Below are 57,671 nucleotides of genomic sequence, written 5' to 3'. Positions count from 1 at the left end.
GATTTTGTGGAGAAAAACAGGAAACCCAAGACGAGGGATGAATAGTCTTCCATCAACAGTTGGAACAACGCGATGTGCCGCCACAAATAAACAATTTAATTAGAGGCGGGACTGCCGTTATTAAGTCGATAGTCATGGATTTTTTCCTGAATAATGACGTGCTAATGACCAATGACTGAAAAACCATTAAACTAATATTATTATGTCAGTACTTGTAAATTTTGCCATGTTCCCCACTGATGCTGGTATCAGTATAAGCAAACCAGTAAGTGGGATTATTGAATTAATAAAAAATAGTGGCGTTCCTTATGTGCTTGGCCCTATGGGAACCTCTATTGAAACCGAAACCATGCCGGAGGCGTTGGAGATTATCAACAAAGCATATGCGCTTTTGGAAAAAGACCACGATCGCGTTTACGCTAACATTACTATGGATGTCCGTAGGGGAGATGTGGGGAGAATGAAATCCAAGATTCAATCCATAGAGAATAAAATAGGCAAGGTAAATACATAGTTTATGATTGTAACATGTGGGTTAAAATGTATGCGGCAGAGGGTTACCATTGCTGCACTGGTGATGTTTTGTGTTTTTTCGATTCGGATCCATGCCCAATGCAATGTTGAAAATTATACTTTCAAGAGTGGAGAGGTGGTTACCTATCACGCTTATTACAACTGGCATTTTATTTGGCTGAATGCCGGAATTGTGCATTTTTCTGTTGAAGACAAAGCGTTTGGTGGTGAGGATACCTGGTTTTTGTCGGCATACGGGAGGACGTACAGTGGTTACGACAAGTTTATGAAGGTTCGAGATACTTTTGAGGTATATGTTGACAAAGAGCGTTTTGACCCAATTTATTTTAATCGCGTAACAAAAGAGGGGAGCACCGTAGGTCACCACCAATATTGGTTCGATTACGATAACCGGGTTATTAAAACCAAAGTCAAAAAAAACAAGGAAACGGTATTCAGGGATAGTGTAGTGGTATTAGAAGATTGTACCGCCGATTTGCTGTCGATGGTATACAAAGCCCGAAACCTTGATTACGCCAAATATCAGGTGGACGAAAAAATTCCTATCCGGATGATTGTGGATAATAAAATTTTCGATTTGTTCATTCGTTATCAAGGCAAGGAGATTATCACGAACCGGGATGGCAGAAAATTTAAGTGTTTGAAATTCTCCCCAATGTTAGTTCCGGGAACAATTTTTAAATCGGGCGAAGCTATGACGGTTTGGGTAACCGACGATGCTGCAAGGATACCAATTGTAGTGGAGGCCAAAGTGTTGGTAGGTTCGGTTAAGGCGGTATTTGTTGATGCCATTGGTTTACGGAACCCCATTACCGCCGAGCTGTTTTATTGATCCTTTTCCACAAAAAAAGCTGCCCGAAGAATCGAACAGCTTTCGCATATTTAATATTTTATACTAAGTTACTGAATCAATCTTTTCCCAACAGAAATAACGGTTTTGCCAGCTAAGTCGTTTATAATAATAGCGGCCATCATATACCATGCTCCGCCGGCACATATTATCAAATCCCAGGCAGCAAATTTGGTTAACTGAGGGAATCCAAAATGTGCAAGATCCAACAATACAAAGCCAATAAGTAAGGTAGCAAAAGTAAACGTCATAGCAGTGTGCACCCGTAACGAGGCCACAAACAATATGGCGGTATACAAAGTCCACGCAACCAAAAAGAACCCTACATCGGTATGCGATGCTTTATAAACGCTAAAGTGGTTCAAAAACCAGATAATACCTAGTCCGATCCAGAAAGAACCATAACCAACAAAAGCGCTATATCCAAAGTTGTTGCCCATTTTTTGTTCCTGAAAACCGGCAATCATCTGCGCCAATCCTCCAAAAATTATTCCCATGGACAACACTGGGCCTAGCCCCATCCAACCAAGATTATGAAATTGCAATAACAAGGTAGTTAAGCCAAATCCGGCCAAGCCTACTACCGCGGGGTTTCCGATTTTCATTTTAAGTAGATTTAAATTTTAGCCCGCAAAAATAAGCTAAGAGATTGGGACACACAAATGTATAATTGTTAAAAAATGTTTGAATAACCCAATTGGATATTTCATCGTTGATACAATTTGCAATTACTCCTAAAATGACTGTTTCTGTTAGTCATTTTTAAAGATCAATTATTGCAGTGTTGGAAATTTTCCACTTATTGGCAGCGTTCTTTTCCATTTTGTAAAAATCATTAAAACGAACACACTTTATATGCCTGTAAAAGGAATGGCAAAATAAAAGGTTGAACCTTCACCCACTTCCGATTCTGCCCAAATGGTTCCATTCATCAGATGAACCAATTTTTTACAAATAGAAAGGCCAAGTCCGGTACCTTTCTGCTTGTTGATTCCATCGTGTTGTGCCTGCGTAAACCTATCAAATATCGTGTTCATATATTGTTTTGGTATTCCTATCCCCGTATCTTTAACGTAAAAAATAATTTCTGCGGAATCGGTTATAATACCCACCTCTACATTTCCCGACTCGGTAAACTTAAGGCTGTTGTTGATCAGGTTGGTGAGTATTTGTTGTATTTTAGAAGGGTCACCACTCAATATAGCCATATTACATTTGGTAGTGTTTAACGTCAAGGTGTTATTACCCCTTTCGGCTACCGGCTTAAAGAACGAAATAATTTCTTTGAGCATGGAACTAATATCGAACACAACAGACTCCACCACTATCTGTCCTGTTTCTATTTTGGAGAATTCAAGGACATCGTTAATGATATTCAACAATTGTTGTCCACTCGAGAGAATTACATTGAGATAATCCTCTCTTTGTTCCGGGGTTAATTCCAACATTTTTAGCAATTCGGCAAAGCCTATTATTCCGTTCATTGGCGTGCGTATCTCATGGCTCATATTGGCCAGGAAGGAGGATTTTAACATGTCACTCTCCTCTGCTTTATTTTTCGCAATCCTTAACTCCTCATTTTTTCTTTCAAGATCTTCCCGTGCTTTTTTTCGCTCCCTTAAATCTCTGATGATAGCCAGGTAATTTTTCCCCGAAGGTTTTTTTGAGTTCATTTCGATGGGAATCCGCTCGCCGTTCTTACCCAGAATGTTTCTTTCAAAAATTATGGATTGGCCCACATCCAACAAATCGAACCGCAGTGGTTTCTCTTCAAGTGATTCCGGGGCGAAAATACTTGATATGTGTTTGTTCAACAGCTCGTTCTTTGAAAAACCGGTTATCGCTTCAAAGCCGCTATTTATTTCAAGCATGTTTCCATCCGCATCTCCTATAATTATGCCGTCTCCGGCATTCTCCACAACAGCGCAATACTTGTTTTCGCTTTCTACCAGCTCCTTTACAGATTTTTTGTAGTCCGATATATCCCAGACTACAACAATTCTTGCATCCCTTCCTTTAAAAGTATGTTTTTTTGATTGAATCTGGGCATGAAACAGGGTGTTGTCCTTTCTCACGACATCTATCTCAAAAGGTGTATCCAGTGGGTTTGCGATCCTCTCCAGCGCCAACTCGCGATGTTCCGGCACTGCTAGGTCCGCTGCAAACATACCCAACACCTCCTCTTGAGAATACCCTATCATGTCGCACCCAACTTGATTGGCTTCAATGCAATACCCTTTTTCTGTAATAAACACGCCCTCGAACACTGTTTCGGAAAGCACCTTGTACTTTTCTTCAATATCACTGAGTGCTTCCTTTAAATTGGATATTTCTGATTGTGTATGATTGTTGCTTTCTTCCATGAATATAATTAGTTAGCTGGTTTAAAGATTTGCAAACGTATAGTTCTTGCACGTAATGTTTACGCTTTCCAACCTTAATAAATTATGATAATTTCATCTTACTCGCATATATAACTAAACTGTGCGTATGGGCGACAATATAATTAATAAACATTTCTTTTTCCAGTTTTTAACGTTTGTTGCCAGGTTAAGTTTAAGCTAAGTATAAGAGTGTAAACTTTGTTTTTAGTTATTAATTAGATAATTTTGCGCACTAATTTAGATTTTTTCAAAATAGCTAATAACAAATACAAAATATATAAACCATGGATAAGAAAACAATTCTTGTTATTCTGGATGGATGGGGATTTGGAGACAAATCAAAGTCCGATGTAATTTCAACTGTTGAAACTCCGTACTGGGACAGTTTGATTGAAAAATACCCAAATTCGAAGCTAAACGCTTCCGGGGAATTTGTTGGTTTGCCAGACGGACAAATGGGTAACTCGGAAGTAGGTCACCTAAACATTGGTGCCGGAAGGGTAGTTTATCAGGATTTGGTAAAAATTAACCGCGCTTGTGCCGATGGTTCTATTGCCAAGAACCCGGAGCTGGAGAAAGCATACAACTATGCCAGGGAGAATGGTAAAAAAGTACATTTGCTTGGTCTGATGTCTCAAGGAGGTGTTCATAGTAGCCAGGCACATATCCATAAATTAATAAGTGTTGCCCAGGAGTATGGTTTAAGCGATGTGTTTGTTCATGCCTTTATGGACGGTCGGGATACAGACCCTAAGAGTGGAAAGGGATTTATGGGTAATTTGTTGGCGCACATGGATCAAACGGTTGGTCAGGTGGCAACAGTTACAGGCCGTTATTATGCGATGGACCGCGATAAGCGATGGGAGCGTATTAAAGTGGCATACGATGCCATGGTTGCCGGTGTTGGAGAAACAACGGCCACTGATGTGCTGGAAGCTATCCAGGCCTCGTACGATGCCAATGTTACCGATGAGTTTATCAAGCCAATTGTAAAGGTTGATGCCGATGGAAACCCGGTTGGCAAAATTGAGGAAGGTGATGTAATAGTATTCTTTAACTTCCGAAACGACCGTGCAAAAGAGCTAACTATGGTTTTAACGCAACAAGATATGCCGGAACTAGGAATGAAAACGATTCCGCTTCATTATTGCACCATGACTCCTTATGATGCTACTTTTAAAGGAATGCATATTCTTTTTGACAAAGCAAATGTGGAAAATACCATTGGCGAGGTTGTTGCAAAAGCAGGACTTAAGCAGTTAAGAATTGCCGAAACTGAAAAATATGCCCACGTAACCTTCTTTTTCTCGGGAGGACGCGAAGAAGTATTCGAAGGCGAAGACCGCATTTTGGTGAACTCACCCAAAGTGGCCACCTACGACCTGCAACCGGAAATGAGTGCCTATGAAGTAAAAGATAAAGTCGTTGCCGAGTTGAACGCAAACAAATACGACTTCATCACTCTAAATTTTGCCAACGGAGATATGGTAGGTCATACGGGAGTTTACGAAGCCATTGAAAAAGCGATTAAGGCTGTTGACGAATGTGTGGAAGGTGTAATTGAAGCCGCTAAAGCTAACGGTTACGAAGCCATCATAATTGCCGACCATGGTAACGCCGACAATGCCGTAAATGCCGACGGCTCACCAAATACCGCTCACTCGTTAAATCCAGTGCCATTTGTTTGGGTATCAGACAGAGAAGGAACTGTTAAAGATGGTGTATTGGCCGATGTAGCTCCATCGTTGCTTAAACTGATGGGTGTTGAGCAGCCCGCCGATATGACCGGTGAATGCTTAATTCACCTGAAGTAGGATTTCTCGATATAATTATAAAGCAGTAATTCTTTGGGTTACTGCTTTTTTCTATTTTCAACTATTTTAATTGTGAGATGATTCAAATTGATGATAAAATAATTAGCCTGGAACTGTTCACCAACAAATTTATTTGTAACATTGCCAAGTGCCATGGTATTTGTTGTGTGGAAGGTGATTCCGGTGCGCCGTTGGAGGAGGATGAAGCGAAAATCATCGACAATATTTATCCCAAAATTAAACACCTGTTATCACCTGAAGCTATCAAAACTATAGAAGAAGAAGGTGCTTCGGTTATAGATTTTGAGGATGAGTTGGTTACGCCTATTATTCATGGCAAAGAATGCGTTTATACCTACTTCGATAACAAAGGGGGTGTTCATTGTGCCATCGAAATGGCCTGGAAACAAGGTTTGGTAGACTTCCGAAAACCTGTTTCCTGTCACCTGTATCCCATTCGAACTAGGAAATTAAGCCAGGGCGAGGCCATGAATTACGATGTTTGGCCAATTTGTGATGATGCCCGTGCACTTGGAGAAAAAGAGGGGGTTCCTGTGTACAGATTCTTGAAAGAACCAATCATCAGAAAATATGGCGAAGCCTTTTATGATGAAATGGAAGAATCGGAAAAGATATTGAAGGAGAAAGGATTGCTTAACGGTTAGTGGTTACAATCGGATATCAGTTAGCAAAGGATCTCATTCATAGCGTAAACGTAATTAGTAGATCCAACTTTATATCGTACTGAAATATGACTAAAAAGGAACGATTTGAAAAAATAATTGAATGGTTTCAGGCCAATATGCCTGTTGCGGAAACCGAGTTGGATTATTCAAATCCTTACGAACTTTTGGTAGCAGTTATCCTTTCGGCCCAATGCACCGACAAAAGGGTAAACTTAATTACGCCCGACCTGTTCCAACGTTATCCTTCGGCCAAAGAATTGGCAGAAGCCGAGCCGGCTGAGGTATTCGACTATATTCGTTCATGTACCTACCCCAACAATAAAAGCAAACATTTGGTAGGTATGGCCAAAATGCTGATTGCCGATTTTAATAACCAAGTACCTGATGATATTAAGGAATTGCAAAAACTGCCCGGTGTCGGAAGAAAAACAGCTAATGTAATTGCCAGTGTGGTGTATGAAAAACCTGCCATGGCTGTAGATACGCATGTATTCCGGGTTTCGGAACGCATAGGGCTTACTACCAACTCAAAAACCCCGCTTGAAACCGAGAAGCAGTTGGTAAAACATTTTCCCGAAGATTTACTCCCTATTGCCCATCACTGGTTAATACTACATGGTCGTTATGTTTGCATCGCAAGGTCTCCCAAGTGTGCCAAATGCGGGTTGCAAGATTACTGCAAGTATTATCAGAAAAACGGGAAGTAAAACATCAAATACGCCTTTCCTTATAAGTATCATTCCGTTAGAAAAATCAAACCATCATTATTAGATATAACAAACGAAACTGCTACAGACGCAAATGAATTTACATTAACCAGCATAACTGCTTATCCAAACCCTGTTAATCAGGATTTCTTCAAAATCAAAGGATTACCAGCTGATGCTATTATTGAGATTTATTCAACAAATGGGATTAAATTATTTCAAGGCAAAGCGCTGCAAAGCGAAATCACTGTCAATTGTAGTACTTTTCCTAAAGGCGTGATTTTGGTAAATGTTCAATTTGAAGATTTCAAGCAAACATTAAAAGTAATAATAAACTAATTCAACCCCAAGATTTTCACTATGGACTAGTATGACATTACTATTCCATGGTGATCGTTTATGTTTTTGAAACCCTACTTTTGTATAAAAGTAAAATTGGCAGCCTACCTAATCAATACCCCCAATCTTTGGCAAATTCATTCACTCTTCTTTTTAGTTCCTCGGTTTTATTTTCGCCTATTGTAGCAGTCATCACCTTAAGTTTGGCTTTAGCCTCTGTACCTACGGCATTTTCAACTTTTTCGAACATATCGTCCTCTTGGCCTTTGGACTCCAGTTTAGCACGACAAGTTTGGTAAGTAATTTCCTTGTTGATCATGTATATGTCCCAATCCACCTTTTCAATTTCGTCGCAATCAACATCCTTAGGAGATGAGGCATGCTTTAGTTCCTCGGGTTTTGGAAGTTCGCATTTAAGCAAAGCAAGCACATCTAAAATACCTGCCCCATAAATTTCTGTATTCCAACCATCGGGTTTACGCGCACTTCTCTTCAGGCACGTCCTAAAGGCTTCAACCCGTTGCCAGGGTTCTCTATAAATACCATTCAGTTTCTCGTCGCTATGATGCGCTATCCAAATAATTGCCGCTGCCGCTGTGATTGGCGTTGAAAATGATGTTCCTTCACTCCACCTGTAACCGTATTTTCTGCCTTTTCGTGCAAAAGGAACGTACATATCGAAACCCGGTGCCGCAATATCCACCTCTGCCCCCCCAAAAGTTTTCTCCCAGGCTTCATCGTCCTTGGTAGATACGGTGGTTGTTATCGTTTCCGGAAACTTAGAGGGATAGGTCCATATTCTTTTTACCCCTTTCACATGACTTCCCGGAGCGGACACCCAAATTACGCCATTATCATATGCCTCCTTTACGGCTTCCTTCCAGCTTCTCAGACGCAACAATCCGGCATGGCTCGTCGTAATCACTTTACAACCGTCCGCCATGGCTTGCCTGGCAGCATGGGCCATTTTATTGTTAAAAGAAATAACGGTTTCCGAAATTCTGTAAGGTATTAGGTTTAAGTAAGGAAAAATTCCATCGGTATTATCTTTGTTTTCTCCCACAATACCGGCATTTTTGGTATTTACCCCAATCACAACGCCGGCCGTGGAGGTTCCATGCGATGCCCACTTGAACGGTTTGGCATTCCTCAATCGGTCCTTGGCATTGCGTTTTGACGGGCGACCTATAAAAATGGATAAGATCCGGTCCAGAAAGGTATTGACATAATTATATCCAAGTTCCTTTTTTACTTTTGATAATTCGGGATGATCACTGTAACCGGTATCAAGCTGAGCCAATATCAGATTTGTTTCGCCTCCATCATATTTGCCTATGCCCAGGTTAAATTGTTCCTCGGCATATTTAAGGGCATCGGGAAATCTGGAATTGGCATGAAACCAATTGGGATCAGGACGATTTTCAGGTATCACATTTACCACTTGACTGAGCGGGACATCATAATCTTCAAGTTCAAATTTATATTTCGTGTTTATAACAGGATCTACATCTAAAACACCATGTATGCGAGCTATCTCTCTTGCCTTATCCCATACCAAGGATGATGACATGAACTGCCTGATCGTATAAATATTTTTCAGATAATCATTTCTCTTCTTGTTAAGGCCTTCCTTAAATACAGGAACAGGTCTAACACCAAACTTTTTTTTAATCTGGATAAAGACTTGTTGTTTCACTTTTTCATCTTCACTCAGATACAATTCAAAACCTTGCCACCAATACATCGCATCTCATTTTAAGTTTCCTGTTCCAGAATTTACCTTTTTTATCATCTAATGTCAAGAATCGTTGCCATTTCATTAAGCCAACCTGGGCAAGCCACAATGATTCAAGGCAATAAATTATTATGAACACATCGAATTTTCGTTACTAATTTGGTGTCTGCAAGAAAAAGTAGTTTTCTTGCAAAGACCATTCATTCAGCTTAGGCTAAATAATATATTAGTTAACCACTCCCGGCTGAATGGGAACCAATGGAAGTTCGTAGACAATAGTCATGGGGCCATATCCCAAATCAATCTTAGTTTCTCCTTCCATTTTATAACTGGTTGGGTTTCCTGTGATAAAATCGAGGATACCCTCGTTTGATTTACTCCAATCCAATTGCATGGTAAGGCTCATCTCTTTGTCACTGCGTGCTTTAATAGTAGTGTTACCGTCCTTAGGAACAGCCTGGAACAATAAGGGCTGCCAGTTGCCCGATTTAAAATGATTGAAAAATGACGGAGCCTCAACCGGAAAATAATTGGGGTTATAAATCTTAAATGGAATCTCTACTTTAATACCATAAATGTTCTTGCCCGGATAACTCACCAGCAAATCTTCATCTACAAAATTGCCCCAGTGCTGTTTAAAAGTATTCCAATTGGCTACGACCTGGTTCCCAACCACAGGTTTAGCATAGGTTTTTACAAAATGATCCATGATATTCTTACCGCTCGGATCCATATCCTTGACTTTACTCACAAAATTCTCCCATTGTTCTCTTCTGCTATCAGGCGTACCCGGCAGCAAAACCAAGCCTGAAATAAAAAAGCCTATATCATCCATTAGGCCTAAATCCTCTAATTGCTGTATAAAGTCGAAACCTGAACTTGTGGAAAATTCCGCATCGATTATCGAGGAAACAAAAGGTGCAAAAGCATCTTTGTATATCTCCAGATTTATGGTTTCCATTTCCCCCAGCATAACCACCCTGGCCGGTTTATTGGTTATTTTACGGATTTCAGGCATTAATGGGAAACGCAATGTGTCACCATAACTAAATGTTAAGGTGTGGTTTCGGAGGACTTGCCTTCCAAAAATGGTAGGTATTTTGATACCATAATCGGCCAAATCAATTTTAACATCCGCCAAAAATTCAAGATAATTGTCCCTGCCTAACACATGTAAACTTTGCAGCGTTTCCTGGTTCAATGCAATCTCAAAATTATACGGCTTCATTAATTCGGTTTTGCCCTTCAGCACAAAACTCTCCACCGATTTAACATCGGCTACAAATGGTTTGTTGTTAATCTTCAGATTAAAGTCGTGCGCAGGAATTACAATATCCATATTTAGTGGATTGGTAAACAGAAAGCGCAAATTAACATTCAATTTCAATTCTTTAAGCTCAGGGCCAGTCTGCACACTTTCTATCTTAGGCCCTTGAAAACGAACGCTGGGGACTTTTTCGTAGACTTTACAACTGGAAATAAAAACACAGAAAATAAGGAAGGGAATCAAAGTTTTCATGATGCGTTGGTTTTAAGTTTTTCTTAAGCACAACAGCCCAAACAATTAATTAGTTTATTGCAGGATGTCATAAATAAATGATTCATAATTTATTATTGTTTTTGTTGTGAAAGTTAGGTTTAATAGTTACAATATTCCTTATGTCAAAAAATATGATTGTTATAAATAAATAATTACCTTAACATTTAAAAATAATGAGAGTACTTTGCCTAATCCTACTAATAACTATTTCATTAACCGCTTTCTGTCAAAGTACAAACTGCAAAGTTTGTAGTTACGATACGAAAGTTAGGTTTAACGGAAAAAAAGTTACCGAAATATTAAGTCTCGAACTCCAAATAAACAATGGTGCAGGTACCGAATATGCGGAAGTTTCTATTCCGTTTTCCGAAAACAACAAAGTTGAAGACCTGGAAGCATGTATTTATGATATATCCGGCAATGAAATTCGAAAACTTAAAAAGAAAGACATTCAAATAGAAACTCCCTGGAGCTACAGTAATTTTCATTCCGACGACAGGCTTTTATCCTTTAAACTCATACATACCAGCTATCCTTATATTCTTAAATACAGTTATAAATACGTCACGAAAAATTATATTTCACTTACTCATTGGACGCCTATTTTTAACAAAAAGCTTAAAGTGAACACTGCCTCTTTACATGTTGAAGTTCCCAGGGGGTTGGATATCAGGCTTTACGAGCAAAAAATACAACCGGCCGAAATCCGTCACGAAGAAGAGACCACCACCTACAATTGGAGAGTTAAAAATTTCACGGCTAATAAAGAAGAATCATTTTCGCCCGATTTTTATGATGTAAATCCTTATGTAATAGTCATGGCCGAAGATTTCCATTATGGGGTGGATGGCAAAAGTAATACCTGGAAGGATTTGGGTAATTGGGAATGCAACTTAATTGAAGGACTTGATTCACTTACTGAGAAAGAAAAAAATATCGTTTATCAACTTACCGATAGCATGGACAGCGATCTCGAAAAAACCAGGGCTTTGTATCATTACTTGCAGGATAATACGCGTTACATCAATGTTTCGTTGGATATAGGCGGACACCTTCCTTACCCTGCGTCATATGTTTGTATCAATCGTTATGGAGACTGCAAGGCGCTGACCAATTACATGAAAGCCTTGCTGAAAGAAGTAGGTATAGAATCCGTTTACACTACTATTTACGCGGACATTAAACCCAGGAGAGTGAAAAAAGATTTTCCTTCGGAACATGCCAACCATGTGATTTTATCGGTTCCTATGAATCGTGACACTATCTGGCTGGAGTGCACCGACAAAACGGCACCATTTAATTATATCGGCGCAAGTTCGCAGAACAGACTGGCCCTTTTCAACCTGCCAAACACCAGTCAGCTGGTACAAACCCCAAAGCACAGTTTAGCGGATGCACTCGAAAGCTATATGACCAAAATCAACATTAATAAAAACGTAACCTTCAACTCAAGCGGGAAATTGAAAGGCAGGAAATATGATTATTTCAAAGGCTTTGACACCAACTTGTCACCTAACGACAAAAAGGCGTATGTCGATAATGTTAATTTCTCGCACAATGCCGATATCCAAAGTGTTGAAATTGAGCGAGCGAATAGAGATTCAACCTATTTAAATATTAAGCTAAACGGCAACTCACTTCAAATAACCGAAAAACTGGGCAACAGTATATTGTTAAGCCCATTTAAAGCAATCAACTATAAACTTACTCCAATAGAAGAAAGAAAGAGTGATATTTTTGTGTATTATCCGGTTAATAAATGCGATACAATAATCTACGCTTTCGATAAAAACATAGCACTGGTCAAGGGCTTAACTACCGAAGAGGTCAATTCTGAATTTGGTGTGTACCGACGGGATTTTACGATAAAAGACAATGAATTGATAATAACCAGAACATTCCAGTTAAATCAAAACCTATATGACATTGGAAAATATGAAAACTTTTATGAATTTGTTTCCAAAGCATGCAGATTAGATCAGCAAAAAACATTAATCACCTTTTAAAACCCCAACAAAATGAAAAAGTTAGCCCTATTACTACTACATTTTATTTGTTTTTTCTCTTTTCAAAACCTCATCGGTCAGGAAGGGGATTCCGGCATGAAATTAACCCAATGTGAATTTGAACCAGATGCCCCGGCTGTTGTCATCTTTGATAAAGGGAAAACTGAATTCTTGAAAGGTGATAGAAGTTTTTACATTAGTTACCAACGTCATAAAAGAGTTAAAATATTTAAAGAATCAGCGTTTGACCAGGCCGAAGTGGAGATAGAGCTGTACATTGGAGATAGTGACTTAGAGACAGTTGGCGATATTAAAGCTACTACATACAATTATGATGGAACTAAATTAGAAGTCGCTCACCTTGACAAGAATCAAATATTTAAAGAACCCATCAATAAATACTGGTATCGTAAAAAGTTTACCTTGCCTAACGTTAAGGAGGGTTGTGTTATTGAATACAGCTACAGTATCCGCACACCTTATTTTATGCATTTGCCAGATTGGGAGTTTCAGTCCGACATACCAACCATTTACAGCGAGTACCGGGTTAATATGACTCCCTTTTACACTTATACTTATAGGGCTCAAGGGTTTTCGAGGTTTGATGTTTTTGAAAACAAAGAATCTTTTAACGACCGTACTTTTGCCGGGATGATTTTTAATGATATGAATTATAAATTTGGAATGAAAAATATACCATCATTCAAAGACGAATCTTACATTTCATCGAGAGAAGATTATATACAAAAAATCGATTTCCAATTATCTGAAATTAATTATCCCAGCGGTTACACGAAAAAATACATGACCACCTGGCCCGACCTTTCAAAGGAATTTTTAGACAGTCAGGGTTTTGGTAAATACATTGGTAAAAGCGAAAAAATAGGTAGCAAGCAATTTGCCCATCTTATTGACAAACCCGAGCAAGAGAAGTTAAATGTAGTGTTAAACCACATGAAAGCGAATTTTAAACCCAATGGTTATACCAACAAATGGGCATCAAAAACCATTAAGGAGTTTACCAAGGAAAAAACAGGCAATACGGCCAACATTAACTTAATGGCGCTCGGTATACTAAGGGGAATAGGAATAAAAGCCGAACCTGTCATTATTAGCACCCGTGATCACGGCAAGGTTAGCGACCAATTTCCTTTCTCGGACCTTTTTAACAATGTAATTATATTGGCTACCATTGATGGAAAACAAAAACTGTTGGATGCAACAGATGCATACTGTCCCAACAATATGATACCAGCCCGCTGTTATAATGGCAAAGGTTACATCGTTAAAGAAGATAGCGAAGCCTGGGTTCATGTACGCAGCATAGCTGCCTCTATGACATCAACCACCATGAAATATGCCCTAAACCCCGAAACCAATCTAATTGAAGGGTTTGGACATATACGTAACAGCGGCCACACCTCTGTTTCGGAACGTAAAAAATACAACAGGGATAAGGACGAATTTGTCAACAAATTAAAAGATAAAGGGCTTGATCTCACCAAAGATTTATCCGTTATGGATATAGATGACAATTCTAAGATATTCCAATATGATTTTACATTTAAGAGCGAAGTAGACAATATTGATGGTCATATTATTTTTGCGCCATTCCTTAAGTTACCCAACCAGACTAACCCCTTTAAACAAGAAAAAAGAGAACTGGCCATAGATATCGTTTACCCGATCTCGGAGAGTTACCAAGCCGAAATAGAAATTCCAACCGGTTATCAAATCGAACAATTACCTGAGGCTTATTCAAACAATAGCGAAAACACCCAAATGATTTTTAATGCGAAAAAATCAGGTGATAATAAAGTGTTAATCCGCGCTACCATTAAACTTAAGAAACCCGTTTTTGCGGCAGCAACTTATCCTGAACTAAAAAGATTGTTTAATAAGGTGATTGAAAAACTTAACCAGAAAATTGTGATCGTCAAAGACCAGGAGGTCGCTCAGAAATAGGTCATTAGTTAGATCTGAGAATCGTGTTATTTAACGGAATTACCGAACGGATATGTTTCAACATGTGCGGTGCGAACCCGTTCGGTATATTTTTTGATTGCAACACTTATAAAAACTTTCCCCTACGAAACATGAAGCAAATGATTTTTTAGTGTACGCTTTAAAATCTTTTCTGGTTGATCTGCAATTAACTTCCACCAGACATCGTCTAAACCGACATCCCATTCTTCTATTTTACTTTTACAAACCACCCAGTCATGCCACTCCCCTAAATCTTTGCCTAATTTTTCTTTATGGGCAACTTTTGAATATCCAACATTTACGCCGAACACCTCTTTAAGTGTAACCAACAAAAAAAACTGTTCCTTGACCAAACGTCGTATCAAATGGAAATCGGTTTCTTTTTGGGCCAATTCTTTAGATATCTTTTTTTCATCCCTATTAATACGGTGTTTCAAATGATGAATAACCATATCAGCTCTTACGTGCAGTGTTTCCTTAAATCCTAAAATTAAATCCTGGCGAACCTGTTTTATGTTTATTTGTTCCAAACTTTCCTCCAATGCCTGGCTGGCTTTTTTTATGTTTTTATCGGTTATTCGTTTAACAGTTTTATACGGCTTAAAGGGCAGCGTCTGTTTGGCTCTTTTTAATATAAGTTGGTTGTCGCGGATAATCCCTGTGAGCTTAAACAGTTTATGGACTGTCTTGACCGATTTATAAAAGTCTTTCGAAATATTCCCCATACATAAATCAAGCACTTTCAACAGGGCAAATATTTGTTTTAAATCAAGCCTTAAATTATGAATATCCTTTTTGTCCGTATAGCGATTCGATTTTTGCAGGTTTTTATGGAACGAGTTTAATAAATTACCTGCATGTCTTACCAATCTTTTCATATACTTTAATAATTTGCAAAATATTGATGGCCGGTGCGATTTTCAACCTGCAATGATAAAGTTAATAAGGAATGGACAGGAATATGCTTTTGGGAGATAATATTTTTTAAAAAAGTCATAAAAAAAGCCGAGAGAATTTCTTCTATCGGCTTTTAAGGGTGGTGCCACCTGGGATCGAACCAGGGACACATGGATTTTCAGTCCATTGCTCTACCTACTGAGCTATGGCACCCCTTGTTTCTTGAGGTCTGTTTTTATTCAGAATTTATATTTTAATGTGGTACCACCTGGGATCGAACCAGGGACACATGGATTTTCAGTCCATTGCTCTACCTACTGAGCTATGGTACCTTCATTATTTAGTTCTTTCTACCGCTTTCAGTAGAAGTGCATTTTCGCTTAAGGCGGTGCAAATATACACAAAGATTTTTTTCTTCAAAACCATTTTTAAAATTATCATTTAATTTTGGCGACGAGGGCATTGAAATACGTTGTTCTTTAGTACTTTTGCACTCCAATATTTTTTTATGGAATTTTATAGACATACACTAAATAATGGAATCAGAATAATTCACAAGCCCGAAAACAGCGAAGTCGGTTATTGCGGGATAATTATCAATGCGGGTTCCAGAGATGAGGGTGAGAACGAACATGGCATGGCTCATTTTATTGAACATGTTGTTTTTAAAGGCACAAAAAAACGCAAGGCATTTCATGTGTTGAGCCGTTTGGAGGATGTGGGAGGCGAACTAAACGCCTATACCACAAAAGAGGAAACTTGCATTTATGCCACGTATTTAAAGGAAGATTATGAAAGGTCGATGGAGCTGATTGCCGATATCACTTTTCATTCGGTGTTTCCCGACAAGGAATTGATCAAGGAAAAGGAAGTTATCATTGACGAAATAAATTCGTACAAAGACTCTCCGGCAGAACTGATATTCGATGATTTTGAGGAGTTGCTTTATCCTGATCACCCAATTGGAAGAAATATCCTGGGAACACCGGAAGCATTGAAGTATTTTACGCGCAAAGATATATTTAGATTTATCCAAAACAACTACCATACCGACCAAATGGTTTTTTGCTCTGTTGGAAAGCATGACTTCAAAATGGTAGTGAGGTTGGCGGAAAAATATTTTGGTGAGATTCCTGAGAATAGAAGAATGATAAAGAGGAAGCCCATATTAAAGCATTCTCCTAAGATTGTGCGAGTGGATAAGGATACCTACCAAAGTCATGTCGTGATAGGCGGCACTGCCTATGATTATAATCATCCCAAACGACTAGGCTTACACCTTTTAAACAATTTGTTGGGTGGCCCGGGAATGAACAGCAGGCTGAATATGTCCCTGCGCGAAAAACGAGGAATAGCTTATAATATTGAGTCGTCCTATACTGCGTTTTACGGTACGGGTGTATTCTCGGTTTATTTTGGAACGGATAAAAAAAATGTGGACAAAAGCCTTAAAATCGTTATTGCCGAACTCAATATGCTTCGCAATAAAGGACTGGGGACCCTGCAGCTTCATAAGGCAAAGCGTCAACTTAAAGGTCAAATCGCTATCTCGTCCGAAAACAAGGAGAACTTAATGTTGAATCTGGGTAAGAGTTATCTGCTGTACAATAAGGTGGATACTTTGGAATATATCTACAATAAGATAGATAAGCTTACCGCTTCCGATCTTTTGCAAATATCCAATGAATGCCTTAATCCAGATGAGATGTCGCAACTTATTTATTTGTAGAACATGTTCAATCAAAACATAGAATTAGAGAATTATATCTTAGAACATATAAACAAGGAGGACGAACTTTTATATGAGCTCAACCGGAAAACCCACCTTCATATTCTACGACCGCGAATGCTCTCGGGGCATTTGCAAGGGCAAATTTTAAAGATGATTTGCAGGATGATCAGGCCAAAGCAAATCCTGGAGATCGGCACTTTTACCGGATACTCCTGTATTTGTATGGCCCAAACATTGCCGGAAGATGGATTTGTTGACACCATCGACATTGACGATGAGATAGAACCCTTTACACAATCATTCTTTGATAAATCGGGCTTGGCCCATAAAATTAAAATGCACATTGGCGATGCATTGGAAATAATGCCGTCCTTGAATAAAAAATATGATCTGGTATTTATGGATGGGGATAAAAGGCAATATCCCCAATATTACAGGCAAGTGTTTGATATGCTGAATCCCGGAGGGTATATCCTGGCCGATAATGTTTTGTGGGACGGCAAGGTGACGGAACCTTTGGATGTAAACGACACGTATACGCTGGGCATCCAGGAGTTTAACCGAATGGTAAAGGAGGATGACCGGGTAGAGAAAGTAATATTTCCTTTTCGGGATGGCATATTTGTTATTCGGAAGAAATAAAACCACTTAATTAAACTTTCCTATCTTCCCGGTGTTTAACCAATCAAAAAAACAAAAACTATGACAGGTATTTTTTACGGTTCATCGGTTGGCAATACGAGATTTGTAGCCGAAAAATTGGCAGGACTTATTTCCGGTTCCGAATTGAATCCCGTGGAGCAGGCCACGCAACCCGATATTGAAAAATACGATTTCCTGATTTTAGGAACTTCTACCTGGGGGGTAGGTAATTTACAGGATGATTTTGAGACTTTCGTTGACACTCTGGTAGAATGCAATTTGGAGGGTAGAAAAGTGGCCATGTTCGGTCTTGGGGATCAATTTACATATCCCGATACTTTTTGCAATGGGATGGGCAAATTATACGAATTAATAAAGAACAAGGGTTGCGAGTTTGTAGGTGCTTGGCCCTCGGAGGAATACGATTTTTCAGATTCGTTGGCTCTTGTGGGCGGGAAATTTGTAGGCCTGGCTTTGGATGAGGATAATGAGCCGGATTTAACGGATTACAGATTAGAAAAATGGGTTAAACTACTTTGATCCAATAATTAACTGATCCATATCTTTTTTGTCGAATAAGGTAGGATAGTCGTCCATAAAATGATCCATTACGGCTCTCATTAAAGTTTCTCGCATAAACTTCGACTTGTTGCTGATTCTGTTTTTTTTGCAGTACCATTCCATGGCCTCCTTTTCTTTTTCGTTGAGCAAGAACGAAGTACGGTGATTTCTTCGGAGTACTGCTGCACGAGTTTTTTGAACAGGCTTGTTGATGTTTTTACGTCCCTTTTTGGCCATTAGCTTAATTCCTATGTATTTAGCGCAAAAATAATAAAAAATAGATGGTTTGCTAAAGCAATAGTGCAAAATATGCTATTGCTGCCTGATTCAAAGCACCAACGTATTCAGCTATTTCTGCCATTAAAATACATCAAATGCGTAATTAACACGCTTTAACTTATTTTGATGTTCTTTCATTAAACTTTGGTCTATATTTGTTGTGTAGATTTTTTTTCATAGATTTAGATTTAACAAAGCTGATTTTAAGGGTAAAGGATAGATGTTTCCATCTATCCTTTTTTTATTGTTAAATTCTTACCTTCTTTTTTTTGCTCAATCAATTTTTTCTCGTTATATTATTGCTATAATAACCTATTGAACCGTAGCACCATGGATAATGTATTTTTAAAGTATATGCGAGAAAGGGTAGGAAAAGCGGATGAATTAAAGGCTCCTGTTTCCGATGGCCCTGTAATTACTATTTCCAGGGAATATGGATGCCCCGGAAAAAGAATTGGTCAACACCTTACCAATGTTCTTACCGAACGATTAAGGAGAGAAGGAAAGGACGTGAAATGGAGATGGATCAGCAAAGAGATTCTGGAAGAGTCGGCCAGGGAACTAAAGCTAACCCCTTCGTTGGTTAAGGACTTGGCAGAATATAAAAACCGGAGCTTTTTTGAGAATATTGCGTTGTTTTTTTCCGACACGTACTACCCCAGTGATGCCAAGATCAACAATACGATTGCTAATTTTATTCACTCCGCGGCAAGCGAAGGTAATGTGGTTATCGTAGGTAGGGCCGCAGAAGCTATCACCAAAAACTTCAAGAAATCGTTCCATGTTAAGCTGATAGCTCCTTTAGAATGGAGGGCAGAGATTGTCAGCAAAAAGTATGGAAAAACCATGTCGGAAGCCAAGCGCGAATGTCAGGATATGGATAGGAGAAGAACCATGTTTAGGGCTTACTTCGAAAAGGGGGTTCCCGATGTCCAGTTTTACGATATTTTCTTTAATTGCAAGGAAATGACCGATGATGAAATTGTTGAGTTGATAGTGATTATTGCTGAAACGCGTGGTTTTGTGTAAGATTTAATGGATGTGAAAGTATGAGTCCGCCAGTTTTTTGGCGGACTTTTTTGCTATAAGTAAAAATCCATTAATTGAATTGCGTGGGAATAGTATCCTGTGCCGAATAGGTTGAGGTGGTTCAAGACGTGATACAGCAAATAAATGTTCTCCCGATATGCGTAACCATCTTTTAAAGGCAGCGTCTGTTGATATCCTTTGTAAAACTCGCCTGAGAATCCACCAAACAGTTTGGTCATCGCCAGGTCGGCCTCGCGATGACCGTAATAAACCGCCGGATCAATTAGCACTGCATTCCCGCTGCTGTCGATCAGGTAGTTTCCTCCCCATAGATCCCCGTGTAAAAGAGATGGACGTTCTTCGGAACCTGAAAGGATTTCCGGTAGTTGCCGTTCAATACTCTTAAATTTGTTTTTAAGGCTGGTATTGGCATAACCGTTTTTTTCAGCTAATTTGTATTGATATAGTAATCTCTTTTCATGGTAGAAGTCTAACCAGTTTTCATTGGGGGAGTTTATTTGGGGAGTTGCCCCGATAAAATTATCTTCATAAAATCCGAAGTTGCTCCCTGTGTATTGATGCATCTGCGCAAAGCTACAGCCAAAATTAAACATGGCTTCCCTGCTTTTGCCGCCTTGTTCAATATATTCCAACAATAAAAAGTCTTCGTCAACCGCTACCACTTTGGGGGTTTTGATGGAGGCTGATTTCTCTAATTCTTTTAATCCATTGGCTTCGCAAGGGAACATGCCATTGGAGAATCCTTGTTTTAAGAAAAAAGCTTTGCCCGATGCTGTTTTGATGATTTGAGAGTTGGCAATGCATCCTCCACCTTGTGATAAGCTTCCAACAATATCCTCATTGACAATACCGGAAATCCGATTGATTAAAGCTTCATTCACTTTCTAATTTTTTAATTAATCCTTCGCATGCATCCTCCAACAAATCCAATACCAATTCGAAACCTGCTGCACCGCCATAATAGGGATCTGGTACAGAGTCGTGCTGAAAATTATTGCAATAATCGGTCATCTTGCTGAGCTTAGAATGATCATATTTGTTTGGCGCCAGGGCGTTCAGGTCATTCATATTTTGCTGGTCCATGCCAATAATATAATCAAATTCAAGAAAATCCTTTGGTGTTGTAATCGGGCGGCTAATACTGGTCAGTGTGTAGTTTCTTCGGTAAGCATGTTGCTGCATCCTCGAATCTGCTGGGTCGCCTTCGTGGTATCCGGTTATTCCTGCAGAATCAACAAAATACTTTTCGCTTAAACCATGTGCTTCCAATTTGGCTTTCATCACGGCTTCGGCACTTGGTGAGCGACATATGTTTCCTAAACAAACAAATAATATTTTCTTTTTACTCATGAGTGAAGTTTTTGGAAAAATACAAAAATACCGCAGATTATAAAAAAGAAAGCCTGTCTTAGGACAGACAGGCATACGGAAACATTCTAAAAAACTAACCTAAACCTCACACACATTTTGAATGTTCCTATTATTGGGGACCAGGAGAGCATTTTTATTACACGCAAATTACAACCATATGGGTCAGATGTCAATATATTTTTATACTCCAATGTCTTTTTTATCATTTTTTAACAAATGGAGATATCTTCATATGACCGTAAGTTTCAGATATTGTGCAGGATATATAATAGGTTGGCGCCTGAAAATAATTTAAAATAAATCTTACAATAGTTTGAACCTGCGAAAAAACATGCAAATTGTTGAATCTGAACCGTGTTTGATGACCGTTATCATTGAGAATGGGACAATCTCCTTTTAATTTTATCATATTATAAATGGTTCCTAAAATATCTTGTTTTGAAAACTACCATAATAAAAAACATTAAGGAGCTTACCGGAATTGTGACAGACTCAAAATTGATGTTTCGTTCCGGAAAAGACATGTCTGTTTTGAATAGCATTGAAGATGCCTATTTGCTAATCGAAGGTGATATTATAACAGACTTTGGCAGCATGAAGGCGTTACCTATTCAATACTATGATGAGGAAATTGATGCAACGGGCAAAACTATATTGCCAGCCTGGTGCGACTCGCATACGCATTTGGTATTCCCCAAAACAAGGGAAATAGAATACATAGATAAAATAAAAGGCCTTTCGTACGAGGAGATTGCCAGGCGAGGTGGTGGTATTCTGAATTCTTCTATGGCTATGGAGAAAATCTCCGAAGATCAACTTATTGAAGAGGCGATGGGCAGGCTTGAAGAGCTGATTTGCTGGGGAACCGGGGCTGTGGAGATAAAAAGCGGTTACGGTCTTTCTATCGAAACCGAGCTTAAAATGCTCCGGGTTATAAAGAGGATGAAAGAGCTTAGTCCGCTTACCGTTAAGTCTACCTTTTTGGGAGCACATGCCTTACCCTTAACATATAAAGATAACCGGGAAGCATATGTGAAATTGGTTATTGATGAGATGATTCCTGCAGTGGCCAAGGAGGAACTGGCCGATTATATCGACGTATTCTGTGACAAAGGATTCTTCACAGTTGAAGAAACCGATAAAATATTGGAAGCAGGCGCCAAATATAACCTGGCTCCTAAGATTCATGCTAACGAGTTGGATTATTCCGGTGGAGTTCAAGTGGGTGTAAAACACAATGCGCGCTCTGTTGATCATTTGGAATTTGTTGGGAATGCTGAGATTGAATCCTTATTGAATTCGAAAACGATGCCAACGGTTTTGCCGGGGGCTGCTTTCTTTTTAAATATGAAATATGCACCTGTGCGCAAAATGATTTCTGCAGGCTTGCCAGTGGCATTGGCTACCGACTTTAACCCGGGTTCATCGCCTTCTGGCAATATGCAGTTCATTATCTCCATGGGCAGCATCCTTTATAAAATGTTACCTGCCGAGGCCATTAATGCGGTCACAATCAACAGTGCTTATGCTATGGGTGTAGAAAGTGAGTTAGGATCGATAACGGTTGGTAAAAAAGCCAATCTGATTATTACAAAGCAAATTCCCAATATAGCGTATATTCCATATTACTATGGGGAAAATAAGATCGATACCATGATTATTAACGGAGAAATAATTAAAAAACCCTTAAATATTTAATATATGCAGCAATTAATAGAATGTGTCCCCAATTTTAGCGAAGGACGCGATATGAATGTAATTAATCAAATTACCGACGAAATAAAAAAAGTAGAAGGGGTTAGTTTAATTGATGTTGATCCAGGTAAAGCAACCAATCGAACGGTTGTTACCATGGTAGGGACGCCCAATGAGGTTTTGGAGGCTGCATTTCAGGCAATTAAAAAGGCCAGGGAGCTTATTGATATGCGTAAACATAAAGGTGCACACCCTCGTTTTGGTGCTACAGACGTTTGTCCGTTGGTTCCGGTTTCCAATATTACCATGGATGAAGTGGTTAAATATGCGCTTAAGTTAGCCAAACGAATAGGGAATGAATTAAATATACCTATATATTGTTACGAGAGTGCAGCACAAATAAAAGTTAGAAAAAACCTGGCAGAATGCAGGAAAGGAGAGTATGAAGCTTTGGGCGAAAGGATTCAGAGCAACGAATGGAAACCTGATTTTGGCTCGCGCCAGTGGGATGAGGAAACGCAAAAGTCCGGGGCCACTGCCGTTGGCGCACGGAATTTTTTAATCGCGTATAACGTAAATTTAAATACAACCAGTATTCGCAGGGCAAATACAGTTGCTTTTGATATTCGGGAGCGAGGCCGTGTAAAGCGCGAAGGAGGAACGTTGACTGGAAAGATTATAAAAGACGGAAAAGGCAATCCGGTTAACGAACCAGGTTTGTTGAAGTCGGTAAAAGGAATTGGTTGGTATATTGAGGAATACGGGATTGCCCAAATTTCCTTAAACCTTACAGATATCGCAGTCACAAGTATGCACAAGGCTTTTGATACGGCATGTGAAAGAGCAACCGCAAACGGACTCCGAGTAACAGGTTCGGAATTGGTGGGGGTTGTCCCTTTGCAGGCAATGATAGACGCAGGTAAATATTTCCTTAAAAAACAAAGGAGATCGACCGGTATTTCCGATAAGGAAATAATTAAAATAGCAGTAAAGTCTCTTGGATTGGATGAATTATATCCTTTTGAAGCGGATAAGAAGATTATTGAATATATTCTGGAGAAGGAGTCGAACAAAAACAAAAAAAAGCTGGTGGACATGAGCCTGACCGACTTTGTTCATGAAACAGCAAGCGAGTCACCCGCACCGGGAGGAGGGTCTGTATCGGCATACCTGGGTGCTGTTGGCGCTGCGTTGGGAACCATGGTTGCCAATCTATCCTCACATAAAAGAGGCTGGGATGATCGCGTTGAGGAATTTTCTGAATGGGCAGAAAAAGGAAAGCGTTTTCACGACGAGTTGTTAAAAATGGTGGATGAAGATACCCGTGCCTTTAATATGATTATGGATGCTTTTCAGTTGCCCAAAAAATCCGAAGAGGAAATAAAATCCAGACAAGACGCCATTGAGCGTGCAACAAAATATGCTATTGAGGTTCCTTTTAAAACAATGCAGTTATGCTGCAATTCGATGGAGGTGATGTTGGAGATGGCCAAAGTTGGAAATCCAAATTCAATTTCCGATGCCGGGGTTGGCGCTATCAGCGCGCGCAGTGGTGTGGTAGGTGCCTGGCTAAACGTTAAAATCAATGCCAAAGATCTTAATGATAAAAACTTTGTTGGAGAAGTTTTGTCTGAAGGTAAGTCTATTGTTGAAAAGGCAAGTAAAATGGAGGTCGAGATCCTGAATTTGGTTGAACATGGATTTTTTGAACAGTGACGATCTAAATTCAGGCTTAGTTAATTTTTTACTGTGTTTTTTATTATACTTGTGATTCGTTCTGTTAATAAAATGATGTTCGTGTTAACGTGTTATGAAAGTGTTGGTTTTGTTTGTAAATAGCTTTTCATATTGTCCTAAGGTGCAAAACCTGGACGATGCCCCAGACCCGGGTGAGGGAAAGAGCTTCAGTGACTCTATCCTGGCATTTATTCAGGTGGAAAAAGACGATGAGGATAAGGACTTGTTGAGTCGGGAGAAAAAGCTGGTGAATCACTTAAAATGGACGGCTAGAAAAAATGACACCAAACGCGTGGTTTTGCATTCATTTGCTCATCTGTCCGAAAGTAAGGCGTCAAGCGGTTTTACAAAAGATTTATTTGATGCAGCCCAAAAAAGACTGGAAAATTCGGATTTTGAAGTGGCCCAAACGCCGTTTGGGTATTTTTTGGATTTAAAGATTGACGCTCCGGGCAGCTCGCTCGCTCGTATTTGGGCCAGTTTATAGTTTAATATATGGTTGAGATCAAGTAAATATGCCAACACATATCAAAGGTTGGCAATATGCAATGCGTCATAAACGTGAAGTTATTATAAATAAATATAGTGATTGCCTTACCGCGGAAGAACTTATGTATGAGGCCCGGAAGATGGAGGAATTGATTCAGCCTCAATTTGTGGAAATTGGATATATGTACAAAGCACGATGGCAACACATTGGTGAGGTGTTTGTGAGTTTAGGTATGCTAGATCAGGACTTTAGTCTTGAGGGTTTTATGTATTCGGATTATCTAAAGGAGCGTGCCCAGAATCAAACTAAACTGATTTTCATTTTTTCTATTGTCATGACTTTGCTTTTAGGCAACTTGTGATTGGTGTTTGTTTTCAACCCGCAATATGCATTAGAAATTCTATTACACATTGAAATTACTTTAAAACAAGGCACTTCGTTGCATCACTTCAACTCACCAGAACGATGATATGCTTCGTTTCAGTAATGCCTTGTTTTATTGTACTTGCAATGCTCATGACGAACCTCCAATACATAATCCCGGTACAACGGGAGACTGCGGCGGGAGGAGATAAAGCAAACCAAGGCCATTCGGTTCTCGAACCAACATTTTGCCGACATGGGAGGAACCGGCCTGGGACTGTCGATCGCAAAAACTATGGTGGAATTATTGGGTGGTCAAATTAGATTAAAAAGTGAGTTGAATGTTGGAACGCAATTTACTTTTACACATCCGATTTGATATTCCTTGCTGAACAAGATAGGTTATATGCTTCACAATTCATCAATTTGCGATAGCTGATCATCTGAAAGCTTTCTTTCGTCATTCATCAGATGAGTGATGAAGGTCATTTTTGCCGCGTTTTCCAAAACTTCAATTCTGTTAAAGGCTTTAATCATTTTGGAACCGATAGCAGTGATACCGTGATTTTCCATGATTAAAACTTTATTTTCGGCAAAGGTGTCACTTACATTTTTGGCAAGTTCCTCAGAGCCCACCAAACCATACGGAGCCACAACGGGTTCTTTAATAATCATTCGTGATTCGGCAATAAGGTGCGCATTGATTGGGATGTCCATGGCAGAAAATGCTGATGCAAATATAGTGTGGCAATGCACAATGGCGTTGACGGTGGGATGATCCTTGTATATTTGAAGGTGCATTGTGGTTTCGAGGCTGGGTTTAAGATGTGGGGTCAGGTTGATACCGCTAAAATCAATAATAGCCACCTGGCTGCCTTCAAGCTCCCCTTTGTCAATGCCTGTTGCGGTAATAATAACATGCTCACCTAATCGTTTGCTGATATTTCCGCCTAAGCTGGTGGTAAGGTTTTTATTATACAATCGTCGCATAAATCGAGCTACCTCATTGCGCTCTTCTATATAAAGGTCTTTAGTTTCCATAGCCATCTGTATGTTGCGATTAAAGCTAATGGAAATCTATTTATTTTAAAAGAAATATTTAAAAAAGAACGAGGCGAATATTCCTGTTGGAAACATCTCCCCGTCTTTTTTTTAAATAAATAAGTGCCTGCAATATAACTCGTTGGTTACAAAACCTTCGTTAAGGAGCGGTCAAAGAGAAGGTCTGTGAAGCCAGAAAAAACGGTCATACGGCTGCGGGATGTGCAAACGCGTATTTTACGTTTATTGGCAACTGCTACATAAAAAGATCGTTATCTCGATTCGAAGTCCTTGCAGGCAGCCAATATGCCATCAAACAATTCTTGCGCATCAGATGCAGCCATGGCTGAAAAGGCGACCCGCAATATATTGTTGAGGTTGATAACTCCGATGCTGTATTTTTTTATCAAAATTTCCCTGATCGCTTCACCATCCAGCCCTTCCTTTAGTTTGACGCACATAAAATACCCTGAATTATATGGAAGAGGAGTAAAGTACTCGCCATATTTGTCATCAGTTAACACATCTTTAATGGCCTGATATCGGGTTTTCATGAGTACAAACTTCGAGTGTTTCTGTTCTGGGTAATCAGGCGACTCGAAAGCGTGTAACAACAAGGACTGACTTAGGTTTGATGAATTGGATATGTTTCCGCGAACTGCGCCAGCTGTTTTCATTTCAAGTGCATGATACAAATCTGCATCTGCTCCCTTAATTCCATAGGTGATAAATCCTACGCGAAAACCCCATACATAATCTTCCTTCGTTGCCCCGTCTATCTTTACTGCCAACACATTTTCGTGTAAATCGGCCAAGTTGGCGAAAATGGATTCTTTGGCAATTCCTTCTTCAAACACAAGGCCAAAATATGCATCGTCTATAATTACCACAATCTTCTTTCCCGTTTCGGCGGCTTCTTTTATGGTTGCAGTAATGGCATCCATTTCTTCGTTGGTAGGGGTATATCCGGTCGGATTATTAGGGAAGTTAAGTATCACTATCTTTTTCTCGCCTCCCGACATCAAACTAACCTTTAAAGCTTCGGTGTCAAATCCCCCGTCTTTAAACAAATTAAACTTGTTAAACTTTACGCCATAGGCATTTATCAGTGCTAAATTGTAGTTGCCCCAAAATAAGTCGGGCACAATAATTTCCTGATCTTCGTCCATGAACAGGTAGCCGGCCATACTAAGGCCATGTGTAAGGGCGCTGGTTACTATGGGCAGGCTCAGTTCTTTACCTTTAAGTTTACTGTTTTTCTCGTATATCATTTCTTTCCACTTGCTTCTTAAATCGGGACGGCCGAAACTGGGCGCATAGGGAAAGGACAGTGATGGATCCAAATCTATCTTTGAGGCAATCGATTCTAATCGCATTGGCGTTCCATCGTCTTCAATGGCGGCTCCAATGGTGGCATTTATCTTGGTGCCCTTCGCTTCTGCAGTCTGACCTAAAATCCCTTTTTTGGGGAAAAAAATATTTTTCCCTTTTTCGGATAATAATTCAAAAACAACAGGATTTTTTGAAATAATAACCTCGTTTAATTCTTGTGCTTGCGGATTCATCGTTACAATTACGTTTTGTGTGAATATTTTTTTGCGTACAATAATTGGTGCGTATTGCAAATTTGCTAAAAAAAGAGCAGTTTATTAACAAATTATTATGGGAAAGGTTGAAAAAAGATAAATTATTGTGGGAGCGAAGCTGGCATTACATATTCCAATGTGCTTTGGCAATCTTTTTAATGGATTCGGCCCCAACGGCATCCCAGTCGATATTTTCTCTGCTAACAAATCTTATATCCGAGATATCATCCTTGATATGCATTTGATCCCACCCTTGCACCTTACACCTGAAAGCCAGGTCGCAAGTGTAAACGGAATAACCCGAAAAAACATATTCGTTGGGAAAAGATGTTAAGTATTCCAACTCAGTTACGGTTAGGTTTAATTCTTCTTTTATTTCCCTTGTCAAAGCATGTTCAACGGATTCATTAGGGTCGACAAAACCGCCCGGCAAGTCCAGCATACCTTTGTTGGGGTCGAATGCCCTTACTGTTAAAAGTAGTTCGCCCTTCTCATTTTCGATCAGAGCAGCGACAGCGGCCGCTCCATTAATAAAAAAATGAAAACTACAGTTGCCACATAAGAAAGAGCGTTCGCCTTCAAAGTGAAACTTTTCAGAACCGCACTTGGGGCAGAATTTTAGTACCTTTTCGGGTTTTGTCATCGATTGGGTTTAATGGTCAATAGTGCATCAGTCAGTGGTAGTATTACAACCCTGACCGAGGACCATTGACGAATCACTAATATATTACCCCCACAAATTAGAGGGATACACGCCTTTATCAATTAAAGCTTGTAAGCTTTGCTGTACAATTGGTTTGTCTTCTTGATAAGTAACACCAAACCATTTGGCATCGCTGGACAATACCTTGGTTGTAGCCCTTCCGGCTTTAATCATTTTATCCACCAATGCATTAAAATAGAATTCTGATTTCATTTCAGTTCCTTTTTCCTCAAGGAAAGCCAAAAAGCCTTCTTCTAATGCGGAGAAGAAGGAGTTTTTAAATGCCCAGAAATTCATGGACACAGGTTCTTTACCGGTTAGCTCGGTTGTTTCTTCGCCTTCGTAAAAGACCACTTTACCGTCAAGATATCCAATTTTAGTACGCTCCACTATGTTCGCTAAGTTATTGTTCGTATCTGTTTCGCAAACACCACGCGATACCGTACCGTATTCGGATAAAGTATTATCCAGATAATAGCCTACCATTGCGTATTCGGTGTCGCTCGTGCTCGTTTCCACAAAGTCCACCACCGTTTGGTAAGCCTCACGTCCATAAAAATCGTCGGCATTAATAATGGCAAAAGGTCCCTGAATAGCTTCTTTGGCCATCAGCATGGCATGTCCTGTACCCCATGGTTTCTCTCTTCCTTCGGGTACAGAAAAACCTTCAGGTAATATATCTAGCTCCTGATACACATAATCAACCTCTATTTTCCCCGCCAACATAGGGTCGAACCTTTCTTTAAACTGATCGGCAAAAGAATGACGAATCACAAATACAACTTTTTTAAATCCAGCCTGAATAGCATCGTAAACAGAATAGTCTATAATTGATTCTCCGTTGGGGCCTAAGGTGTCCAATTGTTTTAATCCTCCATAGCGACTGCCCATTCCGGCTGCCAGTACTAAAAGTGTAGGTTTCATATTATTTAGCGTTTTGTATAAAATTCATTCAAAGGTAAAAACCTTGCTGTAAAGTAGGGGGAGATTATCTATAAATTAATTGTTTTCTTTGAAATCATTTATTAAGCCCTCGTACATCCAGTTAGCCAGCGCTTGTCTGTTGTTTTGTATGATGAATCGTTGCTGGTCGCGGTAGTTTCGAATGTTGCCCAATTCAACAAATACTGCTGTTGGGTATGTTTTTCGCAAAAGGTATAAATTACGGCTGTTTACCACACCGGAATACCCTCTCGACGGCTGATGTTTGTTATACTTTTCGTCAAATACCTTTAATATGGATTGAGCGGTGGCTTTACCTGATTTGCTTTTAGGTGCATGGTAAAAAAACACATCAATTTCTTTTCCCTTGCTTCTTGAATCTACATGGATAACCACACACCTTTGGTATGAGGGCTTGTTTTGGATATACAATTTGTTTACGGCATCGGTACGTTGTTGTAAGCGGTTGATCTGTTTTAAGGGGATAGCTTCCCCCAAACATGTTTCATCTTTGTCGGATTCAAGATAAGAGTCGTCTCGGATGCCATCGTTTTTATCTTCTATTATCATATGCACCGTTGCCCCGTTTTCCTGCAACTTTTTTGCTAGTCGTAATGTGATATCGTAAGCATACTCATCTTCTGACAAGGTTTTACTGCCATATTTTCCTAGTGCGCCGGGGTCTGGGCCTCCATGTCCGCTAACCAAATGAAAAACCGCACCCTTTAGCGCATCAGATTCCAGTTCGAAATTTTCTCTTTCCTTACCATATAAAGGTTCGTAAATCGTAGTGCTTGTTTCTGGAAGTATATACTTTACACCGATTAACAAGGTGTTGTTTTTGCCTAGTTTGGATTTGTTCAGCTCGAGAAATTCCGTCTTTAAATCGTCAGAATTAAGGCTGTTGCGTTTTAAAAAGGCATACAGTCCTTCTCCGTTTTTTGGGGTAGAATATTTTGTTTTAACAGTTTCTTGTGCTTCTGCAGGCAGAAGCACAAACCCTATCAATAAGATCAATAATCTTTTTATCATCTTTAATCTGTTCTGGTAAAAGAAATTTCCTCTTATGTGCAAAAATAATTCTTTTCTTCATTAATAAAAGCTTGTTCTCAGTGACTTTTGAGTTGTAACGTTATTTTATTTAGAATTATTCTAAAAATGTTTGCAAAATAAGTTAAGTGTGCTTAAGTTTGCAACAAAGCAAACTGAAAAAATGAATTCAACGTCTGTCGAGAATTTTTTGAAAAATATCTTCACCTTAAAAAATGATGAAGGGGAAAAGGCCTCCATGACTAATTTGTCGATGCGTTTAGGGATTTCGGGGCCTGCCATAACAGATATGGCCAAAAAATTATCGGCAAAAGGACTGGTTAACTATGAGCCTTACAAAGAGCTTGAGTTAACTCCTCAGGGATTAAACTTTGCGATAAAGGTGATTCGCCGCCATCGGATTTGGGAAATGTTTTTGCACCAGGTTTTAAAAATGGATTTGGATGAAGTGCATATGGAGGCTGATATGTTGGAACATCAAACTTCGGATAGGTTGCTGGCAAAAATGGATGACTATCTGGGAAAACCGAAGTTTGATCCGCACGGGGACCCTATTCCCGGCACGGATGGATCCATACAAAGGCATAAAAACGCTATTAAAATGAATGAATGCGAAGAAGGTGAACAATATAAGATTGTTCGTTTAATTTATGCCGACGAAGAAGTACAGCAGATGTTCAAGCATTATAAGGTTGAAACAGGAAAAAGCTTTAAGGTAGTGAAAATGTTTGCTTTGGATAACTCGATGGAAATAGAATTTGATGGAAGAAAGGTGCATTTGTCACCGGTTCTTCAAAAAAAAATTTATTGTAAGTACTTGGATGCGTAATAAATAAATGATTGAAAATATAAAAACATTGTAAATAATTATTTTTGAAACAAATAAGATGGAAAATATAGCATTCCCACAAATTTTAATGGCGTTTGGCCTAACCCTGTTTGCGGGGCTGGCCACTGGAATTGGCAGTGCCATGGCATTTTTCGCCAAAAGAACCAATACTAAGTTTTTATCGCTGGCCTTGGGATTTTCGGCAGGGGTAATGATCTATGTTTCATTTGTCGAGATATTTTTTAAGGCCAAGGACAGTTTGACTGAATCCTACGGCGTGGTTTCAGGAACATGGGCAACCGTGATATCGTTTTTTGGGGGGATTGCATTGATAGCAATCATTGACAAAATGATCCCTTCGGCAGAAAACCCGCACGAAATGGAAAAGATTGAGGATATGACCGAAGAAAAACGGAGAAAAAGCACCCACCTGATGCGTATGGGAGTTTTTACGGCACTGGCCATTGCAATTCATAACTTTCCGGAGGGCTTGGCTACTTTTACGGCGGCATTAACCGATCCGAATCTGGGTATCGCCATTGCCGTGGCCATAGCCATCCATAATATACCGGAAGGGATTGCGGTTTCAGTACCTATTTACTATGCTACAGGAAGCAAGCGTAGAGCTTTCCGGTTAAGTTTCCTTTCGGGTTTAGCTGAGCCGGTTGGCGCCTTGGTGGGTTACCTTATCTTAATGCCATTTCTATCACCAACCTTGTTTGGGATTATATTTGCCGGAGTAGCAGGAATTATGGTTTTTATTAGCTTGGACGAACTATTGCCGGCAGCCCAAAAATACGGGGAACACCATTTGTCAATTTACGGGCTGGTTACCGGTATGGCCATTATGGCCTTAAGTTTATTGATGTTTTTGTAAAGCAAAGACTGATTTGCGGAAAACGAATGTAGGATAGATGAAGAAACGCGGCAAATTAATGTGTTTGTCAGTTTATTTATCAACATTAAAAAAGTCAAATGAAATGAGAATAATAATATTGATTTTAACTGGGTTGATATTGGTGGCGAATAACTACGCCCAACATACCGATGCCAATATATTTGGGGATGTTCAAAGTAAAGGAGAGCATCTTCCTTTTGTAAGTATATATGTTAAAGGGACCAACAAGGGGACAGCCACCGATATGTCGGGACATTATATGCTGATAGATTTGAAACCGGGAAAGCATATCATTGTAGCCAACAGTGTGGGGTATAAGCCTGTTGAAAAAGAAGTGGTTGTGAAAGCAGGTCAAAGTATCGAGATCAATTTTGTGTTGGAAGAACAAATAATGGCCATAGATGATGTGGTGATCACAGGAACAAAAACGTTCAAGCGCAGGACTGAATCGCCTGTAATAGTAAACGTGATGGAAGGGAAAACACTGGAGTTGGTACAGGCCAATACTTTATCGGAAGGCTTGGTGTTTCAACCGGGAATACGATTGGAGACGGATTGTCAGACTTGTAATTACACCCAATTGCGTATGAATGGCTTAGGAGGAGGGTATTCTCAGATATTAATTAACAGTCGCCCGGTGTTCAGTCCGTTGACCGGATTATACGGTTTGGAGCAGATTCCCGCCAACATGATTGAGCGTATCGAGGTAGTAAGGGGAGGCGCGTCTGCTTTGTATGGCGCAGGTGCAATTGGCGGAACCGTAAATGTGATTACGCGTCCTCCGGATAGAAACGCATACGCTGTAAATACAAATACGGCAATAATCAATGGCGAATCAAATGATTTTATGGCAAATGTTAATGTGAGCGCGGTTTCAGATAGAAGAAATTCAGGATTGAGTTTGTTTGCCTCGCACCGAAAACGGGATTCTTACGATCATAATGGGGACGGTTATAGTGAGATGGCACAGCTTAAAAATAATTCGTTTGGGGTAAATGCTTTTCTTTTACCGGCTCCCAATCATAAAATTGAATTTAACCTGTCGTCAATGTACGAATATAGATACGGTGGTAATAAAGAAGATGGGCCGGCATATCTGGCCGACCAAAGTGAGGAACGAGTACATAATGTGTTGATGGGAGGGGTTGATTATAGTGTAAATTTTAATGAAAATTTATCGTCATTTGCCGCTTACCTGGCCTTGCAGCGAACAGATCGAGACCATTATACGGGTATTGTGCCTGATGTGGGCGAATTAAGTGGCAGTGGTGAGGATCTTTACGAAAAGCACATTAAAGAACCGCCTTATGGCGTTACCGATAATCAAACGTATATTGGTGGCATTCAGCTTAACCACATGTTATCTGATTTTATCTCAGGAAAAAATAATTTGACTTTTGGTTTAGAGTACAATTACGATATGGTGGATGATGAAATTTTAGCATATCAATATATTATCGATCAAACCACTAAAAATTTCGGTACCTTTTTACAAAGTGACTGGGCAATAAACCGAAAATTGACCCTGTTGACGGGCGTGAGGGCCGACAAACATAATATGGTGGATGAATTGATTCTCAGCCCTAGGGTATCTTTATTGTATAAGTTGTCGAATTGGCAATTCAGAACGGGTTGGTCTACCGGATTTAGGCCGCCACAAGCGTTTGATGCCGATATGCATATAGCATTTGCCGGCGGTGGAATTCAGAAAGTGCAATTGGCCGCGGATTTAAAAGAGGAACGTTCAAAAAGTTGGAGTGCATCCATTAATTACGATTATCCTCATAAGCATTTTATTTTTGGTTTTACCTTGGAAGGCTTCTATACAAATTTAAATAATGCTTTTATACTTGAAGAAATGGGCGTTGATGAAGATGGTAATTCTATTCTCGAAAAAAGGAACGGTGACGGATCAACGGTTAAGGGCGGTACTGTTGAGGTAAGAGGAAATTATAACAGAAAAGTGCAGTTGGAAGCCGGAGCAACCATTCAAACCAGTCGCTTTGATGAGGCAGTTGAATGGTCGGAGGAATTGTCGGGAGAAAAAGATTATTTGCGAACGCCTCAAGAATACGGATATTATACCCTTACATACACTCCCCGGTCTGGGTTTAAGGCTGCTCTATCAGGAGTATATACTGGCTCCATGTTGATTCCGCATTTTGGAGTGCCTGATGATCCGGGAACGCCTGAGCAGGATGCGCTTATCACATCGTCATCCTTTTTGGAGAATAACCTAAAGCTGTCGTACCAGTATGATTGGTTTGAAAAAGGTATGAGTATAGAGCTATTCACAGGGGTACAGAATATTTTTAATGAATACCAGGATGATTTTGATACCGGTAAAAACAGGGATAGTGGTTATATATATGGGCCATCCCGTCCGCGAACGGTTTTTATAGGCTTAAAACTATCCAGTTTGTAGTAATGATATAATTCATAATATATACCACGATACTTTTGTACCTTGTATCGTTTTTTTAATTAATTTATAATATGGAAGGATTAAAAACTTATATAAGCGAAAACAAAAATCGTTTTCTTGCAGAATTGTTCGAATTGCTTCGAATCCCATCAATTAGTAGTATAGAGTCGCACAAACCGGATATGTACAGGGCGGCAGAATTGTGGAAGAAAATACTACTGGATGCCGGTGCCGATAAGGCTGAAATTTTCGAGACGGAAGGCAATCCAATTACCTACGGAGAGAAGCTCATTGATCCGAAATTGCCAACGATAATGGTGTATGCACATATGGATGTGATGCCAGTAGATCCCATAGAACTATGGGATACCGATCCGTTTGAGCCTACCGTAAAAGACGGAAATATATACGCTCGAGGTGCCGACGATGATAAGGGACAGAGCTTTATGCATGCCAAAGCATTCGAGTATATGGTAAAGACCAACCAATTACCTTGTAATGTTAAATTCCTGATTGAAGGGGAAGAGGAAGTCGGGTCTGTTAACCTGCCTAAATTTTGCATGGAGCACAAAGAGATGCTCAAGGCCGATGTGATTCTGGTTTCCGATACTTCTATGATTTCACCAGGTATTCCTTCCATTACTACCGGACTTAGGGGTTTGGCCTATTGGGAGGTAGAGGTGACCGGACCGAATCGCGACTTACATTCGGGATTATTTGGCGGTGCCGTCGCCAACCCAATTAACGTGCTCGCTAAATTGATCGCGCAAATGACGGATGAGGAAGGTAAAATTACCATACCAGGATTTTATGATGATGTGATTGAGGTTACGCCCGAAGAACGCAAAAAGATGGCGCAAGCACCCTTTGATGAAGAAAATTATAAGGGAGCTGTGGGCGTAAAAGAGTTAAGTGGGGAAAAAGGTTACTCAACCAATGAGCGAACCGGTATTCGTCCTTCTTTTGATGTATGTGGCATTTGGGGTGGATATACGGGCGAAGGAGCTAAAACCGTATTGCCATCCAAGGCATATGCAAAGATTTCTACCAGGCTGGTTCCTAACCAGGATCATCATAAAATAGCGGAGCTATTTAAAAACCACTTTGAATCCATTGCCCCGGAAAGTGTTAAAGTGGAGGTGAAAAGCTTACATGGTGGTCAGGGTTATGTTTGTCCGATCGATATGCCGGAATACCAGGCTGCCGAGCAAGCATATGAAAAAGTATTTAGTCGCAAGCCGGTGCCTGTGCGAAGTGGCGGCTCAATTCCTATAATATCTACGTTTGAAGACATCCTGGGTGTTAAATCCATCTTAATGGGCTTTGGCTTGGAATCGGATGCCATTCATTCGCCTAACGAAAATTATCCGTTGGAGCAGTTCTTTACAGGGATTGAGGCCATTCCATATTTCTACGAATATTATGCAGCATTAAGGAAGTAAAGTATATTGTATGTATTATTTGAGGTGCCGACAAGTTTTGTCGGCATTTTTTTTCTCTCCATATTGAAAACAAGGAAGAAGTGCCTTGTTGATGGGGAATGGGTGAATTAGAAAATTTAATCCCTTAGTACGTATAATACATGATGTTTCATGAAATGAATGTTCAGGAGGATTAACCGGTAAATAGAGAAGTCCCAATTTAGAAGACTAATATTGGATTAGGCTCTTAATCGCTATCGAAAGGGGTATTTGTTCGTGAATAATTAGGATTAGTTCCAATCGAGAGAGTGTTTAAATCTTGAAGAAATCTCATTTATGCTTTTAATTTTTTAGAAGGATTCTTTTTATTTGCTTGTAAGATAAAATAATTAGATTGGCTTTTTTGTAGATAAAAAGAAGATTATTCTACCCTTTGAATCGGACTTTTGCCTGTGTATGCAAAAGTTTTTTTATTTTTTTAGGATATTGATTTTACAATCACTTTTCTTCACTTTTAAATTGATAGCAATCTGGGGTATTTACTTTCGATTTGTTTTTGGACTGTTCGGGATTAAGTTTAAGATTGAGGATAAAATAAAAAATGGCACCTGTATTTAGAAAAATATTGCTGTGGATGGATAGAAAATAGGGTATTTGTTTCGTAAAAGTAAATATTAGTGAAAAAAATCATGTTTATTAGAGGTTTTAATTTAGAATTATATATTTTTGCTACGCTAACTCGAAGAAAAATTTAATTTTTAATACAATTATGGCAACATTAAGATTTCAAGCATTAAACGAGTTGCTTTCCAGAGCACCGAAAGAAGTAACGTTACCATCAAATAAGGTAACTGATTATTACGGCGAACAAGTTTTTAATAACGAGTCAATGAGAAAGTATCTTTCAAAGGATTCTTTCGCTGCCGTGCAAGCTGCAAACGTAAAAGGTGGTACAATCGACCGAAAAATGGCTGACGGTATTGCATCAGGAATGAAAGCCTGGGCCATCGAAAAAGGTGCAACTCACTACACGCACTGGTTTCAACCATTGACGGATGGAACTGCTGAAAAGCATGATGGTTTTATCGACTATGGAGACGATGGTAGCATTATCGAAAACTTTTCGGGTAAATTATTAGCGCAACAGGAACCTGACGCTTCTTCTTTCCCATCGGGAGGTATTCGCCAAACTTTTGAAGCACGTGGTTATACCGCCTGGGATACTTCTTCTCCGGCTTTTATTGTAGGAACTACACTTTGTATTCCAACCGTATTTATTTCATATACAGGAGAGGCTTTAGATTATAAAACGCCTTTGTTGAAATCGTTAGCTGCAGTTGACGAGGCGGCTACAGCTGTATGTCAGTATTTCGATAAAAATGTTACCAAAGTACATACCAACATGGGTTGGGAGCAAGAGTATTTCTTAATTGATGAGGCGCTTTATCAAGCACGTCCTGACCTGGCATTGACTGGTCGTACATTAATGGGGCACTCTTCTTCAAAAGATCAGCAGTTAGATGACCACTACTTTGGTTCTATTCCTGAGCGTGTTGGTAGCTTTATGGTTGATCTTGAGTGTGAGGCACATAAATTAGGTATGCCTATTAAAACCCGTCATAACGAGGTGGCTCCTTCTCAGTTTGAGGTTGCTCCTATTTATGAAGAGGCTAACTTAGGAAATGACCACAACCAGATAATGATGGATTTGATGAAGCGTATTTCACGTCGTCATAAATTCCGCGTGTTGTTCCACGAAAAACCATTTGCCGGAATCAACGGTTCAGGTAAGCACAATAACTGGTCGTTAGGTACAGATACAGGTGTTGTATTGTATGCTCCGGGTAAAAATCCTAAAGGTAACCTACAGTTCTTAACTTTTGTGGTGAACACTTTAATGGCTGTATACAAAAACCAGGATTTATTACGTGCATCTATCCTAACTGCTTCTAACAGCCACCGTTTAGGTGCTAACGAAGCTCCGCCGGCAATTATCTCTGCGTTCTTGGGAACTGAGGTTTCCGCTATGTTAGATAAAATTGTTGCTGAGGTACCGGATCATAAAATGACACCGGATGAAAAGACGGCTCTTAAGTTGGGTATTGGTCGTATTCCTGAGATTATTTTGGATAACACTGACCGTAACCGTACTTCTCCGTTCGCATTTACCGGAAACCGTTTCGAGTTCCGTGCTGTAGGTTCTTCTGCCAATGCAGCTGTGTCTACTACGGTATTAAGTGCAGCAGTAGCTACTCAGTTAAGGGAGTTTAAAGTGGAAGTGGACGGTTTAATTGATACCGGTGTTAAGAAAGACGAAGCGATCTTCCAGGTGCTAAAGAAAATCATTATTGAGTGTGAACCTATCCGTTTTAACGGTGATGGTTATTCTGATGAATGGAAAACAGAAGCGGCAAAACGCGGTTTAACCAACATCACCAGTGTACCTGAGTCATTAAGCAAATACTTAGAAGCTCCTGCTAAAAAAGTATTGGTTGACGGTGGTATCATGAGTGAAAAAGAGTTGGAAGCTCGTGTAGAGGTAGAATTGGAAAAGTTTGTGTACAAGATTCAGATCGAATCTCGCGTACTTGCTGATATAGCCATCAACCACATTGTGCCAACAGCTGTTAATTACCAGACTAAGTTGATTCAAAATGTTCAAGGGTTGAAAGACTTATTCACAGAAGAAGAATTTACGACATTAGCAGGAACACGTTTGGATTTAATTAAAGAAATTTCTCAACATACTTCTGCTATTAAAGCTAAGAGAAAAGAAATGATTGAGGCTCGTAAGGAGTGTAATGTTATGGAGGATGGAATTGATAAAGCACATGCTTACGATCAAAAAGTTCGTCCTTACCTTGATGACATCCGTTACCATATCGACAAATTAGAGTTGATCGTTGACGATGAAATCTGGCCATTGCCTAAATACCGCGAGTTATTATTCAACGTGTAAGTTGTATAAGCGATATATATGAAAGGGTCGGCAGGTTGCCGGCCCTTTTTTATTTGCCAAGTGCCCAGTAAATACCGCCAAAAATATGATTTAAAAACAAATCGTTTTTAAATGCCTCAGGCTTATGTCCTAATGATGTGTAAAACACCCTTCCTCCATCGTAATGGTGATACCAGGAAATAGGATGGTTTGCTCCCATTCCTTTTAATGAAATATTGTCGTATCCGGCTGTAAAATTGTAGCTGTTCTCGTCCACAGATAATACAACACGAATATCATCTTTTAGATTTCGAAAATTATACCATTCATCGCTCCAGAGCCATTTGTTGGATAGATGCATCACTGCAGGAAAGTCCTTTTCCTCGACTTTAACAATTGCTGTTTGAAGTTTTGGGTGGTTGGAGAACACTCCTCCTATCAATCCATCAAACCAAGGCTTATTTTTCTTACGGTAAGAACAGGCATGAATGCCAACGAATCCACCATCATTGTTGATAAAGCTTTTTAACGCTTGAATTTGTATGCTATCAAAACTATCTACATTGGCATTTAAAAATACCAACACATCATAAGCATATAACTTTTCAGCTAATTCTTCTGGCTGAAGTGTCCAATCGAAGTGAAACTGGTGTTTAATTGACATTTTTTGAAAGGTTTCTATAGCAACAGGTATACAATCCGAATGCCACTCATCCTCTTGTGTAAATAGTAATAATTTGAACTGATTTTGTGACATAATAAAAGTTGAAGAATGTACAAATATTAGAACAGTTATCCATTTTAAAGTATTTTTCATGGTTGTAACATTTCAAAGTGAATATATTCCCATGCTAATGCAGCACTGTACAATGGTGGAAAACTATAATCCTCAACTTCGGCAACTAAATATTTGAGGTTGGAAGTATCAGCATTTTTAAGTATCGTTTTAAAGCCAATTTTACCACTTTCTCCGAGCTCCTTATAATCTTTCATATGCCAACTAATAAAACGATCTGGGTACTTAGTGAAATAACCTTCTATATCAGCTCCCCCTGCGTGCATCCAATATAAATCTGCTTGAAAATGTACAAATTCAGGGTTCGTATTTTCTAGAAAATAATCATACACTTTTATCCCATCAATTTCTTTGAATTCATCTGCATGGTTGTGATAAACAAATAGCAACCCACTTTCCTTGCATAATTTTCCTACCGCATTATAATAATCGCAATATCTTTGTAAAACTACTTTTGTTTTTATACTTTTTATTTGATTGTTTGATGTTGAAAGGTAAGAAACGCCCGCCTTTTTATGATCACTAATACATGTGCTCCACCACTCCATTGCTTCGCTCCAATTCTTCTCGTCCGGAAGATTATAGAAAGTCATGGAACCTTTAAATTGCATACCTGCTTGTTCGACTATAGATTTAAAATACTGTGCTTGCATACCATAAAAAGCTCCATTATTATAGACAAAGGTTTCCACAAAATCATATCCCATCCTACCCAACTGTTTCAATGTTCCTATAGCATCTTTCTGCATTTCGTCATGAACCGATACCAACTGAATGCCAATGTGATTGTTTTTCGGATTCTGCTTGATGTATCTTGTTTTCCAAAGGCTGTTATTTTCTGTATCAAGACCCTCAACGATAACATCAGTAAAACTCTGGAAATTGAATATAACCTTCATGGTAGGTTTACCGTTTAAATCAGCATCTTGCATCATCCATCTATTCTCAGATGTAAACTGACCTTTACCAGTAAAAAAATCTCCTATATCATTATGTCCTGCTGCAAATATATCTTGGCTAATACGATCAAAACCGATTAGTTCATGTAGAATGGGATGGTAATCTTCTCCAATTAATCGTAACACCTCTACATTTAAAGAATGATGATTTGTATTAGATGTGTTGATCATCTTAAGTTGCGGATTGGATGCGATAGAATCGGTATTAGGATGTATGGTACTCACCCACTGACCAGCATATTGATGCAAACGATCTTTTTGTGTAGAGATCGTATATTTTTGAGCGAATAATTTGTAGGGTGGAAGAAAGGTAACAGCCCAAATAAAGCTAATCAGTATAAAATAACGCATGGTTTATAATTTATTTTTTCAAACTCTAATACAACAAGCGAAAGCCTAATGGCAAACAAAATTTCCCAAGTAAGAATTACCTTTTTGTTATTCCATTAAAACTTCCACTTATGCTATTTAATTTTCATTACAGACTAGCTGTGCCTACGCAATATATAAATCAACCTTCCCTTGCACACAGCAGACGATGATTGTATTTATTCTCCTGAATATTCAAACCACTCAAAAGCAGCCTGATTACCAGAGTCTCCAAATGCAAACATCCCAAAATAAGCACCAACAAAACCTCCAGCGGTACGTGTGCTCAGAAAAGTTCCGTCCACATTGGCAGCAACAGAAACCCATTCTGCTGTAATCGCGCGATAGTCAAAATCATATGAATTACCACGCGCTGTTATACGCAATTGAATGGAGCCGTCAACATCTTCGTCTGAAATTGCTTTTTCAGCCAGTACTTCTTCTCTTTTAACGAGTCGAACAACATGTTGTCCGTCCGATTTAGAAATAAGTAAGCCATAAAAATGATTTTCATTCTGAAAAATTGTCAGTCCTGCTGCTTCTTCTTGGTTAACCGCTTGAAAATTCAAACTAACCGTTGATGAGCACAAAGAATGTTGCTGTCGGCGTCCGATGAAAGAAGGGTTCCCAGACCCGGTTAATGGCACCGGACGACATTTAATAACTAACTTTCCGTTTTTTAACTCATACCAATTATCCGTAGGAACGCGCAAAAAACTCCAAGTTAACGAAAGGAAATCCTTTTCAAAGTTATCCCGAACCGTAAATGAACCGTTCAAAGGTTTATAACCTTCAGGTGCGTATTCATTCAACATAGGCCTAGGATAAACACGTTTCAATGCTTCATCTTTTTCGCCAATTATTGGCCAGCCTTGTGACCAGTCAACCGGTGCCATGAATGTTTCGCGGCCGGTATTAAAATGATTTTCAACCGTTGGAGCATAAGGCTGACAACCAAGAAAAACAGCCCACCAATTACCATTCGGCAGTTTTACCAGGTCTGCATGTCCTGTACAAGTTATTGGATGGGGACGATCAACCGGAAGTTTGCTTTGTGTTAAAATGGGATTACCTGAAAATGCCTGCCAAGGACCCCAAACGGATTTACTTTTAAATACAACCTGCGAATGATTTTCAGCTGTACCCCCCTCTGCGGCACACAGAAAATAGCTACCCTCTTTTTTATAAATATGAGGACCTTCAATCCATATTGGTTGTTGACTAATATCAGATCCTCCATCAACGATAATTTTTCGTTCTCCAACAAGTTTATTCGCATTCAAATCAAACTGTTGAATCCATATAGCTCGATGACCTTCATATAAAGGTTCATTATTAGGAGCCGGACCATTATTAACAATGTAACAGCTATCGTTATCATCAAAGAAAATAGAAGGATCTATTCCATCAACTTCAGGAAGCCATACGGGATCAGACCAGGGGCCTGAGGGATCCTGTGCCGTCACAAAAAAAATCCCATTTTTCCCAACTAAGGTAGTAATCAGAAAGAACGTTCCTTTATTATACCTAATTGTTGGAGCAAATATTCCTCTTGAGACACCTAATCCATCCAAATCAATTTGGGAGGGACGGTTAAGAACATGTCCGATTTGTTTCCAATTGGTCAGATCACGACTGTGAAAAATCGGAACACCCGGAAAATAACTAAAAGTAGAATTTACCATATAATAATCATCACCGACCCTACAAATGCTAGGGTCGGGATAAAATCCGGGCAATACCGGGTTGTAAATTACTGCTTCAGGATTCTTTTCTGAATTTCCACAGGCCACAATACTGAATACAATCCAGGTAAGGAATATGCATTGAATTAAAGTTCTTTTGCTATTCTCCACCTTCTATCGTTTTAATAGTTCCGTCCGCGTTATATTCCAATTCAACCACTTTCATACTTCGAAGCCAAGTTTTACCTCCGGAAGGGACACAATCGTGATGAAATAAATACCACTTACCCTGAAATTCGGCAATAGAATGGTGAGTAGTCCAACCGACAACCGGAGTTAAGATAACACCTTGGTAGGTAAATGGTCCGTAAGGGTTATCACTCGTTGCATAACACAATAAATGGGTGTTACCAGTAGAATAAGAGAAGTAATACTTGCCATTGTATTTATGCATCCAGGAAGCCTCAAAAAACCTACGATCATGATCTCCTGCTAAAAGAGGGTTACCATCTTTATCTAAAATTTGCAATTGCTTAGGTTCTTCGGCAAATTCCAACATATCATCGCTTAATTTTGCCACTATTGGTTTTAAAGCAGGCTCATCATCAGCAGGTTCAGTACCACATTCAATGGTTTTGTTATTACGGTAACGTTGTAACTGTCCACCCCAAATACCACCAAAATAAATGAAGTATTCTCCATTATCATCTTTAAATACACATGGGTCGATACTGTAGCTGCCACGCATCGGATGGGTAAGTGGAACAAATGGACCTTCAGGCGTATCACTTTCTGCAACTCCAATTTTAAATATGTCATTATGATTTTTGGCAGAGAAGTATAGGTAATATTTTCCATCTTTTTCAGCTACATCTGAATCCCACATTTGACGACTTGCCCATGGTACATCATCCACATCCAATATCACACCATGGTCGGTGATTTCTCCATCAATCGAATCCATAGAGTAAGCATGATAGTCGCGCATATTAAAATGATCCCCGTTGTCATTTTCTGGCACTCCCGACTCAAAATCATGTGATGGATATATGAATAATTTATCATTAAAAACGTGAGCTGAAGGGTCAGCTGTAAATAAATCCTTAACTAAGTACTTTGCTTTTTTCATTTTACTATATTTTAATCAAGGGTTCTCACCCTAATTGGATGTTATGTCCTTGATTTTATTAAAAAATGATTTCTTTCGCTTTGAGCTTATTGTCCAATCCACAGGTACACTTTGAAATCCATGCTCATAGGACTCTCCTTCCATTCTAAAATCGAAATATCCCCAGGATGCATATGCTACAATAGCACTCTTAAAATTATTACTATCCTCTTCGAACATAAAATGATCATCTTCATTAAAAAGGATAGGTTTATTAGTATAAGCCAAACTGTTTTTAACGGCATCAACCATTTCTGTAATTTCCTTTGCGTTATCAACCCCGTTTCCATGGAGCAACACAAAATCTGCTTGGTCAATAATTTCAGACGTTGGTATTTTTCCTCCACTAAAACTTGTGCTTACCAATAAGCCTTTCTCTTGAACGAGCTTAATCAACTCTACTATTCTTTCTGGCTTTAAAATATTATGGTCGTAATAAATATCACACTCATTTGCTATTTCAACAAGAATATTTCTATATCCTTTTTTTATAAGCCAATCTGAAATGTTATTAACTGCATTAACTACAGCTTGTTCATTTTCGAGATGTTCATCCTGACCAAAATAGAAGTATCCTAAAATAACGACCATTCCTAACTGATCGGCCTTATCTAAAATTTTCTGCAAGCGCAGCATATAATCTGGTCGTAACTCTCCTTTGGGATCAAAAGCCGAATTTATCCAACCCTCATTACCATATCCCAATGGGCTACCCCCTTGCATATTTAAGGTAAAAGCCAATAAGCCATGGTCATACCAATCACCCATTGCCATAACAAATTCGTTGGTATTTCTATCCGCATCCCATGTTTTTGTGTCTGGATAAATAAAACCTGATTTTGTGTTGGGGTTAAGGTCATCAAAAATACCTTGTACCATCCTTGCATTCATCAACAATCCTTCAATGGGATAATTGTTCCATTTTACACCTTTGTAAGTTAATTCCCCATTGATATAAAACTGATTATCTTTAATGGAAACCGTAGTACTTTTATTTTTACTGCAGGATATGACCCCAAGAAACACAATCGTGATTAATAAAAAATACTTCCCACTTTTCATTGTTCTACAAGTTTTATCAATTTATTTAATACTGGCTTTGCCTTGTTATTTCTATCGAACAATAAAGGATAATCCGTACGTCCTGATATAGGCCAATAATTACGCCAGGTTTGACTATCGTTTACTCCCCAAAAAGTAATTCTACTAATTTTATCATGATTTCTCAGGTACACCTTAAATAAGTCTACATAATGGTCAGCTAAAGCTTGCTGCATGGAATCTGGCAAAGCAGTGACATATGGATTAAACTCAGGCTTATTTTCGTACGACTGACTAACCTCAGCTGTAAGCTCTTCTGTTGGAAAAGGAAGTACCGATATATCTAATTCTGTAATCATTACTTGAACACCAGTTGAAGAGAAGGCATTTATACTAGCTTCAATGTCAGAAATCAGATCCATATCTAAACCATAATGTGCCTGCATTCCTACACCATCAATCCTAACACCTTTTTCCTGAAGCGATTTAACTAATCGAACAGCTCCTTCTCTTTTTTCAGGTTTATACATGTTATAATCATTATAATATAACTCTGCAGTTGAGTCGGCTTCATGTGCAAATTTAAAGGCTAATTCAATAAAATCAGGTCCTATTATATTGTACCACTTACTTTGACGTAATGTACCATCTTCGTTTAATGCTTCATTCACTACATCCCAACCGTGTACCTTACCTTTGTAACGTCCCACAACCGTTGAAATATGCGTTCTCATTCTTTCAATTAACGTATCTCTTGATACTTCAATTCCTGCATTATCCACAAAAATCCACGCAGGAGCTTGCGAATGCCAAACCAAAGTATGTCCCACAATAAAAGAGTTTGTTTGCTCTCCTTGCTTTATAAGACCATCTGCTTGTTTAAAGTCGAATACGCCCTGCTGTGGTTGAAGCACCTCGCTTTTCATACAGTTTTCGGCCACTATTGAATTAAAATGCGTTCTAACAACTTTTAAGGATGATGTATCTTCACCTAAAACTTGAGCTGTATTTAAGGCTGTTCCTATTAAAAATTTGCCTTCGTAAGCTTTCGAAAGCGTCATTACTTTGTCTTTCGATGTTTTTGCTGGAGAAGAGCATGAGCTTAATCCCAATACTAAGAACCCTGCAAGTATATATGATAATTTTGTCTTTAAATTCATGTGTCTTTATTGGTAAAATTAATTTCTGCGAGATCTTAAATCTTCTTCAATTTTTACTTCCATCTTTTTATTGATCTCATAAAAGAAGAGACAGCCACCTCCCAGCAAAAAAGTGATTGTTGGAAATACACTAACCGAAAGCAGAATGCCTTTTATAGTTTCAGGAGCTTGAATAGTCAATTGCTCGTTATATCCATAGGCCGCAAGAATACCGGCTACTAATGCACCTCCAATACTCAATCCTGCTTTTAAACCGAATATCATAGCTGAAAAGATTATAGCTGTAGCCCTTCTATTGTTTTTCCATTCCGAATAGTCCGCTACATCGGCAATCATAGCCCAAAGCAAAGGAATCGTAATACCGTAGAAAAATCCATGAAGTATTTGCGTTATAAAAACAATGGTAATTTTATTAGCTGGGAAAAATAAAAATGCCAAAACACAAAGCGTAGATATAATTAAGGCTACAATAAACACATCTCGTTTTCCATATTTATCGGCCAATGGTTTTGAGAAACCAATTCCTACAATCATAAAGATAATTCCTCCTGCGTTGAATAAACTAAAAGCAGATGTTACCGGATCATCGGGCCAATCAAAACCCGAAAATGTATATTTTAACGATGCTATTAAATCAACAAAACCAATGTTATTTAAAAATGCTGCAAGTGCTTCTTTATTTAAAAAATTGTCGAAGTAATAAATATACATTCCTCCCTTCAGTGCTAGCGTAATAAAAATAAGAATAGTAAGCACTAACATGGCAATCCAAGGTTTATTCTTAAAGAGATCTCCTAGGTCTTCTTTTAAAGATGACTTCTGATCTTTGGTAGGAACAATTCTTTCTTTAGTCGTTAAAAAAGTGATGATTAAAAAGATGACTCCCACGATGGCAAATACAGTCATTACCTTTTCGAAACCAACAGCTTTATCACCATCTCCAAATATTAAAACTAAGGGTAATAATAAGCCCTGTATCGTAAACTGAGCAACCATCACAGCCACAAAACGATACGAAGAAATGCTATTACGTTCTGCCATATCGCCTGTGATAACACCACTTAACGCGGAATAGGGTAGGTTACTTGCCGAATAAATCATCACTAATAGCACGTAAGTAGACATGGCATATATGATTTTGCCCTGAGGTCCGAAATTAGGTGTACTAAAAGCTAATATAGCCATTGCACCAAAGGGTATGGCTGTCCATAAGATCCATGGTCGAAATTTACCCCAACGTGTATTGGTTCTATCAGCAATGGCTCCCATTATAGGATTGAAGAATGCACCTATCATACCTCCAACAAATATGATGGCAGAGGCACTTGCTGGAGGAATCTTATACACATCGGTGTAAAAGAATGCCAGAAAGGTCATCAATGTCTGAAAAATTAGGTTGGCAGCCAAGTCGCCGAGGCTGTATCCTATTTTTTCGATTACTGATATTTTTTGTGATGGTTTATCGCTCATATTTTGAATAATTTCTTAGAAAATAAGATGTGAATTTCTGACCTTAAGTGAAATCAATACAAAAGGTTAATGCCTTATCAACAATATCTTACTTAAGTCTACTTAGAGTCTGTCTTTTAAGTCCGATAACTGCGTTATGCTTATTTTGAAAACAGTCATTTACAAAAGTAAACTCCTTATTTTCAAAACTTCACAAGCCTTGTTCTCGAACATAAAATCTCAGACTCTTAAAATATGAAGACTTATGGACAGACTCTACTTAGAATTGACAGTTATTTTTTGTTTTGCTATGATGTTATCTGATGAATTACCAATATATACCGTGTAGTTTCCATTTTCAATATTCCAGTCGGAAATAGTTTCATCATAAAAAGCCAAATCACTTACAGGTATTTCGATCGTTACATTTTGACTTTCACTGGCTTTTAGATAAAGCTTTTTAAAGCCTTTTAATTCTTTTACAGCCCTATCAACTTTCGATTTCGTTTTACCCACATAAATCTGTACAACTTCTGCCCCATAAATATCACCCGAGTTTTTAACGTTAAGGTTGATCTTAATGGATTCATCTTTTATATAAACTTTTTTGTCGACCGTTACATCTTCCATTTGGAAATTTGTGTATGACAATCCATATCCGAAAGGAAATTGCGGTTTAATCTTTTTTGTATCATGCCAGCGGTAACCAACCAAAATATCCTCCAGGTAGTTTTGTTTTATGCTATCTCCCGGGTAGGATATTTCTCCAAAATGATGCGCTGCATTATCTTCGAGTTTAACCGGGTATGAAAACGGTAACTTTCCTGATGGATTTATAACTCCACTTACAATATCCGCCAACGCATTTCCTGCTTCGCTACCATTATACCACGATTGAATTAATCCCTTTGTTTTGCCAAGCCATGGCATTTCAACAGCATTTCCACTGACCAAAACAACTCCCAGGTTAGGATTAACAGCTAATAATTTGTCAATGAGCTCATCTTGACCAAAAGGTAATTTGTAATGTTTTCTGTCTCCTCCCTCACAGTCCTGATGGTGACTTTTATTTAAACCGCCTACATACAAAACAACATCAGCTTTAGAAGCTACTTCAATTGCTTCTTTTACCAATGCATCGGCATCAAGTTCCGAAGGAATTACTTTTTCATAAACAGAAGGTCCTGAAGCATACCCCATGGCATGTAGCACCTTGGCATTTGTAAAACATTGTTCTATTCCTTCCAATGGCGATATTTCATATTTAGCTTTAAGCTCCGATGAACCTCCACCAATAGTCATAGAACGTGTAGCATTCTCTCCGATAACTGCAATGGTTAATTTGGCATTCTTGTCTAGAGGAAAAAAGTCATCCTCATTCTTCAATAATACAATACCATCGGCAGCTACTTTCCTGGCTATTTGAGAATGCTCAACATTGTTCATTCGCCCATAGTTACGGTTAGGGTTCATGCTGGTACGTAGCATCAGTCGTAAAATACGACGGACCTTATCATCTATAACTGATTCTTCAATCTCTCCACTTTTTAATTTCTCCAGAAAAGGTTTAGCCAGAAAGTAATCGTCGTAAGCAAATTTCTCCGAAGCCGTCAATCCATTGGTCCATGTGCCCATTTCTATATCCATACCATTCATAGCGGCTTCATCGGTATTATGAACACTTCCCCAATCAGAAATGACAACTCCTTCAAATCCCCAATCTCCTTTTAAAATTTCATTCATTAAAAGTTGATGGTGACTGGTATGCTGCCCTCTGAATTGGTTATATGCACCCATAATTGACCATGTTTCACCTTCTAAAACGGCAGCTTTAAATGCAGGTAAGTAAATCTCATGTAACGCTCTATCACTTACGTTTACACTAATGTGGTTTCTCCACATCTCCTGATTATTTAGTGCATAATGTTTAACGCAAGCCGCTACTCCATTTTTCTGCACTCCTTTTATATAAGGAACCACCAATTGGGAAGCCAGATAGGGATCCTCGCCCATATATTCAAAATTTCTTCCGTTTAGAGGAGTACGATAAATGTTAACACCTGGCCCCAGTAAAACATCTTTTTTACGATATCTGGCTTCTTCTCCAATAGCTATTCCATACGCATGGGATAGTTCCTGATTAAAGGAAGCGGCCAGACAAGTCAACGCCGGGAAAGCAGTTATCGAATCATTGGTCCAACCGGCATAACCCCAATCATCCCAATTAATCTCCCCTCTAACGCCATGTGGACCATCAGACATCCATAATTCAGGTATACCTAATCGTGGTACTCCTGGAGTACTAAACTTAGATTGAGCATGACACATGGCAACTTTCTCCTCCAAAGTCATCTCCTCCATTATTTCATCAATCTTTGAATCTAGCATTTCTACTTTTTGTCCATTTATATCTATCAAACCTGCTGATAGAATCAGTATGTATATTATAAAGTTTTTCATTCACCAACGTTATTAAATAATGATTCTCCATCAATTATGCCCTAAGCAAATTTGGCACTTCGCCCAAACCTGAATTCCTGAAACTCAAATTTAATATAATAGTCCTTCAAGAAATCCATAGTATGCTTCTTTCTTATCAAAGTTTGCATCAAAAAGTAATGGCCAGTCCATATGCCCATAATGATTTATTAACCAAGTTTCATTATCCTTCATGCCCCAAATAGTTAAAGCATATTGGTTTGCAGTAGGTATATTGTTATATAGGGCTGCCACCTCTTTGTACTTTTCCTTAAGTTCTAAAGCACGAGAACTTGTTAGGCTTGTTAAGTCATTATTCGGGTTCGCTCGAATATCTAATTCTGAATAGTGAACTTTTAATCCACGTTCAACAATACGATTTGTAGCGCTTTCGATGTCATCTTTCTGCGGCCAGTCATATGAGATGTGCATTTGGAAACCAACCCCATCAATAGGTACATTATTCGCTATAAAATCATCTACCATATTAAATGTAGCATCTTGTTTGGTTTGGTCGCTACACATGCTATAATCATTATAGAATAATAGTACATCAGGGTCAGCTTCACGAGCCCATTGAAAACATTTCTTCAAGTAATCATCTCCACCCATTCGCTGGTAAAAAACAGAATTTCGGTACGAACCTGAACCATCTTCAAAAGCCTCATTCACCACATCCCACGATGTAACTTTTCCTTTATAACGAGTAACAACGGTTTTGATATAATCCTCCACTATCGTTTCAAACTCAGCATCTGTTCCACTGTAGTTCACAACCCAGTCTGGTGTAGCATTGTGCCAGATTAAAGCGTGGCCATGCAAATTAAAACTATTGTTAAAAGCATAATCAACAATAGCATCAGATTCTGTCCAGTCGTAAGCCCCTTCATTAGGATACATGATGTTCATTTTCATTTGATACTCTGCTGTTATGCTACTGAACTCTCTTTTCAGCACCACATCATGATCGCCCGTAAGCCTATTGGCTTGTACTACTGTTCCAATAAAAAAACCTGAAGTAGCTTCTTTTAAAGTAACATTGGTTGGAACTTCCGTGGTTGTTTTAATTACATTTGAGTTGTCTGATTCAACACTGCCGTTATATGCTCTCACCCGGTAATGATACTCTGTTGCCCCAGTTAAATCTGTAACCGTCTCTTCAATACCACTAATTTTTTTTGCTTGATACCCCTGTACAAAATCTGAGAAATCGGTATTTGTTGAAATGTCTAATATATAACCCTCTGCGTTGTTTACTCCTACCCACTTAGCTGTGAAACCTGTTTCTGTAATATCATCGGCATTTAAGGCTAGAGGTGATGAAAGGCTAGGGTTTTCGTCTCCTTCATCACTACCACATGATGACATTAAAAATGTTCCTACAATAAGTATTAAAATTTTTAATTGATGCATAATATTTGTTTAATGTTGAGAAGTGCTTCGATATTTTCGAAACACTTCTCTTAATTTTCAAGGATCTTAGAGGTTAACTTGCCACGTTTGGCAAGCAACCTAATATTCATTAATAATATCCGTGGAATCTTAAGTTATCTATCCTAACCGTAGTTGGCGCAACACCACTCCAGCTGTTGATAGCTACTTTTACTTTGCTGATACTCTGCAAGTCCATATCGTGAGTTTGATTACCTGGGTCGTACCCTCTACCAAAGTCATAAGTACTCATTTCAACAGTGATCCACTTACCTACTTCATCTGCTGAGAAAGTATAATCATGTGCCCAAGTTGTTCCTCCATCGTCTATTTGAATTTGCATAGATGAACCTGCTGCACTTACACAATAAACCTCAAAAACAAAGTAAACATCTGCTTGGCTAGTCTCCTGGATTCCAGGATTCGCACCTGATGATGTTTCTGCATTACCCCAACCGTTTGTTGTCGAGCCAGTCCAGGTAATTTCTGCATAGTTACCTTTAAAACCATCTGTATCACTAAACTTAATAGGGGTGTCAGATAAATCTCCATTACTCCACCACTCGTTAATAGCGAATAGACCACCTCCATCTAAATCGTTGTATAAGTACACGTTGTAACCTATATCTACATCTAAATATTCTGTTACACTACCAACAGAAGTCGTTACCACCACATCAGCAGGAACAGAACCTTCAGGAATATTAATGGCAATCTCTGTTGATGACATCTGGCTGTAGTCCGCAGGTTGTCCGGCAAAAGTTACACTCTCAAGGTTCTGAAACCATTCTCCCTGAATAATTGTAGATTCGCCTGCTTTTGGACGTGCCGGAGTAAAAGAGGTAATCTCAGGTTCTGGCTGAAGAATCTCGAAAGGTTGCAATACTTCAGTATCGTTTTTATTGATGAATAAGATTTGTTGCAATCCTATTTCACTTCCTAAATCCTCATCAAACGGAACATTAAACATTATTGCTACAGCAGAGTTTAAAACTGGGTTAAATACTACATTCACAGTATCTACTGTAGTAACAAAACCTATCGATTTCATTTTATCTAGCTCAACTCCTTCTGCAATAATTAAATCGCCAGGGAAACCTTGGGCGTAAGTTGAAATTTCATCATTGGTAGATCTTAATAATGAAAATTCAGGATTGTACGTTTCTTCATCCTCGCAAGAGGTACTAACAGACATTATTCCTACAAATAAAGCTGCCAATATGCTATATTTTAATAATTTCTTCATTTCAAAAGCTTTAAATGTTAGTTAAAATCGTAAGCAACAGGGTCTTCTTTCAGAAGTGGATTGATATCTGTTTCTACCTGAGGAAGCGGCAATAAGAAATCGCTTTCTTGCGGAACCACAAATCTACCACCACCTTCTGTTCCTTGCGATGGATCATCACGGTCAGCCAAAAATGCTCTATCCGTATTCGATAAAATATCGATTGCTTTTGTCCGGTTGATACGAGCTAAATCGAACCATCTGTCGCCACTTTCAATCACAAGCTCTATTCTTCTTTCCTGAAGGATATCATCTAAAGTTACTTCAGTTAAAGCATCCAAACCAGCACGCTCACGCACAGCATTAATATCTGCCAGCGCAGTAGCATCTGTTGTAGAAGAGGCTGTTCCTAAAATAGCTTCCGCACGAATTAGCAATACCTCAGCATACCTTAATATATGGGTATTGATATCTGTATTCATAAAGTTTACTGAAGGCCACTCCTCGGCTGAACCTACAATATATTTTCTGAAACCTGCATAGTTATTGGACAATGAATTCTCCACTAAATAACCACCTTCTTTGGTTACTAACTCAGGATAAAAGTTGCCTTCTTCCATAATACTCGGATGTCTTCTTAAATCACCCTCTTCATAGGCAGCAATAAAATCGTTACTCGGAATAAAAGTTGACCAGCCATCACCCGTTCCTGTTAATTTTCCAGCAGCTGCCAAATAAGCCTGGTGTGTATTGGTATAATACCAATGTTCTCCTTGCGGTGGAGAAACCCATTGCAACTCAAAAATTGATTCGTTATTGTTATCACTGCTTACACCATCTTGATGCTGGAAATTATCTGAATAGTCAGGCATCAAGGAATATTTTCCACTTTCAATTACTTTATCAGCGTAAACTTTAGCATTGGCATAATCTTCCAATGTTAAATACACTTCGGCTAACATGCCGTTTGCTGCTCCGGAGGTCGCTCTACCAGCATTTGTCTCCGACCAGGCTAAAGGTAATAACTCAGCTGCTTCTTTTAAATCACGCTCTATTAAAGTGTAAATATCCTCTACCCTGTTCTTATAAACTACGGCATCGGTTCCATATTGGTTAATATCTTCTAAAATAGGGACAGGACCAAAGGTGCGTACCAAAAAATAGTAGGCTACGGAACGCATAAATAAACCTTCTCCTCGCGACCATTCTTTCGCCTCATCAGTTACTGCAGGGCCTGTTTTGTTTTCTACGATATCTAATAAACTGTTAGCATAGGCCACAACTGAAAATAATGATTGGTAGCCCTCTGTTGAAAACTGATTTGCTGCAAAAACTGCAAACTTGTTAAACTGAGCAATATCTACATAATCGCCAGAAGCATTACCAGCATATACATCTAAGCATAAAATAAATTTCTCGTTGAAATAAAACCAAGGTCGATTATAAAGTGCCGCACCACCAGTCAATAACTGATCGTCGTTATTGTAATAATTATCAATTGTTATTTTATCCTCAGGGGCTATGTCCAGAAAATCTTCTGAACATGCTGTCATAAAGACCAATAACATTAATATTCCTAATATCTTATATTTGTACATATCTCTTTTCTTTTAGAATTCAACGATTAAAAATCAAGTTTTAAACCAAATAAATAAGTGCGTGGCACAGGGTATCTTCCATTATCGATACCTGCTAACAATGCATTGTTACTATGCCCACCAATATCCGGGTCGTATCCACTATAATTAGTAAAAGTATGTAAGTTTTGGATCGTTGCGTAAGCTCTTAAGTTCGATATGATTCCGGTCTTCTTAATCCACTTTTCAGGAAGTGTATAACCTAAAGTAATATTTTGAATACGTAAAAATGATCCATCCTCAACATAGCGATCAGATACCCTTGCATTTGAATTAGGATCACCCGAAACGTAACGTGGCATATCTGTATCTGTATTGCTTGAGGTATACCTGTTGGCCACTTTTACAGATTGGTTACCATATGGCTCAGTCATTCCTTCTGTTACCTTACGTGTCCAGTTAATTATATCGTTTCCATAAGAACCATATAATGAAAAGGCTAAATCCAGATTTTTATATGATAAATTGTTTGAAAGACTAAAAGTAAAATCAGGGTGAGGGCTACCGATAATCGTTCTGTCGTTATCATCTATCACGCCATCATCATTTACGTCTTTGAATTTATAATCACCTAACCATACACCATTGTTTTCATCAATAGTTCCCTGAGATGGCGCATTATTTAATTCATCCATACTGGTAAATAAACCATTGGTTACGTAACCATAAAACTGACCAATTGGATTGCCTACAGAAGTTTGCGTAACTGTTTGGTTAAATTGAATAACCTGTGTAATCGTCGAATTTTCATCAGCCAATTTTATTAACTCATTCCTGTACATAGAAAAAACAATACTTGAGTTCCACTTAACTGGACTGCTAGAATTTGTATTCACCGTATTGATAGACAAGTCAAAACCTTTGTTGCTCATCTCACCCAGGTTTACATATGGAGCTGAAAATGCTTCACGTCCATAATAGTAAGCCATTGGCAACTGATATAAGAAGTCTTTTGATTTTTTAATGTAAAAATCAGCGTCCATATTAATACGGTTATTAAAGAAACCTAATTCCAATCCTAAGTTGGTAGAAGTAGTTGTTTCCCACTTAACATCCGGATTAGCAATATTACCAGGTATAAAAGCAGAACCATATGCTGAGTTAATGGTTGCCAGAGACTGACCGTAAGCATAAGCTCCAATATTTTGGTTACCTACCTCTCCGTATCCTGCACGAATCTTAACCCAATCCAATGTTCCTTTTAGCGATTCCATAAACGGCTCTTCACTCACTACCCAACCAGCTGAGAATGATGGAAAATAACCCCATTTATTGTTTGGGCCAAAGTTAGAGGAAGCATCCGCTCTAATAGTACCCGTTAATAAATACTTATTGTTAAAACTATAATTAGCTCTGGCGAAAGCCGATTGCATTGCCCATTGGTTCTGCATACTGGTTGCGCCTGCTGTTTCTGAATCTCCAATAGATAAAGCTGTTAAATCGTTGGTTAAAAATCCACCTCGACTGGCTTGAATTTGTTCCCAATCAGAGTGTTGCCCCTCATGACCTGCCATTACTGTTACATTATGAACGCCAAACTTTTTTGAGTAAGTCAGGAAATTTTTCATAATCCAATAAAAACTGTTGGTATTATACTTAAAAGAAGTACCTGTTTCGTTCACTAAATCACCAATCTCGTATGATGGATTAAACGATGACATTTGGTTGAAGTTAAAGTCATAACCTAACTCACTCCTTAATTTGAAATCTTTTAAGAAACTTATTTCAGAATAAATGGTACCTAACACTTTGTTTCTTTCAAGATATGACGAGCGAATACTAGACCATGCTACCGGGTTTCCACCGCCGCCAGAACCAACTCCATCGGCTCCAATTGGTCCACCCCAGCTACCATCCGAGTTATAAACCGGAACCTCTGGTGATTGTCTTAAAGCACCCATAATAACCCCATCCTCAGAATCGTTATAAGCAATATTCTCTTTACCATTACTGGCTGTAATTGTGTTACCTATTTTCAGCCAATCATTAACCTGATGGTCCATATTTAATCGTAAAGCAAAGCGCTCATAATCTGTATTAATCAAGATACCATCCTGTTGGTAATAGTTGAACGAAGAATAAACTTTAGTCTTCTCCGAGCCTCCTGAAACAGATAGCTGATGATTGGTAATCGGTGCAATTCTAAATACTTCCTCTTGCCAATCTGTACCTTTTCCTAATAAACTAGGATCGAGGAATGAATCTTTCGGGTCTTGTCCATCCTGAACTCTTACTTCATTTAAATACTCAGCATATTGAGGTAAATCCATTACATCCAGATACTTTGTAATTTGCTGAACACCATAATACCCATCGTAAGAAATTTTTGACTTTCCTTTTTCTCCACTTTTTGTAGTAATTAATATTACACCATTAGAAGCTCTGGATCCATAAATAGCTGTTGCAGACGCATCTTTGAGTACTTCGATGGAAGTAATATCATTCGGGTTAATTGTTGAAAGGGCACTTACTTTGGTTTGTCCACTTTCTCCCCCCATAGTAGCAAAACTAAAACTATCGTTGTTTGAGTTACCATCAATCGGTACACCATCCACAACGTAAAGCGGCTCATTACTACCTGTAAGCGATGTTACACCACGAACACGTACAGAAATACCACCACCTGGCGCACCTGAGTTTTGAGAGATAGTTACACCTGAGACTTTTCCTTGAAGTGCCTGATCGATGGCTACAAATGGCTGGTCTTCCAACTCATCCGCTTTAATGGAGCTGACTGCTCCTGTTAAGTCGCGAGCCTTGGTAGTACCATAACCAACAACAACAACTTCTTCCAGATCCTGAAGATCTTCTGCAAGGGAAATATCGATGGTTTTACGCCCATTGATTTCCACCATTTGTTGTTGAAAGCCAATAAAACTAAACTGTAATTTTCCATTAGCCGGAGCTTCAATCGTGTATACTCCATCAAAGGTGGTTATGGTTCCTGTTGTAGTACCCTGAATGGATACATTAACACCCGGAATAGGTTCCCCGCTAGAGTCAAGCACCTCACCAGTTACTTGTATATCTTGCGCAAACAGA

General features: G+C 38.9%; 48 protein-coding genes and 2 tRNA genes (2 of these 50 running past the window's edge). 23 read left to right on the top strand and 27 right to left on the bottom strand.

The features are described 5' to 3' along the window. The 3 genes from ACT29I_RS04195 to ACT29I_RS04185 form a co-directional block, all read left to right on the top strand. Positions 1–45, top strand: the final stretch of a protein-coding gene (locus ACT29I_RS04195) for an Ig-like domain-containing protein (protein ID WP_444792739.1). It extends 1,761 nt beyond the left edge of the window; the window shows 45 of its 1,806 coding nt (coding positions 1,762–1,806); its start codon lies beyond the left edge, outside the window; it ends in the stop codon at positions 43–45. Positions 46–202: 157 nt separating this feature from the next. Next, complete coding sequence (locus tag ACT29I_RS04190) at positions 203–514, top strand: thiamine-binding protein (protein WP_430931528.1); 312 nt, start codon at positions 203–205, stop codon at positions 512–514. A gap of 3 nt (positions 515–517) precedes the next feature. Next, entirely contained in the window at positions 518–1,366 is an 849-nt protein-coding gene (locus ACT29I_RS04185; RefSeq protein WP_430931527.1) for a DUF3108 domain-containing protein, read from the top strand. 68 nt (positions 1,367–1,434) lie between these two features. Here ACT29I_RS04185 and ACT29I_RS04180 read toward each other — a convergent pair whose 3' ends face one another. Both ACT29I_RS04180 and ACT29I_RS04175 read right to left on the bottom strand, forming a co-directional pair. Next, positions 1,435–1,989, bottom strand: coding sequence for an acetate uptake transporter (locus ACT29I_RS04180; protein WP_444792738.1), 555 nt, complete (start codon positions 1,987–1,989; stop codon positions 1,435–1,437). Positions 1,990–2,235: 246 nt separating this feature from the next. After that, positions 2,236–3,747, bottom strand: coding sequence for a PAS domain-containing sensor histidine kinase (locus ACT29I_RS04175; protein ID WP_444792737.1), 1,512 nt, complete (start codon positions 3,745–3,747; stop codon positions 2,236–2,238). Positions 3,748–4,052: 305 nt separating this feature from the next. Between ACT29I_RS04175 and gpmI the strand changes: the two genes are divergently transcribed. The 4 genes from gpmI to ACT29I_RS04155 all read left to right on the top strand — a co-directional run bounded on the left by gpmI (position 4,053) and on the right by ACT29I_RS04155 (position 7,314). Continuing rightward, a complete protein-coding gene (gene gpmI, locus ACT29I_RS04170; protein ID WP_430931524.1) occupies positions 4,053–5,582 on the top strand; it encodes a 2,3-bisphosphoglycerate-independent phosphoglycerate mutase in 1,530 nt (509 codons plus the stop codon). A 77-nt stretch (positions 5,583–5,659) separates the two neighbouring features. Then, complete coding sequence (locus ACT29I_RS04165; protein ID WP_430931523.1) at positions 5,660–6,247, top strand: DUF3109 family protein; 588 nt, start codon at positions 5,660–5,662, stop codon at positions 6,245–6,247. An 86-nt stretch (positions 6,248–6,333) separates the two neighbouring features. After that, positions 6,334–6,975, top strand: coding sequence for an endonuclease III (nth, locus tag ACT29I_RS04160; protein ID WP_444792736.1), 642 nt, complete (start codon positions 6,334–6,336; stop codon positions 6,973–6,975). 3 nt (positions 6,976–6,978) lie between these two features. After that, on the top strand, positions 6,979–7,314 hold the full coding sequence (locus tag ACT29I_RS04155; RefSeq protein WP_444792783.1) for a T9SS type A sorting domain-containing protein: 336 nt from the start codon (positions 6,979–6,981) through the stop codon (positions 7,312–7,314). A 112-nt stretch (positions 7,315–7,426) separates the two neighbouring features. Here the strand turns inward: ACT29I_RS04155 and ACT29I_RS04150 are convergent, their stop codons facing one another. Next, positions 7,427–9,058 (bottom strand): S8 family peptidase, encoded by a 1,632-nt coding sequence (locus tag ACT29I_RS04150; RefSeq protein ID WP_444792735.1) that lies wholly within the window; start codon positions 9,056–9,058, stop codon positions 7,427–7,429. Positions 9,059–9,275: 217 nt separating this feature from the next. Next, entirely contained in the window at positions 9,276–10,568 is a 1,293-nt protein-coding gene (locus ACT29I_RS04145; protein ID WP_444792734.1) for a hypothetical protein, read from the bottom strand. Positions 10,569–10,762: 194 nt separating this feature from the next. Between ACT29I_RS04145 and ACT29I_RS04140 the strand changes: the two genes are divergently transcribed. Together ACT29I_RS04140 and ACT29I_RS04135 are read left to right on the top strand one after the other, a co-directional pair. Beyond that, positions 10,763–12,595, top strand: a complete 1,833-nt coding sequence (locus ACT29I_RS04140; RefSeq protein ID WP_444792733.1) for a DUF3857 domain-containing protein — start codon at positions 10,763–10,765, stop codon at positions 12,593–12,595. Between the two features lie 12 nt (positions 12,596–12,607). Continuing rightward, complete coding sequence (locus ACT29I_RS04135; RefSeq protein WP_444792732.1) at positions 12,608–14,560, top strand: DUF3857 domain-containing protein; 1,953 nt, start codon at positions 12,608–12,610, stop codon at positions 14,558–14,560. 122 nt (positions 14,561–14,682) lie between these two features. Here the strand turns inward: ACT29I_RS04135 and ACT29I_RS04130 are convergent, their stop codons facing one another. The 3 genes from ACT29I_RS04130 to ACT29I_RS04120 all read right to left on the bottom strand — a co-directional run bounded on the left by ACT29I_RS04130 (position 14,683) and on the right by ACT29I_RS04120 (position 15,810). Further along, a complete protein-coding gene (locus tag ACT29I_RS04130) occupies positions 14,683–15,459 on the bottom strand; it encodes a CHAD domain-containing protein (protein WP_430931517.1) in 777 nt (258 codons plus the stop codon). A 159-nt stretch (positions 15,460–15,618) separates the two neighbouring features. Further along, positions 15,619–15,691, bottom strand: a tRNA-Phe gene (locus ACT29I_RS04125). Positions 15,692–15,737: 46 nt separating this feature from the next. Beyond that, positions 15,738–15,810 (bottom strand) — tRNA-Phe (locus tag ACT29I_RS04120). Between the two features lie 176 nt (positions 15,811–15,986). On the opposite strand from ACT29I_RS04120, the gene ACT29I_RS04115 reads away from it, so the two are divergent. Genes ACT29I_RS04115 through ACT29I_RS04105 form a run of 3 tightly spaced genes read left to right on the top strand, consistent with a single transcriptional unit; the run spans position 15,987 to position 18,392 of the window. Further along, positions 15,987–17,207, top strand: a complete 1,221-nt coding sequence (locus ACT29I_RS04115) for a M16 family metallopeptidase (RefSeq protein WP_430931516.1) — start codon at positions 15,987–15,989, stop codon at positions 17,205–17,207. 3 nt (positions 17,208–17,210) lie between these two features. Beyond that, positions 17,211–17,852, top strand: a complete 642-nt coding sequence (locus ACT29I_RS04110) for an O-methyltransferase (protein ID WP_444792731.1) — start codon at positions 17,211–17,213, stop codon at positions 17,850–17,852. A 60-nt stretch (positions 17,853–17,912) separates the two neighbouring features. Next, complete coding sequence (locus tag ACT29I_RS04105; RefSeq protein WP_430931514.1) at positions 17,913–18,392, top strand: flavodoxin; 480 nt, start codon at positions 17,913–17,915, stop codon at positions 18,390–18,392. Here the strand turns inward: ACT29I_RS04105 and ACT29I_RS04100 are convergent. Beyond that, complete coding sequence (locus ACT29I_RS04100; protein ID WP_430931513.1) at positions 18,384–18,650, bottom strand: hypothetical protein; 267 nt, start codon at positions 18,648–18,650, stop codon at positions 18,384–18,386. The genes ACT29I_RS04105 and ACT29I_RS04100 overlap by 9 nt on opposite strands. Positions 18,651–19,022: 372 nt before the next feature. Here ACT29I_RS04100 and ACT29I_RS04095 point away from each other — a divergent pair, with 372 nt between their 5' ends. Further along, positions 19,023–19,721, top strand: coding sequence for a cytidylate kinase-like family protein (locus ACT29I_RS04095; protein ID WP_430931512.1), 699 nt, complete (start codon positions 19,023–19,025; stop codon positions 19,719–19,721). A gap of 53 nt (positions 19,722–19,774) precedes the next feature. Here ACT29I_RS04095 and ACT29I_RS04090 read toward each other — a convergent pair whose 3' ends face one another. Both ACT29I_RS04090 and ACT29I_RS04085 read right to left on the bottom strand, forming a co-directional pair. After that, positions 19,775–20,623, bottom strand: coding sequence for a fructosamine kinase family protein (locus ACT29I_RS04090; RefSeq protein ID WP_444792730.1), 849 nt, complete (start codon positions 20,621–20,623; stop codon positions 19,775–19,777). Beyond that, entirely contained in the window at positions 20,616–21,092 is a 477-nt protein-coding gene (locus ACT29I_RS04085; RefSeq protein WP_430931510.1) for a low molecular weight protein-tyrosine-phosphatase, read from the bottom strand. Before ACT29I_RS04085 ends, ACT29I_RS04090 begins: the two co-directional genes overlap by 8 nt. A 459-nt stretch (positions 21,093–21,551) precedes the next feature. On the opposite strand from ACT29I_RS04085, the gene hutI reads away from it, so the two are divergent. From hutI to ACT29I_RS04060, 5 genes are all read left to right on the top strand, one after another. Beyond that, positions 21,552–22,811: an imidazolonepropionase gene (gene hutI, locus ACT29I_RS04080; RefSeq protein ID WP_430931509.1), complete on the top strand. Its 1,260-nt coding sequence runs from the start codon at positions 21,552–21,554 to the stop codon at positions 22,809–22,811. Between the two features lie 3 nt (positions 22,812–22,814). After that, positions 22,815–24,524 (top strand): glutamate formimidoyltransferase, encoded by a 1,710-nt coding sequence (gene ftcD / locus ACT29I_RS04075; protein WP_430931508.1) that lies wholly within the window; start codon positions 22,815–22,817, stop codon positions 24,522–24,524. Between the two features lie 94 nt (positions 24,525–24,618). After that, the gene (locus tag ACT29I_RS04070) at positions 24,619–25,032 is read left to right on the top strand and encodes a threonyl-tRNA synthetase editing domain-containing protein (RefSeq protein WP_430931507.1); all 414 of its coding nucleotides are present in this window, start codon (positions 24,619–24,621) and stop codon (positions 25,030–25,032) included. Positions 25,033–25,060: 28 nt separating this feature from the next. Continuing rightward, positions 25,061–25,396, top strand: a complete 336-nt coding sequence (locus ACT29I_RS04065) for a hypothetical protein (protein ID WP_430931506.1) — start codon at positions 25,061–25,063, stop codon at positions 25,394–25,396. Positions 25,397–25,591: 195 nt separating this feature from the next. Further along, entirely contained in the window at positions 25,592–25,777 is a 186-nt protein-coding gene (locus tag ACT29I_RS04060) for an ATP-binding protein (protein WP_430931639.1), read from the top strand. 32 nt (positions 25,778–25,809) lie between these two features. On the opposite strand, the gene ACT29I_RS04055 is transcribed toward ACT29I_RS04060, so the two are convergent. The 5 genes from ACT29I_RS04055 to ACT29I_RS04035 all read right to left on the bottom strand — a co-directional run bounded on the left by ACT29I_RS04055 (position 25,810) and on the right by ACT29I_RS04035 (position 30,702). Next, the gene (locus ACT29I_RS04055; RefSeq protein ID WP_430931505.1) at positions 25,810–26,439 is read right to left on the bottom strand and encodes a class II aldolase/adducin family protein; all 630 of its coding nucleotides are present in this window, start codon (positions 26,437–26,439) and stop codon (positions 25,810–25,812) included. 272 nt (positions 26,440–26,711) lie between these two features. After that, complete coding sequence (locus ACT29I_RS04050; protein ID WP_430931504.1) at positions 26,712–28,004, bottom strand: aminotransferase class I/II-fold pyridoxal phosphate-dependent enzyme; 1,293 nt, start codon at positions 28,002–28,004, stop codon at positions 26,712–26,714. Positions 28,005–28,149: 145 nt separating this feature from the next. Continuing rightward, on the bottom strand, positions 28,150–28,668 hold the full coding sequence (locus tag ACT29I_RS04045; RefSeq protein WP_430931503.1) for an NUDIX hydrolase: 519 nt from the start codon (positions 28,666–28,668) through the stop codon (positions 28,150–28,152). An 84-nt stretch (positions 28,669–28,752) separates the two neighbouring features. After that, positions 28,753–29,652: a nucleotidyltransferase family protein gene (locus ACT29I_RS04040; RefSeq protein WP_430931502.1), complete on the bottom strand. Its 900-nt coding sequence runs from the start codon at positions 29,650–29,652 to the stop codon at positions 28,753–28,755. A 75-nt stretch (positions 29,653–29,727) separates the two neighbouring features. Next, a complete protein-coding gene (locus tag ACT29I_RS04035; RefSeq protein ID WP_430931501.1) occupies positions 29,728–30,702 on the bottom strand; it encodes an N-acetylmuramoyl-L-alanine amidase family protein in 975 nt (324 codons plus the stop codon). A gap of 181 nt (positions 30,703–30,883) precedes the next feature. On the opposite strand from ACT29I_RS04035, the gene ACT29I_RS04030 reads away from it, so the two are divergent. The 5 genes from ACT29I_RS04030 to ACT29I_RS04010 all read left to right on the top strand — a co-directional run bounded on the left by ACT29I_RS04030 (position 30,884) and on the right by ACT29I_RS04010 (position 39,252). After that, a complete protein-coding gene (locus ACT29I_RS04030; protein ID WP_444792729.1) occupies positions 30,884–31,549 on the top strand; it encodes a metal-dependent transcriptional regulator in 666 nt (221 codons plus the stop codon). Positions 31,550–31,607: 58 nt separating this feature from the next. Then, entirely contained in the window at positions 31,608–32,426 is an 819-nt protein-coding gene (zupT, locus tag ACT29I_RS04025) for a zinc transporter ZupT (protein ID WP_430931499.1), read from the top strand. Positions 32,427–32,529: 103 nt separating this feature from the next. Next, positions 32,530–34,872, top strand: a complete 2,343-nt coding sequence (locus ACT29I_RS04020) for a TonB-dependent receptor (RefSeq protein WP_444792728.1) — start codon at positions 32,530–32,532, stop codon at positions 34,870–34,872. Positions 34,873–34,943: 71 nt separating this feature from the next. After that, positions 34,944–36,314 carry a dipeptidase gene (locus ACT29I_RS04015; RefSeq protein ID WP_430931497.1) on the top strand — a complete coding sequence of 457 codons (1,371 nt, stop codon included), beginning with the start codon at positions 34,944–34,946 and terminating at the stop codon, positions 36,312–36,314. Between the two features lie 748 nt (positions 36,315–37,062). Beyond that, entirely contained in the window at positions 37,063–39,252 is a 2,190-nt protein-coding gene (locus ACT29I_RS04010) for a glutamine synthetase III family protein (RefSeq protein ID WP_430931496.1), read from the top strand. A 49-nt stretch (positions 39,253–39,301) separates the two neighbouring features. Here the strand turns inward: ACT29I_RS04010 and ACT29I_RS04005 are convergent, their stop codons facing one another. From ACT29I_RS04005 to ACT29I_RS03950, 12 genes are all read right to left on the bottom strand, one after another. Beyond that, positions 39,302–40,048 (bottom strand): ThuA domain-containing protein, encoded by a 747-nt coding sequence (locus ACT29I_RS04005; RefSeq protein ID WP_430931495.1) that lies wholly within the window; start codon positions 40,046–40,048, stop codon positions 39,302–39,304. Further along, on the bottom strand, positions 40,045–41,337 hold the full coding sequence (locus tag ACT29I_RS04000) for a sugar phosphate isomerase/epimerase family protein (RefSeq protein WP_430931494.1): 1,293 nt from the start codon (positions 41,335–41,337) through the stop codon (positions 40,045–40,047). Before ACT29I_RS04000 ends, ACT29I_RS04005 begins: the two co-directional genes overlap by 4 nt. 197 nt (positions 41,338–41,534) lie before the next feature. Then, positions 41,535–43,211 (bottom strand): glycoside hydrolase family 43 protein, encoded by a 1,677-nt coding sequence (locus ACT29I_RS03995; protein ID WP_444792727.1) that lies wholly within the window; start codon positions 43,209–43,211, stop codon positions 41,535–41,537. Beyond that, a complete protein-coding gene (locus ACT29I_RS03990) occupies positions 43,201–44,169 on the bottom strand; it encodes a glycoside hydrolase family 43 protein (protein ID WP_430931492.1) in 969 nt (322 codons plus the stop codon). The genes ACT29I_RS03995 and ACT29I_RS03990 overlap by 11 nt, the downstream gene beginning before the upstream one ends. 30 nt (positions 44,170–44,199) lie before the next feature. After that, on the bottom strand, positions 44,200–45,270 hold the full coding sequence (locus ACT29I_RS03985) for a hypothetical protein (RefSeq protein WP_430931491.1): 1,071 nt from the start codon (positions 45,268–45,270) through the stop codon (positions 44,200–44,202). After that, positions 45,267–46,409, bottom strand: a complete 1,143-nt coding sequence (locus ACT29I_RS03980; protein WP_430931490.1) for an endo-1,4-beta-xylanase — start codon at positions 46,407–46,409, stop codon at positions 45,267–45,269. Before ACT29I_RS03980 ends, ACT29I_RS03985 begins: the two co-directional genes overlap by 4 nt. Positions 46,410–46,427: 18 nt before the next feature. After that, positions 46,428–47,879, bottom strand: coding sequence for an MFS transporter (locus tag ACT29I_RS03975; protein ID WP_430931489.1), 1,452 nt, complete (start codon positions 47,877–47,879; stop codon positions 46,428–46,430). A gap of 255 nt (positions 47,880–48,134) precedes the next feature. After that, a complete protein-coding gene (locus ACT29I_RS03970) occupies positions 48,135–50,318 on the bottom strand; it encodes a glycoside hydrolase family 3 C-terminal domain-containing protein (protein WP_430931488.1) in 2,184 nt (727 codons plus the stop codon). 90 nt (positions 50,319–50,408) lie between these two features. Continuing rightward, entirely contained in the window at positions 50,409–51,749 is a 1,341-nt protein-coding gene (locus tag ACT29I_RS03965; RefSeq protein WP_430931487.1) for an endo-1,4-beta-xylanase, read from the bottom strand. Positions 51,750–51,858: 109 nt separating this feature from the next. Then, a complete protein-coding gene (locus ACT29I_RS03960) occupies positions 51,859–53,013 on the bottom strand; it encodes a hypothetical protein (RefSeq protein WP_430931486.1) in 1,155 nt (384 codons plus the stop codon). A gap of 17 nt (positions 53,014–53,030) precedes the next feature. Then, positions 53,031–54,590: a RagB/SusD family nutrient uptake outer membrane protein gene (locus ACT29I_RS03955; protein ID WP_430931485.1), complete on the bottom strand. Its 1,560-nt coding sequence runs from the start codon at positions 54,588–54,590 to the stop codon at positions 53,031–53,033. A gap of 26 nt (positions 54,591–54,616) precedes the next feature. Next, on the bottom strand, positions 54,617–57,671 hold the 3' portion of the coding sequence (locus ACT29I_RS03950; RefSeq protein WP_444792726.1) for a SusC/RagA family TonB-linked outer membrane protein. The gene runs 65 nt beyond the window's last position; 3,055 of the gene's 3,120 nt are visible here — the last part of the coding sequence; its start codon lies beyond the right edge, outside the window; its stop codon occupies positions 54,617–54,619.

Origin of the sequence: Saccharicrinis sp. GN24d3 (genome assembly GCF_052400645.1) — a bacterium.
Taxonomy (GTDB): Bacteria; Bacteroidota; Bacteroidia; order Bacteroidales; family Marinilabiliaceae; genus Saccharicrinis.
The sequence above is the reverse complement of the archived record's forward strand: the minus strand, read 5'-3'. Positions and strand labels throughout refer to the sequence as shown.

What these genes read in the sequence shown, in the direction of transcription:
- ACT29I_RS04190 (WP_430931528.1), top strand. Translation starts at nt 203, where the DNA reads ATGTCAGTACTTGTAAATTTTGCCATGTTCCCCACTGATGCTGGTATC.
- ACT29I_RS04185 (WP_430931527.1), top strand. Translation starts at nt 518, where the DNA reads ATGATTGTAACATGTGGGTTAAAATGTATGCGGCAGAGGGTTACCATT.
- ACT29I_RS04180 (WP_444792738.1), bottom strand. Translation starts at nt 1,989, where the DNA reads ATGAAAATCGGAAACCCCGCGGTAGTAGGCTTGGCCGGATTTGGCTTA.
- ACT29I_RS04175 (WP_444792737.1), bottom strand. Translation starts at nt 3,747, where the DNA reads ATGGAAGAAAGCAACAATCATACACAATCAGAAATATCCAATTTAAAG.
- gpmI (WP_430931524.1), top strand. Translation starts at nt 4,053, where the DNA reads ATGGATAAGAAAACAATTCTTGTTATTCTGGATGGATGGGGATTTGGA.
- ACT29I_RS04165 (WP_430931523.1), top strand. Translation starts at nt 5,660, where the DNA reads ATGATTCAAATTGATGATAAAATAATTAGCCTGGAACTGTTCACCAAC.
- nth (WP_444792736.1), top strand. Translation starts at nt 6,334, where the DNA reads ATGACTAAAAAGGAACGATTTGAAAAAATAATTGAATGGTTTCAGGCC.
- ACT29I_RS04150 (WP_444792735.1), bottom strand. Translation starts at nt 9,058, where the DNA reads ATGTATTGGTGGCAAGGTTTTGAATTGTATCTGAGTGAAGATGAAAAA.
- ACT29I_RS04145 (WP_444792734.1), bottom strand. Translation starts at nt 10,568, where the DNA reads ATGAAAACTTTGATTCCCTTCCTTATTTTCTGTGTTTTTATTTCCAGT.
- ACT29I_RS04140 (WP_444792733.1), top strand. Translation starts at nt 10,763, where the DNA reads ATGAGAGTACTTTGCCTAATCCTACTAATAACTATTTCATTAACCGCT.
- ACT29I_RS04135 (WP_444792732.1), top strand. Translation starts at nt 12,608, where the DNA reads ATGAAAAAGTTAGCCCTATTACTACTACATTTTATTTGTTTTTTCTCT.
- ACT29I_RS04130 (WP_430931517.1), bottom strand. Translation starts at nt 15,459, where the DNA reads ATGAAAAGATTGGTAAGACATGCAGGTAATTTATTAAACTCGTTCCAT.
- ACT29I_RS04115 (WP_430931516.1), top strand. Translation starts at nt 15,987, where the DNA reads ATGGAATTTTATAGACATACACTAAATAATGGAATCAGAATAATTCAC.
- ACT29I_RS04110 (WP_444792731.1), top strand. Translation starts at nt 17,211, where the DNA reads ATGTTCAATCAAAACATAGAATTAGAGAATTATATCTTAGAACATATA.
- ACT29I_RS04105 (WP_430931514.1), top strand. Translation starts at nt 17,913, where the DNA reads ATGACAGGTATTTTTTACGGTTCATCGGTTGGCAATACGAGATTTGTA.
- ACT29I_RS04100 (WP_430931513.1), bottom strand. Translation starts at nt 18,650, where the DNA reads ATGGCCAAAAAGGGACGTAAAAACATCAACAAGCCTGTTCAAAAAACT.
- ACT29I_RS04095 (WP_430931512.1), top strand. Translation starts at nt 19,023, where the DNA reads ATGGATAATGTATTTTTAAAGTATATGCGAGAAAGGGTAGGAAAAGCG.
- ACT29I_RS04085 (WP_430931510.1), bottom strand. Translation starts at nt 21,092, where the DNA reads ATGAGTAAAAAGAAAATATTATTTGTTTGTTTAGGAAACATATGTCGC.
- ftcD (WP_430931508.1), top strand. Translation starts at nt 22,815, where the DNA reads ATGCAGCAATTAATAGAATGTGTCCCCAATTTTAGCGAAGGACGCGAT.
- ACT29I_RS04070 (WP_430931507.1), top strand. Translation starts at nt 24,619, where the DNA reads ATGAAAGTGTTGGTTTTGTTTGTAAATAGCTTTTCATATTGTCCTAAG.
- ACT29I_RS04065 (WP_430931506.1), top strand. Translation starts at nt 25,061, where the DNA reads ATGCCAACACATATCAAAGGTTGGCAATATGCAATGCGTCATAAACGT.
- ACT29I_RS04055 (WP_430931505.1), bottom strand. Translation starts at nt 26,439, where the DNA reads ATGGAAACTAAAGACCTTTATATAGAAGAGCGCAATGAGGTAGCTCGA.
- ACT29I_RS04050 (WP_430931504.1), bottom strand. Translation starts at nt 28,004, where the DNA reads ATGAATCCGCAAGCACAAGAATTAAACGAGGTTATTATTTCAAAAAAT.
- ACT29I_RS04045 (WP_430931503.1), bottom strand. Translation starts at nt 28,668, where the DNA reads ATGACAAAACCCGAAAAGGTACTAAAATTCTGCCCCAAGTGCGGTTCT.
- ACT29I_RS04040 (WP_430931502.1), bottom strand. Translation starts at nt 29,652, where the DNA reads ATGAAACCTACACTTTTAGTACTGGCAGCCGGAATGGGCAGTCGCTAT.
- ACT29I_RS04035 (WP_430931501.1), bottom strand. Translation starts at nt 30,702, where the DNA reads ATGATAAAAAGATTATTGATCTTATTGATAGGGTTTGTGCTTCTGCCT.
- ACT29I_RS04030 (WP_444792729.1), top strand. Translation starts at nt 30,884, where the DNA reads ATGAATTCAACGTCTGTCGAGAATTTTTTGAAAAATATCTTCACCTTA.
- zupT (WP_430931499.1), top strand. Translation starts at nt 31,608, where the DNA reads ATGGAAAATATAGCATTCCCACAAATTTTAATGGCGTTTGGCCTAACC.
- ACT29I_RS04020 (WP_444792728.1), top strand. Translation starts at nt 32,530, where the DNA reads ATGAGAATAATAATATTGATTTTAACTGGGTTGATATTGGTGGCGAAT.
- ACT29I_RS04015 (WP_430931497.1), top strand. Translation starts at nt 34,944, where the DNA reads ATGGAAGGATTAAAAACTTATATAAGCGAAAACAAAAATCGTTTTCTT.
- ACT29I_RS04010 (WP_430931496.1), top strand. Translation starts at nt 37,063, where the DNA reads ATGGCAACATTAAGATTTCAAGCATTAAACGAGTTGCTTTCCAGAGCA.
- ACT29I_RS04005 (WP_430931495.1), bottom strand. Translation starts at nt 40,048, where the DNA reads ATGAAAAATACTTTAAAATGGATAACTGTTCTAATATTTGTACATTCT.
- ACT29I_RS04000 (WP_430931494.1), bottom strand. Translation starts at nt 41,337, where the DNA reads ATGCGTTATTTTATACTGATTAGCTTTATTTGGGCTGTTACCTTTCTT.
- ACT29I_RS03990 (WP_430931492.1), bottom strand. Translation starts at nt 44,169, where the DNA reads ATGAAAAAAGCAAAGTACTTAGTTAAGGATTTATTTACAGCTGACCCT.
- ACT29I_RS03985 (WP_430931491.1), bottom strand. Translation starts at nt 45,270, where the DNA reads ATGAAAAGTGGGAAGTATTTTTTATTAATCACGATTGTGTTTCTTGGG.
- ACT29I_RS03980 (WP_430931490.1), bottom strand. Translation starts at nt 46,409, where the DNA reads ATGAATTTAAAGACAAAATTATCATATATACTTGCAGGGTTCTTAGTA.
- ACT29I_RS03975 (WP_430931489.1), bottom strand. Translation starts at nt 47,879, where the DNA reads ATGAGCGATAAACCATCACAAAAAATATCAGTAATCGAAAAAATAGGA.
- ACT29I_RS03970 (WP_430931488.1), bottom strand. Translation starts at nt 50,318, where the DNA reads ATGAAAAACTTTATAATATACATACTGATTCTATCAGCAGGTTTGATA.
- ACT29I_RS03965 (WP_430931487.1), bottom strand. Translation starts at nt 51,749, where the DNA reads ATGCATCAATTAAAAATTTTAATACTTATTGTAGGAACATTTTTAATG.
- ACT29I_RS03960 (WP_430931486.1), bottom strand. Translation starts at nt 53,013, where the DNA reads ATGAAGAAATTATTAAAATATAGCATATTGGCAGCTTTATTTGTAGGA.
- ACT29I_RS03955 (WP_430931485.1), bottom strand. Translation starts at nt 54,590, where the DNA reads ATGTACAAATATAAGATATTAGGAATATTAATGTTATTGGTCTTTATG.